The organism is Phycisphaerae bacterium, assembly GCA_024102815.1.
Lineage (GTDB): Bacteria > Planctomycetota > Phycisphaerae > UBA1845 > UBA1845 > JAGFJJ01.
This window is the reverse complement of record JAGFJJ010000068.1, coordinates 57672-115342: the sequence shown is the minus strand read 5'-3', so window position 1 is coordinate 115342 and position 57671 is coordinate 57672. Positions and strand designations below refer to the sequence as shown.

The 57671-nt window shown below is 60.3% G+C and carries 51 protein-coding genes (1 of these 51 only partly in view); 33 read left to right on the top strand and 18 right to left on the bottom strand.

Annotation, left to right across the window (positions count from 1 at the left end; translation table 11 throughout):
- The 9 genes from J5J06_16160 to J5J06_16120 all read right to left on the bottom strand — a co-directional run.
- Positions 1 to 521 carry the 5' portion of a hypothetical protein gene (locus J5J06_16160; protein ID MCO6438627.1) on the bottom strand. The gene continues 43 nt to the left of window position 1, outside the view, so only the first 521 of its 564 coding nucleotides appear in the window; its start codon is at positions 519 to 521; the stop codon falls past the left edge of the window.
- 105 nt (positions 522 to 626) lie between these two features.
- Entirely contained in the window at positions 627 to 1421 is a 795-nt protein-coding gene (locus J5J06_16155) for a YHS domain-containing protein (GenBank protein ID MCO6438626.1), read from the bottom strand.
- A gap of 157 nt (positions 1422 to 1578) precedes the next feature.
- Positions 1579 to 2292: a hypothetical protein gene (locus tag J5J06_16150; GenBank protein MCO6438625.1), complete on the bottom strand. Its 714-nt coding sequence runs from the start codon at positions 2290 to 2292 to the stop codon at positions 1579 to 1581.
- Between the two features lie 160 nt (positions 2293 to 2452).
- Positions 2453 to 3280, bottom strand: a complete 828-nt coding sequence (locus tag J5J06_16145; GenBank protein MCO6438624.1) for a hypothetical protein — start codon at positions 3278 to 3280, stop codon at positions 2453 to 2455.
- Positions 3281 to 3561: 281 nt separating this feature from the next.
- Positions 3562 to 4263: an ABC transporter ATP-binding protein gene (locus J5J06_16140; GenBank protein ID MCO6438623.1), complete on the bottom strand. Its 702-nt coding sequence runs from the start codon at positions 4261 to 4263 to the stop codon at positions 3562 to 3564.
- 1 nt (position 4264) lies between these two features.
- Entirely contained in the window at positions 4265 to 5371 is a 1107-nt protein-coding gene (locus J5J06_16135; protein ID MCO6438622.1) for a hypothetical protein, read from the bottom strand.
- A gap of 521 nt (positions 5372 to 5892) precedes the next feature.
- A complete protein-coding gene (locus J5J06_16130; GenBank protein ID MCO6438621.1) occupies positions 5893 to 6945 on the bottom strand; it encodes a hypothetical protein in 1053 nt (350 codons plus the stop codon).
- Between the two features lie 277 nt (positions 6946 to 7222).
- Complete coding sequence (locus J5J06_16125; protein ID MCO6438620.1) at positions 7223 to 7723, bottom strand: hypothetical protein; 501 nt, start codon at positions 7721 to 7723, stop codon at positions 7223 to 7225.
- Positions 7724 to 7765: 42 nt separating this feature from the next.
- Complete coding sequence (locus J5J06_16120; protein ID MCO6438619.1) at positions 7766 to 8299, bottom strand: hypothetical protein; 534 nt, start codon at positions 8297 to 8299, stop codon at positions 7766 to 7768.
- 51 nt (positions 8300 to 8350) lie between these two features.
- On the opposite strand from J5J06_16120, the gene J5J06_16115 reads away from it, so the two are divergent.
- Positions 8351 to 8854, top strand: coding sequence for a hypothetical protein (locus J5J06_16115; protein ID MCO6438618.1), 504 nt, complete (start codon positions 8351 to 8353; stop codon positions 8852 to 8854).
- Here the strand turns inward: J5J06_16115 and J5J06_16110 are convergent.
- From J5J06_16110 to J5J06_16100, 3 genes are all read right to left on the bottom strand, one after another.
- Positions 8851 to 9423, bottom strand: a complete 573-nt coding sequence (locus J5J06_16110; protein ID MCO6438617.1) for a hypothetical protein — start codon at positions 9421 to 9423, stop codon at positions 8851 to 8853. The two genes, J5J06_16115 and J5J06_16110, sit on opposite strands and share 4 nt — an antisense overlap.
- A gap of 28 nt (positions 9424 to 9451) precedes the next feature.
- Positions 9452 to 9766, bottom strand: coding sequence for a glycogen-binding domain-containing protein (locus J5J06_16105; GenBank protein MCO6438616.1), 315 nt, complete (start codon positions 9764 to 9766; stop codon positions 9452 to 9454).
- A gap of 151 nt (positions 9767 to 9917) precedes the next feature.
- Positions 9918 to 10604, bottom strand: coding sequence for a hypothetical protein (locus J5J06_16100; GenBank protein ID MCO6438615.1), 687 nt, complete (start codon positions 10602 to 10604; stop codon positions 9918 to 9920).
- 171 nt (positions 10605 to 10775) lie between these two features.
- On the opposite strand from J5J06_16100, the gene J5J06_16095 reads away from it, so the two are divergent.
- From J5J06_16095 to J5J06_16070, 6 genes are all read left to right on the top strand, one after another.
- Positions 10776 to 12314 (top strand): SpoIIE family protein phosphatase, encoded by a 1539-nt coding sequence (locus J5J06_16095; protein MCO6438614.1) that lies wholly within the window; start codon positions 10776 to 10778, stop codon positions 12312 to 12314.
- A 138-nt stretch (positions 12315 to 12452) separates the two neighbouring features.
- Positions 12453 to 12977 carry an RNA polymerase sigma factor gene (locus tag J5J06_16090; protein MCO6438613.1) on the top strand — a complete coding sequence of 175 codons (525 nt, stop codon included), beginning with the start codon at positions 12453 to 12455 and terminating at the stop codon, positions 12975 to 12977.
- A gap of 107 nt (positions 12978 to 13084) precedes the next feature.
- The gene (locus J5J06_16085; GenBank protein MCO6438612.1) at positions 13085 to 13942 is read left to right on the top strand and encodes a zf-HC2 domain-containing protein; all 858 of its coding nucleotides are present in this window, start codon (positions 13085 to 13087) and stop codon (positions 13940 to 13942) included.
- Positions 13943 to 14082: 140 nt separating this feature from the next.
- Positions 14083 to 14589: a hypothetical protein gene (locus J5J06_16080; GenBank protein MCO6438611.1), complete on the top strand. Its 507-nt coding sequence runs from the start codon at positions 14083 to 14085 to the stop codon at positions 14587 to 14589.
- A gap of 257 nt (positions 14590 to 14846) precedes the next feature.
- Entirely contained in the window at positions 14847 to 15296 is a 450-nt protein-coding gene (locus J5J06_16075; GenBank protein MCO6438610.1) for a methyltransferase domain-containing protein, read from the top strand.
- Positions 15297 to 15735: 439 nt separating this feature from the next.
- Positions 15736 to 16434, top strand: coding sequence for a hypothetical protein (locus J5J06_16070; GenBank protein MCO6438609.1), 699 nt, complete (start codon positions 15736 to 15738; stop codon positions 16432 to 16434).
- A 785-nt stretch (positions 16435 to 17219) separates the two neighbouring features.
- Here the strand turns inward: J5J06_16070 and J5J06_16065 are convergent.
- Positions 17220 to 17537: a hypothetical protein gene (locus J5J06_16065; GenBank protein ID MCO6438608.1), complete on the bottom strand. Its 318-nt coding sequence runs from the start codon at positions 17535 to 17537 to the stop codon at positions 17220 to 17222.
- Here J5J06_16065 and J5J06_16060 point away from each other — a divergent pair.
- The 13 genes from J5J06_16060 to cadA all read left to right on the top strand — a co-directional run bounded on the left by J5J06_16060 (position 17523) and on the right by cadA (position 32611).
- Entirely contained in the window at positions 17523 to 18119 is a 597-nt protein-coding gene (locus tag J5J06_16060) for a trypsin-like peptidase domain-containing protein (protein ID MCO6438607.1), read from the top strand. The two genes, J5J06_16065 and J5J06_16060, sit on opposite strands and share 15 nt — an antisense overlap.
- A 523-nt stretch (positions 18120 to 18642) precedes the next feature.
- Entirely contained in the window at positions 18643 to 19068 is a 426-nt protein-coding gene (locus J5J06_16055) for a heavy metal-responsive transcriptional regulator (protein ID MCO6438606.1), read from the top strand.
- Positions 19068 to 19385: a hypothetical protein gene (locus J5J06_16050; GenBank protein MCO6438605.1), complete on the top strand. Its 318-nt coding sequence runs from the start codon at positions 19068 to 19070 to the stop codon at positions 19383 to 19385. The genes J5J06_16055 and J5J06_16050 overlap by 1 nt, the downstream gene beginning before the upstream one ends.
- Before the next feature lie 43 nt (positions 19386 to 19428).
- A complete protein-coding gene (locus J5J06_16045) occupies positions 19429 to 20601 on the top strand; it encodes a cation transporter (GenBank protein ID MCO6438604.1) in 1173 nt (390 codons plus the stop codon).
- A 275-nt stretch (positions 20602 to 20876) separates the two neighbouring features.
- The gene (locus J5J06_16040) at positions 20877 to 21404 is read left to right on the top strand and encodes a hypothetical protein (protein ID MCO6438603.1); all 528 of its coding nucleotides are present in this window, start codon (positions 20877 to 20879) and stop codon (positions 21402 to 21404) included.
- Between the two features lie 739 nt (positions 21405 to 22143).
- On the top strand, positions 22144 to 23673 hold the full coding sequence (locus J5J06_16035; protein ID MCO6438602.1) for a TolC family protein: 1530 nt from the start codon (positions 22144 to 22146) through the stop codon (positions 23671 to 23673).
- Positions 23670 to 23828 (top strand): hypothetical protein, encoded by a 159-nt coding sequence (locus J5J06_16030; protein ID MCO6438601.1) that lies wholly within the window; start codon positions 23670 to 23672, stop codon positions 23826 to 23828. Before J5J06_16035 ends, J5J06_16030 begins: the two co-directional genes overlap by 4 nt.
- Before the next feature lie 61 nt (positions 23829 to 23889).
- Positions 23890 to 25617: an efflux RND transporter periplasmic adaptor subunit gene (locus tag J5J06_16025; protein ID MCO6438600.1), complete on the top strand. Its 1728-nt coding sequence runs from the start codon at positions 23890 to 23892 to the stop codon at positions 25615 to 25617.
- 103 nt (positions 25618 to 25720) lie between these two features.
- Entirely contained in the window at positions 25721 to 28819 is a 3099-nt protein-coding gene (locus J5J06_16020; GenBank protein MCO6438599.1) for an efflux RND transporter permease subunit, read from the top strand.
- 25 nt (positions 28820 to 28844) lie between these two features.
- The gene (locus J5J06_16015) at positions 28845 to 29183 is read left to right on the top strand and encodes a P-II family nitrogen regulator (protein MCO6438598.1); all 339 of its coding nucleotides are present in this window, start codon (positions 28845 to 28847) and stop codon (positions 29181 to 29183) included.
- A 316-nt stretch (positions 29184 to 29499) separates the two neighbouring features.
- The gene (locus J5J06_16010) at positions 29500 to 29715 is read left to right on the top strand and encodes a hypothetical protein (protein MCO6438597.1); all 216 of its coding nucleotides are present in this window, start codon (positions 29500 to 29502) and stop codon (positions 29713 to 29715) included.
- Positions 29716 to 29842: 127 nt separating this feature from the next.
- On the top strand, positions 29843 to 30322 hold the full coding sequence (locus tag J5J06_16005; GenBank protein MCO6438596.1) for a hypothetical protein: 480 nt from the start codon (positions 29843 to 29845) through the stop codon (positions 30320 to 30322).
- Between the two features lie 129 nt (positions 30323 to 30451).
- A complete protein-coding gene (gene cadA, locus J5J06_16000; GenBank protein MCO6438595.1) occupies positions 30452 to 32611 on the top strand; it encodes a cadmium-translocating P-type ATPase in 2160 nt (719 codons plus the stop codon).
- Positions 32612 to 32755: 144 nt separating this feature from the next.
- Here cadA and J5J06_15995 read toward each other — a convergent pair whose 3' ends face one another.
- Positions 32756 to 33025, bottom strand: a complete 270-nt coding sequence (locus tag J5J06_15995) for a hypothetical protein (protein ID MCO6438594.1) — start codon at positions 33023 to 33025, stop codon at positions 32756 to 32758.
- Positions 33026 to 33531: 506 nt separating this feature from the next.
- On the opposite strand from J5J06_15995, the gene J5J06_15990 reads away from it, so the two are divergent.
- Both J5J06_15990 and J5J06_15985 read left to right on the top strand, forming a co-directional pair.
- Positions 33532 to 34914 (top strand): efflux RND transporter periplasmic adaptor subunit, encoded by a 1383-nt coding sequence (locus tag J5J06_15990; protein MCO6438593.1) that lies wholly within the window; start codon positions 33532 to 33534, stop codon positions 34912 to 34914.
- A gap of 18 nt (positions 34915 to 34932) precedes the next feature.
- A complete protein-coding gene (locus J5J06_15985) occupies positions 34933 to 38034 on the top strand; it encodes an efflux RND transporter permease subunit (protein MCO6438592.1) in 3102 nt (1033 codons plus the stop codon).
- A 1003-nt stretch (positions 38035 to 39037) separates the two neighbouring features.
- On the opposite strand, the gene J5J06_15980 is transcribed toward J5J06_15985, so the two are convergent.
- Complete coding sequence (locus J5J06_15980; GenBank protein MCO6438591.1) at positions 39038 to 44095, bottom strand: HEAT repeat domain-containing protein; 5058 nt, start codon at positions 44093 to 44095, stop codon at positions 39038 to 39040.
- A 1190-nt stretch (positions 44096 to 45285) separates the two neighbouring features.
- On the opposite strand from J5J06_15980, the gene J5J06_15975 reads away from it, so the two are divergent.
- The 4 genes from J5J06_15975 to J5J06_15960 all read left to right on the top strand — a co-directional run bounded on the left by J5J06_15975 (position 45286) and on the right by J5J06_15960 (position 47195).
- Positions 45286 to 45495: a hypothetical protein gene (locus J5J06_15975; GenBank protein MCO6438590.1), complete on the top strand. Its 210-nt coding sequence runs from the start codon at positions 45286 to 45288 to the stop codon at positions 45493 to 45495.
- A 417-nt stretch (positions 45496 to 45912) separates the two neighbouring features.
- Entirely contained in the window at positions 45913 to 46476 is a 564-nt protein-coding gene (locus J5J06_15970) for a hypothetical protein (protein ID MCO6438589.1), read from the top strand.
- Positions 46477 to 46558: 82 nt separating this feature from the next.
- Complete coding sequence (locus J5J06_15965) at positions 46559 to 46873, top strand: hypothetical protein (protein MCO6438588.1); 315 nt, start codon at positions 46559 to 46561, stop codon at positions 46871 to 46873.
- A gap of 25 nt (positions 46874 to 46898) precedes the next feature.
- On the top strand, positions 46899 to 47195 hold the full coding sequence (locus tag J5J06_15960; GenBank protein MCO6438587.1) for a hypothetical protein: 297 nt from the start codon (positions 46899 to 46901) through the stop codon (positions 47193 to 47195).
- Between the two features lie 38 nt (positions 47196 to 47233).
- Here the strand turns inward: J5J06_15960 and J5J06_15955 are convergent, their stop codons facing one another.
- Positions 47234 to 48433 carry an AAA family ATPase gene (locus J5J06_15955; protein MCO6438586.1) on the bottom strand — a complete coding sequence of 400 codons (1200 nt, stop codon included), beginning with the start codon at positions 48431 to 48433 and terminating at the stop codon, positions 47234 to 47236.
- A gap of 738 nt (positions 48434 to 49171) precedes the next feature.
- Between J5J06_15955 and J5J06_15950 the strand changes: the two genes are divergently transcribed.
- Both J5J06_15950 and J5J06_15945 read left to right on the top strand, forming a co-directional pair.
- Entirely contained in the window at positions 49172 to 50260 is a 1089-nt protein-coding gene (locus J5J06_15950) for a hypothetical protein (protein MCO6438585.1), read from the top strand.
- The gene (locus J5J06_15945) at positions 50257 to 50682 is read left to right on the top strand and encodes a hypothetical protein (protein MCO6438584.1); all 426 of its coding nucleotides are present in this window, start codon (positions 50257 to 50259) and stop codon (positions 50680 to 50682) included. The genes J5J06_15950 and J5J06_15945 overlap by 4 nt, the downstream gene beginning before the upstream one ends.
- A gap of 27 nt (positions 50683 to 50709) precedes the next feature.
- Here J5J06_15945 and J5J06_15940 read toward each other — a convergent pair whose 3' ends face one another.
- Positions 50710 to 52827, bottom strand: coding sequence for an ATP-binding protein (locus J5J06_15940; GenBank protein MCO6438583.1), 2118 nt, complete (start codon positions 52825 to 52827; stop codon positions 50710 to 50712).
- A complete protein-coding gene (locus J5J06_15935) occupies positions 52824 to 53423 on the bottom strand; it encodes a hypothetical protein (GenBank protein MCO6438582.1) in 600 nt (199 codons plus the stop codon). Before J5J06_15935 ends, J5J06_15940 begins: the two co-directional genes overlap by 4 nt.
- A 476-nt stretch (positions 53424 to 53899) precedes the next feature.
- Here J5J06_15935 and J5J06_15930 point away from each other — a divergent pair, with 476 nt between their 5' ends.
- The 5 genes from J5J06_15930 to J5J06_15910 all read left to right on the top strand — a co-directional run bounded on the left by J5J06_15930 (position 53900) and on the right by J5J06_15910 (position 57192).
- Entirely contained in the window at positions 53900 to 54637 is a 738-nt protein-coding gene (locus tag J5J06_15930) for a hypothetical protein (GenBank protein MCO6438581.1), read from the top strand.
- Positions 54612 to 55004 carry a hypothetical protein gene (locus J5J06_15925; protein MCO6438580.1) on the top strand — a complete coding sequence of 131 codons (393 nt, stop codon included), beginning with the start codon at positions 54612 to 54614 and terminating at the stop codon, positions 55002 to 55004. The genes J5J06_15930 and J5J06_15925 overlap by 26 nt, the downstream gene beginning before the upstream one ends.
- Positions 55001 to 55420, top strand: a complete 420-nt coding sequence (locus J5J06_15920; protein MCO6438579.1) for an Rrf2 family transcriptional regulator — start codon at positions 55001 to 55003, stop codon at positions 55418 to 55420. Before J5J06_15925 ends, J5J06_15920 begins: the two co-directional genes overlap by 4 nt.
- Positions 55421 to 55729: 309 nt before the next feature.
- On the top strand, positions 55730 to 55978 hold the full coding sequence (locus J5J06_15915; GenBank protein MCO6438578.1) for a hypothetical protein: 249 nt from the start codon (positions 55730 to 55732) through the stop codon (positions 55976 to 55978).
- 881 nt (positions 55979 to 56859) lie between these two features.
- Complete coding sequence (locus J5J06_15910; GenBank protein ID MCO6438577.1) at positions 56860 to 57192, top strand: DUF2958 domain-containing protein; 333 nt, start codon at positions 56860 to 56862, stop codon at positions 57190 to 57192.
- Positions 57193 to 57671 lie beyond the last annotated feature (479 nt).

Here is a 57671-nt window from a genome sequence, read left to right as displayed (position 1 = left end):
TCGCTGAATCTTCGGGCCAGCCGGCTGGAGATCGAATCTAGCTCGCGCATCGGCGCTCGGTCGACGATACGCCGGTCCGGACCGATGACGATGATTTCACCCGCGGCGTCAGCGTCGTATAGATCACGGACTTGTGACCGACCGTCGCAGATGCTGAAGATGTGCGGCCCGCCCTCCAAGAGGTGGCAATCGCTGTGATACCGACAGCCGTCTCTCGACCAGTGGATGTCAAAGCCGACGGTTTCCGAGTACCCGGGCTCTTGGTTCGGCTGCACCAGATCGACAAGGGCCGCAGACACAGGGCCGTGGAGGTCTTCGCCACATTCCGAGAACACCAGCACGGTGAAGTCGCCGAGATTCTGACTCAAATCCTGTGCCGTTCCACGTTCATCCTGGAAGGTAAAATTCGGAAAGCGGTTCCCCACGTCGGCCTGGATGACCCTCCCTCTTCGAGCCTGCGGAGATACGCATCCGGTGAGCAACGCAAGAGGTGCGAGTGCGATGAGTATCGTTGATTTCATAACTCAACTCCTATTTACAATTGCAGACGAAAACCAGTTGCTTCATCCGGTTAGATGCATGCCGACACGATTTCCTTCCGAAACTGCCGCGGATATCGTGCTCACTTAAGGCCACAAGTGGTCTGGGCCGAATACCAGGCTGCCACCGAGGAACCCGACCGCGCCGACAAGCGCCGACGCCGCAATCAACCCTGTCGCGTAGGCGACAAACCATCTGCCGCTCAACCGACGCCAACGCCAGAGGCGAACACCGCTAAGGACCAGCAGGAGGATCATCAGGGCCGTCGCGGAAAACTGATGCCACTCGACGTAGCCGTGAAGCGCCGGCGAAAAGCGCATAGAATCGTGGGCAATGTTGCCGGTGACGACGCCGACGATGGAAGACGCCGCGGCTAGCACAAGCGCAGGTACGTCGGCGTAGGCGAATAGTTTTCTGCGCGACGCGAGCCAGCCAAGCGTTGCGACCAGCGCGATCGGGGTCCCTGCCAGCGGGAGGTGAACCACGATCGGATGAATGCGCGCTAAGAACGGTGTTCTCGGTTCGTCGGACGCGTGGTCGTGTCCGTGTTCCGCGGCGCCCCCCTTCGACGTACGCTCGTGCTTGGCCTGATCTGGCTTGTCGTCGGCAAGAACCGCTGTGTTGCCAGCGTACCGTTCCGGGTTCGCCCGGAACTTCTTCAGGCAGTTGTCGCAACAGAACGCGATCGTCTTGCCGTGATACTGCGTGGTAATGGCCGGATCGGCCTCTTCCAGGCTCATCACCGGGCACATCTTGTTGACCGGCGCCTGTGCGAGGGTCTCGGGCACGCGGGCCAACGCGACAACAATGAATACCGCGGTGATCACCGAGTACCGGTGCCACACGGGGGATTGGGAATAGGATGACACGTGGCGTTTCATGGTATATGGTCAGCCGAAGCCGTTTGCCGGATGGCCGATGCAGCATGTCGTTCCCTCACACAGAAGGATGTGCAGAATCAGCGCGACCGGTCGGTGTGCTGTATTCTCCAGGGGTTCTCAGCGTTTACGATCGACCGTTAGCGGAAGCGCGAATGTCTCAATGATCGTGATCGTGCCCGCTGTGGTCATGCGACTCGTGGTCGTGACCCGCTTTCTCGCCTTCATCGTGTGCCATCTCTTTCGGATTCACCGTGAAGCCCTGAGCGACCAGATTGGGCGCGTACTTGACTGGATCAGCGAAGAACTTCTTGTCGCAGCCCTTGCAACAGAAGTAGATGTTCATGCCGTTTGCGGCCGTCGTGAAGGACTTCGGGTCGATGTCCTCGCCCATTACGGGGCACTTGGTCTGGTAGGTGTAGCTGTTCGCCAGCGTAGCGGCGTACTTGTTTGGGTCGCGCTTGTACTTGTTGACACAGCCCTTACAGCAGAAGTAGACCTTGTTACCGTTGCTTTCGACGAACACATCCAGGTCGACCGGCTCCTTGGATACGGGGCAGGTGACCTGAACCTTCGGCCGCGCCGCCATCGCTTCCCGTTGCGCCGCGACCTTCGTCGCGTACTTCGCAGGGTTGGCCTGGTACTTGGACACGCAGTCCTTGCAACAGAAGAATACCGGCCCCTCATCGGTGGCCACACTCACGGCCAGGTTGATCGGTTCGCCCATCACGGGGCACATCGGAAGCTCCTTTGCCGGCGACATGGCCATCTTACCGTGGTCACCGTGACCTTCGTGTTGTGCCCATACCGGCATCGCAGCCAGACCCAAAACCGCGACGCATCCCACAGCAGACTTCTTGACGAAAGTATTCATCGTAGACAATCTCCTTCGATACGAATCCAACGGGCATCCCGCCCAAACCCCACGGTTTGAGTTCGTGATCCCGGCCCTTACTTCCAATTGGATGCACAGGCCCTGCGGTTCCTTCCATCGCTCTTGAGAAAAGAACCGGGCCCTGACATGCCTCTCGAATTCAGGCGGCCTGCAGGGCTTTCACAGGGTCCTGAACGGCCGCAAGGCCCGCGGCCGGCAGCGCGCCGACGGCGGAGAGTATCGTTGTCGTAACAATAGTGACCCCGGCCAGGTCAAGGGCTGGAAGGATGCGCAAGGTCGATCCCGCATCCTGTCCGAGGCTGATCGCCACGCCTACCAGAAGGCCCACGACCGCGCCGGAAGCGCCGAGAAGAGCGCCGCGGGTGAGGATCATCGAGACGATAGTCCACGCGGACCCGCCCACCGCAACCAACGTGGCCAGTTCAAGGCGGCGCTCGGTGCCGTTCATGTACGACCAGATCAGGACGCTGACTGCGATAACTACACCGGTGACCAAGTACAAGACGCGCCGGTGGTCGCGCAATGTCGTATGCATCGACTGCTCGGCTGTTTCGCCCCGTTGGGTGGTCAGCGCCGTCATATTCGTATGGCGCGCGGCGATCGAGACTGCAAGCGCATCTACGTCGGCGCCCGGGGCCGGAAAGACGCGCAGTTCATTATAGGAATCAGGCAGGCTGAACATCTGCTGCAGGCGCCCAAGATGGAGAAAAACAGCAGAGTCATCCTGGCTCGCGGTCGCCGGAACCACCGCGAGGACTTCAAAGGGATGCCCTTGTAGTTGTACCGTTTCTCCCGGTGTGATGCCCAGTTCGGTCGCCAATTCCGCGCCGATGAGTAACTGATTCTCGCCCAATTGCCGAAACAGATCCGATGGCGCGACAACGGTCTCCGGCACGACACCTACGACGGGAATCCGACGCCCGCCGTACGGAACCTTGAGCGACAGTCGCCCCTCGATGGATGACACGAACGATCGGAATTCGCTACGCAGACGGCGAACGTCCGTCCCATGGAACGGTGCTGTCTCCAGTTCGAATCGGGCCAGGTCTCTCGCTGTCTTTTCTCGGGGGATGACCCGGATTGCCGGACCGATCTGGTCAAGATCCGCGGCTACCGCGGCTTCGCGCGCCCTGGCCACCAACTCGAGGCCGGCGGCAAACGAAACGGCAAGCGCGATCACGCTGACCGCGATGGCTGTTCCAAAGCGGCGTTTCGTTAGCTCCTGTATGGAAAGCCACATGGCCGGGGTCATAGCGTTGCCTCTGCTACGCACATGCACGGCTCGTCCCTCACGAGGTTTGCCTCTTGAAGGGTCACGAGGCGCGTCCCCTGCTCTGCGAGGCGCGGGTTGTGGGTGGCCATCATGATGGTCTGGCCTCCGGCATTGAGATCGCGGAGCACATTCATCACATCGCCGGTCATGGACTCATCCAAGTTGCCGGTCGGCTCGTCGGCGAGAATCACATCGGGATCGTTGATGAGGCTCCGACAAAGCGCGACGCGCTGCCGTTCGCCGACGCTCAGTTCCGACGGCCTGTGCTTCAGACGTTCCGAAAGCCCCAGGCGTTCGAGCAGAGTGCTGGCTCGTCGAAGGCTGACACCTCTCGACTTACCGGCCAGCACGGCCGGAACGATGACGTTCTCGAGGCAACTAAGGTACGGCACGAGATTGAATGTCTGGAAGACGAAGCCAATGCGCGTTCGACGCCACGCAGCGCGCCTGGACGGACTCAACCCGTAAACGTCCGTGTCGTCAAACAAGACACGCCCCTCGGTCGGATGCTGCATGCCTCCGATCGTAAACAGAAGCGTGCTCTTGCCGCTTCCACTGGGGCCGACAATCATGACGAGTTCGCCGGGGCCAACGTCGAGCGAGATGTCACGAAGAGCCGTGACGGGAGAGCCGTTCTTGCCGGGAAAGCGCTTTGTCGCTTGGTCAATGTGAATCATTTCATACCTCCCTGAGTACCCTCGTCGGATCGAGGCGTGCCGCCCAGAATGCCGGGATCGCCGCGGCCGCCACGCTCACGACAAGGGCGAGCGTTATGGTCGGCGCCAGCAAGCCGCTCGGAACGGGCAGGCTGATGCCGATCAGTCGAGCGGCTATGTCCTCGGTCAGTGGGAACCCCAGCCAGTAGCCGGCCAGACCGCCGAGAAGGCCGATGATTGCGGCCTTACTTGTGAACAAAAGCACGACGAACCATGGTGAAGAGCCCGTGGCCAGTAGCAGCCCGATCTGCCGGATCTGCCGGCGCACCTGTGATGCAATAAGCCCAATCACGATGGCGGCGATGAGTGCGACCGTGATCGCCATCGCGACTTTCGAGTAGCGTTTCGCCGTGGCCACCGTTCCCTTCTGGGCCTTGAGCATCCCGGCAATGGTTACGGCTCTGGTTCCGGGAAGGGTATCTTCAACTTGCGAAGCCAGCTTGGGAACGTCCAAGCGACACCAGCAGCCGGCGAGGCGCATCGCGTTGAGCTGTTCAGGGCGGTCGAGTACGTCCTGGGCTAGGTCGAGCGGTCCAAAGACGCCGACATCCAGCCCGTCGGGTGGCGTCTGCACCACGTTCGCGACGGTCAGTTGATACCCGTTGACGTCCACATGGTCGTTTGGTTTGACGGCAAGTTTGTCCGAAGCAGTATTGCCAATGATGACCCGGTCGGACGAGAACGGATCGGCGACACGCCCGCGCTTCATTGTTTGTTCGCCGACAAGTACGAGTGGAACGCCCTTCGGCTCGACGTTGCCGTACAGGCGCGATTGGATAAGACTGATGGGTGTGCGCAATTCGGGGGACTCGAGGATTCGATCCGGGTACGAGTCCGGCATCGACGCTTCGCCATAGTCCATGGCGTAAAAGCTGGAGAGATTCGTCGCCTTGGGAACGACGAGCATGTTCTTGCCGAGCTTGTGCGCAAGCTCGTGGACTTGCGCCTCGGTTGATGCAGACAACGCACGCTGCGTGGTGAGTGTCGCGACGACGGCTGCCACGACCACCGACGTAAGCACGATCTCGAACCAACGATGCAACAGGCTCCTTGTGAATAGTACGATCATGTCGCTTCGACCCTCCGCATGATGTTCACTGCCGGTACACGGCCCGTCTCGGCCGTCTTAACATCCAAACCGTTGTACGCCGAATTCGCTTGAGGCGATGGCGTGACCAACCGTCTACCCGGTCCGCCCGTTCCGGTTACCGAATCCAAATCGCCTCGTGAGAACATACTCTTCCGTATCCGCCGCATCTCTTCGTCAGCGGTCTTCCCGCACGCGAGCAGGGACGCAAGTAGGAATCCCGTGCAAAACGCCGCGGCTGCGATGATTCCGATCCACATGGTTGTTCGATCCACGTCACCCGTGTGCGACCAAAGGGCGAGACGCCCCGTGGCGCCCACACAGGATTAGATGCATGAACCATGCGACGTCTTCCAAACCCGGCCGACAATTCCCGCTCGTTCGGGCAAACCGCTTCGGTACCGATAATGCAGCCTGTTTGGATGCTCGCTGCCGCATTTGTCCTTCTTCCCTCCGCGGGTTGTTACCGTGCCTCCGCCGCCCAGCCGCCGGCGTGGGATATCCTAGAAGCTAATGATCGTATTGAACGTGACCCGATGCTCTTGCAGGTTTTCTGAAGCGCTTTCCAACGGCACCTCATACGTCAGACCAACGGAAACATTGTCCCTCGCCTGCCAACGAAACCCGAAGCCCGCAGAGAAGAAGTCACGGCCGGTGACGTCCGTGGCCCCAAGGCTTCCGACATCGAGGTAATCGGCGTTATACGGAAACTCGTCGGCACTCGAGAGATAGTGGATACCGTGGACCTCGATCAACGGGCGAAACGTCTCGGTCAGCTCGTAGTCCAAGTGCAGGTTCCAGACGAGGCTGGTGTTGGCAGCATCTCGGTTTGTAGGGATTCGCCCACTCAAAGCACCGAGAAAATGCCACTTTTCCCAGCCCTTGGCCATGCTCACGAACGGGCTGAGCTCATCGGACTTTCCGCCTTGCCAAGCTTCGGCAGAGCCGTTCGACAGCTCCCATCGAAGGCCGGCACTCACGAGAAACTGCTCGTCAGGGTTGCTGTAAAGGGCATACTTCAGACCAAGCCCCCAGTCATTCCAGCCGTCCCCTTCCGGTGTGGCGCGGCTGTCAACCCAGCTATAGCCGCCCTTGGTAACGATGAACGCAAGCCGCTCCGTAAGGGCGACTCTGATTTGTGCAGCAGCAACGTGAACCTGCCCGTTACCCAACACCGAATCACGCGGAATATCGTGATGCATATAGAGCAAACGCAGATCCGTTGTGATGAACGGATCCTCGAAGTAGATGGGCATCCCGACCGGCATCACGAAATCTTCGTAGCCGGACATGCCGGTCAGGAATCCAGGCCAGGCCTTGGATTCCATATCCTCAACCCAGCGCGGATGGTCGCGCCTGGAAGTGTCAGCGGGTGCGTCGTAGGTTTCTTGACCTAGGAAGCTAGCATGCCGTAGAGAAAGGTCGTTTGACTGTGCCTGTACACTTGAACACTCGGTCGTGTTGAGTAGCGCGCCGATCGCAACGGAGGCGAGAATCCAGATTGGGCTGAAACTGCCCGATCCCGAGTTATGGTTGAACATATAGTACTTCTCCATTCTTGATCTTTTGCCGGAGAGCATCGCATTCTGACCGCGCTGGATGCGATGTGCGGCTCACCGTAAATCGATTCGTGTGGAATCACGGGAACGCAAGCGGTCAACCGACGCGCTAGGCAATCATGCTCAGCTCCGTCGAATCGATCCGCTTGCGCTCCGAACTTGATCCCACGACCGGGCCAGCCGGCTCACCGCGAGTCGGCACTTGGCCCGGCCGGTCTGCCCGCAACGTGTTCTCTCATCTACCGCCTGCTCGGTGTCGGCGAAGTAAAGGCCACTATGCGGCCGTATCTCTCCGGCCCGTCCCTTCTCTCGTGGGCGGTGCCCGTGCACTGCGATGTGGCGACAACGCCGCATCCAGACCGAATTGCATGGCCAGGCGTTCGATCTCCGTGAGCGGGCCGTCATCGAGGACATGTCGCCCTGCGTTCACGATCAGGATCCAAGCGTCGCTTTCCACGCCCCAGAGACGGCGGATCCAAGCGCCGCTGTCGCAGATCGTGATGAGCTCGCGCCCGTGGAAGACCACGTGCGGGCCGCAGCATTGTTTGCAGAACGCGTCGTGCGAACGAATATCAATCCCATGAATCGATACGCCGGCGACACCCCGTCCTTCCGCCAGGAAGCTGCGAAGCAGTTCGTCCGTGGCACCACGACACGACTCAGATGTATGAGTCAGCAGAATGACGTTGAAATCCGCCAGGAAGTCATCGAACGGTCGCTCATGGCCGTCCCCGTCTGCGAGTCTGAAACCCGGAAGCATTCTCAGGCGTAACATGATCAGGTACTCCTTCGGGCAGCCGGTGCATGATCAAGCCATTCAATTAGATGCACGACACGGTTGCGATCTTCCATCGCGAATTGTTCGCGACGCGTCCGCATGCCTGCGCTTGGGCGGCGCCCGGGCGATATGATCGCCCGATGAGACCTCCTCCAAATTGATTTTCAGTCCCGATTGGCTGATCTCCTCAAGGCAGCCCACGTCAAACACCTGCGGGCCAGATCTCACGACGAAGAACCGGTCATCACCGATGACGTCGAATTGCCGAAGCATGCTGCCGTCGCCGTCACAGATCGTCGCGAGTTCCGGCCCATTGAATACGATGTGCGGTCCGTGGCACGTTTCACAGGGTTGATCCGGCGACCGAACGTCGAACGCGCGCGCCGCTACATGGTCGCCACCGCGGTTCTCGACCAACAGTCGCCGCAGAAGGCGCGTTGCCGGCCCATGCGATGCCAGAGGTACACGTCGGATCAGCAGGATGTTGAAGTCGGCCAGGTAGTCTCGGAGCGGCCGATGTCTGCCATCTCCGTTCGAAAGCCGCAGGTCCGGAAGTACTCGTTGAGTGATCATGATTCAGTCCTCCAATTGGGAGTTCGTCAATTGGTCAAGCCATTTATTTAGATGCACGGCGTCTCACCCGTCTTCCTGAAGATCTGTCTGCTCTTGTCGCGTACTACCGAAGATGCCGCCCGGGTCGTGCTTCGAATCAAGTCCACCTTCGCAGTGATTTCCGGAACCGGCCGCTCCGAGATGTTTGTGATTGCCTGCTGCGGGCCGATAGACTGCATGCGGCACTGGGATCAACGCGAGCACATCGCTGTCAACGGGCGGACCAATGACGGAAATGCGCGTTTGGGGATAATCAACGCTGAGGTCGTGGAGGAATTCTATGACGCCGACCCCAAGGCCGTAGAAGTCGACAGCGAGCACGTCGAATTGGAGTTGTCGAAGGATGACCGTGGCCCGCTCGACCGTCTCAACCTCGACCACGACGGCACCTTCACGCCGGTACGAATCGGATGCGACGAGTCGTCGGTCCGCATGTCTGCTCAGCACCAGTATAGACTTACTTGGCGTCACGTTCCGGTCTCCGTCGGACGATCAAGATCGAGAGAGATTAACTAATTGCCAAGCTCCTGAGGGCGCGTCTCGTATAGGCGGGCTCGAAAGCGTATAACGTCGATGGCCAGTTGGTGCCGCAAGGGGTCAGGATAGGCCATTGTGGCTTTTCCGATGACACGCCGGTCAGGCCCGATCAGAAACAACTCGTTGAGTTTCGTGGCCCCGTAGAGTTTGCGGATCATCCCAGTTGCATCACAGATACTGATGGCTTTGTCGGTCGATCCTAGCAGATGACAGTCCTTGTGCGTTCCGCAACTGCGGTCCGCCCAATGAACGTCCACAGCGCGCACCCGAACGGAATCATCCAGAGCATGCTCCTTGATGATGGATTCAAGATAATCGGTCGATTCCGCGTGCGTATCGCTGTCGCAACGAGTAAACGCAATCACTGTGAAATCGCCGAGTACATTTCCTAGCGTCATGGAGCGCCCATGCTCGTCCTCGAAGAAGAAGTCCAGGAAATGGTGGCCCAGCTCAGGCTGGTCGACTCTTCCGCGCATCGGTCGTCGGGCGGCACAACCCGAGAAGAACATCAAGATTGCTAAGGACGCCAGAATGCTTGAAGCACGCATTGCCTACCTCCGTTCCCTGTGCCATCGGTCACCGGATCAGAAGAATGCGGTTCAGTTCACCGCAGGCATGCGGCGCGCATTGTTCGCAGTCCGGGTGGCCGTTCTTCAAATGCGGGTCGCAACACGACACGCCATCGACGACGAACTTGTACTCGTAGCGGCCGGCAGGCAACTGCAAGTCGGCGCTCCACTGGCCGTCAGTGTCCTGAGTCATTCGCAATGCGCCGGGATCCCAGTCGTTGAAGGACCCAACCAGCGCGATTTCATGGGCGTTTGGCGCAAAGCAAGTGATTCGGGCCGTTGACCGCAGCCCCTCGTGTTCGAGTTTGCCTTTGTTCGTCACTCTTGTGCCTCCGCCGCGCGCCAGCCGTCGCCACAGTGCGCGGCACGATTCAACTCTGCACGCTCAGAGCATCATGACAAGGTCTCTACCTGTTAGATGCGTGGAATGGGCGATTCCTTCCCGAATACTTCGCGCGAACCGGCGTGGGCGATTAGTCAAGGTGCAGGCGTATGCCCTGCAGGGCCAGCCCCGGAGCATACTCCACTGTGTTCTGCATCAGCTCATCGTGACAGCGTTGCGAGCACACGTAGACCGTTTCGCCTGATGGCAACGTGGCCCGGATGGTTGGATCGATCTGCTTCTCATCCACCGGACACTTCGTCTGGTACCAAAAGCTACTGGCAACAGCGCCGGCGTACTCAGCCGGCGACGCTACGTACTTGTCGCGACAATTCGGCGAGCAGAAGAAAATCCTGCCGGCGGGCGACTCAACGTATATCGCAGGGTCGGGTGGATCTCCCGAAATCGGGCACGAGACCTGGATTCGCGGCAGATGGTCGAGTTCCTTTCGCTGCAATTCGATCTTGGCATTGAACGTCGATGGGGCAGCGTGAAACTGCTCCATGCAGTGTTCGCAGCAGAAGTAGATGGGGCCGTCGGGCGCAGACACGCGATGGGCGAAATTCACCGGACCGCCGCCGACAGGGCACTTTGGCAGCCAGGAGGGTGGGTCAGGAAGAGGGTGCTGTGGGGTTTCGCCCGCCCACCAGACCCAGCCGAGCAACCCGGCCACGGTGGCCACCGCGAGACTCGAACCGAGCGCCCTGACGGGATGCGTTTTACGCCGTTTCGGTCTGGCGCGGCGCCGCTGCTGCAGGCGTTTCTGTCGTCGAGCCATGTTCTGGATCCAGGTTCCACTATGTTGGATGCATGGAAGGGTCCTATTCTTCCGGCTAATCCTAATCAGGCAGTTTTTGTCGGAAGGCAGACCGGGGCTCGCGCATCTAAACGAGAGACGGCGCCGGCGCCTCGCCCCGGCGATGCTAGCCAAAACCCGGCGGGAGAGCCGATGCCGAGTGACTCAAACAATCCGAGCGGTGCCCCGCGCAATCGAGCTGCCGGGCCGCGTTGGTGGAACACGCTTGCCTTTCGGCTGGGCGTCATCGTCAATGTGACGGTCGTTTCCGTCCTCGCGGTGTCCGCATGGGTGGACCATCGGCGCGACGCCGACGCGCAGATTGAGCACGCCTTGACTCGTCTTCAGGAGGAGGCGCGAGTGCTGCGCGCCGCATGGAGTCAGTTTCGAGAGCCCAAGAGTTTCCAGCGGTTCGTGGACGGGTTCTGTCGACAGATGACAAATTCGGCCTCGCCGGGGCATCACATCGCTGTTTTCGATGCGGATGGCGAGGTTCTCGTCCGGGCGCACGAACGGGCGGATTCCGAACTCGAGCGCCGGATGATGGAAAACGGCGCGAACAATGTCCACACGTTCGACCTCAGCGGTGAACAGTTCGCAGCGTACTCGCTGAATATCGACAAAAATGCCAGCCTGGTCGTCGCGGTCTCGCTCCAGCCGGTCGAAGAACTGCTTCGCGTGCAGGGTGTCAGTCGTGCGGCGGCGACGGGAGTCCTGGTGGTGGTTCTCTTCGGGGTGACGACGGTAAGCCTGCTCGTTTGGGTGCGCGACCCGATGCGTGGGTTAGTTGGGGCCGTAGCCGCGGTCAGTGATCGCCGTTTTGATCATTCCATCGAGCCACGTGGAGCGGCCGAGCTTCGTTACCTGGCGCAGGGTATGAACCAGATGATTCAAGCGCTTGGCCGCACGGAACATCATCGTGCCTCGGAGATGCGGCGTGCGCGGGAGATTCAGCGGGCTCTGGTGGGCGACCGGAACCTCTCGGTTCACGGCTGTCGGATTCGAGCCGTGTTTCTACCGACGGCGAGTGTCGGGGGCGATTTTTTCGACATCGTACCGCTCGACGATGGGTCCACGGTGGTAGCCGTCATCGACGTGACGGGCCACGGCGTGCCCGGGGCGCTTTGCACCGCTTTGCTCCGGTCTTCGCTGCGGCACCTGACACGCGAGACACACGATGTTGGCGAGATTGCGCAGGGCCTGAACCGCGACCTTTGCGACATCACGGCGGCCGGCGTGTTCGCAACCGCCGTGCTGATTCGCTTGGGACCGGGACACGACGAAGTCGGGTATGCGAACGCAGGCCATGATCCGCCGTTGCTCAACACGCCGGATGGCGGCGTAGACACGCTGAATCATGCCGGCCTGCTTCTCGGAGTGGATGCTGACGCCAAGTATGAATCTGTCCGCCTTCAGGTTGCCCCGAGGAGCAGGCTGCTTGCGTTCACGGACGGCCTGCACGAAGCGATGTCGCCCCAGGGTAAGCAATTCGGCCGAAATCGCGTATTGGAGTTGTTCGCCGGGACGCATCAATTGTCCTTGGAGGAGCAGGTATCCACCACCTTGGGCCGGGTCCGTTCGTTCTGTGGACGGGAGGAATTCGAAGATGATGTCACCTTGGTTGGCATCGATTGGAGTGAATCTGACGAGAGAAACCGTCCCTCCGTTCCGGCCGGTACAGGCTGCCGCTAGAATGGGCCGTCGGATCGAGCCTGAGTCCGGTCAGGCTGAGCGGATGCAGGGATCCCGGAGTGGTGATCGAAAGCCGCCTGTATGTGACGAAGTCATGGTTCGCGCCGAAGGAGCGGTGCAATCTAAGGTTGTGGATGCGTGGAAGACCGACTGCTCATCGAACGGTGCCTGACAGGCGAGCGAGAAGCTCAGCGCCAACTGTTCGAGCAGACGTCCGTGCGCATCTATCGTCTCCTTCTTCGTATGACCGGCAACCCGGACGACGCCGCGGATCTGACCCAGGAAACCTACTTCAAAGGGCTTCAGCGGCTGGATCAATTCGACGGCCGATCTGCCATCGGGTCTTGGTTCTACCGGATCGCCGTCAACGAGGCGCTCCAGTTCCGCCGCCGCCAGGGTGTGGGGACCGTCAAGCTGCAAGCCGTTGCGCCAAATCAGCCTACCGAGGCGCAGAGGCCCAGGACCGACCTTGAACTCGACATGGAGAGCGCTCTGGCCGAGCTTCCACCGGACGACCGGGCATTGCTCCTCCTGCGGTACCAGGAGGAACTCGATTATCGGGGCATTGCGGAGGCGCTCGACTGCGCCGAGGGGACGGTAGCCTCCCGGCTAAGCCGTGCCAGAGACAAGTTACGGGAAATCTTACGAAAAAGTTACGGATAGACGGAAGGGGCGCTCTCTGCCACGCATCTAAATAAGAGACATGGATCCCATCAAAGGTGTCTGCCCGTCGATGAACGTCGCGTGTGCGACGAACGGGGCAAAACAAAATGTGCTGCGAACAGGTAGAACGACAACTAGGACGCTACGTGGACGACGAGATATCCGCGGCGGAGCGTGAGAAGATCGAGACCCATCTCGGTTTCTGCTCGAGCTGTCAGGCCGAACTGGAGGAAATGCGCGAACTCGTGCGCGGAATCGCACAGCCGCCTGCCGTGACCGTGCCGGACTTTCTCTGGGCATCCATCGCACGACGACTCGACAAGACGGACCGGACGATCTCGCCCGCACGCCCGTTGCGGCGCCTTCGGTTCCGAGGCGCTCCTTGGGCGATCGCTGCGGGTGTGGTCCTCGCCGTCGGACTGAGCATGTTCGGCCTGTCGTCGCTTGAATCGACGGCGCATGCATCGACTGTGGACTTTGGAGTTCTGCTCGACGCCCTGCCGCTCGACGCTCAAAAGGCGTTCAGGAAGTTCTTGATGCGTTACGACGCCAAGCCTTCGACGCCTGTCGCGGCGAAGCGGATTGCCTCCGCTTTGAACTTCGACACGCCGCCTGTGCTACCGGGTGGATTCCGGTTGCAGTCGGTCTATGAGCTTCGAATCGGTGGGACGAGGGGCATCGCGGCCGCGTATGACAGGGACGGCGAGTTTCTGGCGGCAGTGTTTCACCCACCAATGAAGCACGAGAAGTTCGGATCGCACGAGAATCTTCCTTGCGTCATCGGCGACCACTGCGGACACAAGGTACAGGTTGGGGAATGGAAACTGGTTCACTTGACCGACCCGACGACCTGTCACTGCCTGCTGAGCAGGGTTGACGAGCAGAGCGAGATGCCGGCGGTCATGGCGGCGATTGCGCCCAAACTAACCGAAACAGGGCCGACGAGCGACCATCATCATCCCTGAAGATACGCGTGTGACTCGACCGGGGCGCATAGAAGGAATTGGTGTTGGGTCTCGGGAGAATCGCAAAGAGAACTTTCGTGAATCGACTAATGATGGCGTCCAGAGCGGCTATCGCTCCGGAAAAGGGGAGGAAAAGACCGGTGAATCGAAGGCAAGTTTTGATCCCGAGTATGCTGCTCGTCTGTGTTTGGCTTGGTGCCTGTAAACAGGATGATGAGCCGGGCGATGGCCGCGCCAAGCCGGAGGCGAGCGCTGAGGCAGCGTCGCTCGATACCTACGGCCTTGTTGATGACGAATACGGGTCAGGCATTGCGGAGTTCGGAACGTGTGGCGACAACGCGGAGTTCTTCGCGGAGTGCGAGGCCCCGCTTGTAGAGCCGGTGCCCCAAAGACAACCGGATGCCGGTACAACCGAAACCATCTGCTCGGCAAGTCGCGACATATTGAAGTTGCCTGAGAATGTGGATCGGCGCAAAGCCGACAACGCAACGACGGTTCGAACGGAGTCGGCCCTACTGGTATCTACATCCGCGAGGCGATGTGGGCAGGCGGACTCGTCGAAGAGCATGCTTGCCGAAAGTGCCAGGACCACGCAGGAGGAAGCCACCAGCTGTTCATGCGGGATGAAACTGTGCCTGTGCGGATGACAGGTGGGCGCAAGGATTTGTCTGATTGAGCCGTGCCCGAAATGGATGAATAGTCCGCAACGGCACAAGACGGTGTGCCACGAATCGTCTGTAACGAAAGCTCTGGTAGCGTCATGCAAGTGGATTCGGCGGATCTTCGTGAAGGCGTGCGTGCAGCCTATTCTCGGGCCGCACAACGTCCGGACGAACAACATGACTTCCCTGTGGGCCGCACATTTGCTGAAAGCGTCGGTTACCCGCGCAGTGTACTCGACGCGATGCCCGCAGTCGCTGTTGAGGCTTTCGCCGGCGTGTCCAACGTGAGCATGTTCGCGGACATCCCAGCCGATTCGCGCGTCCTTGATCTTGGATGCGGTGCGGGACTCGACACGTTGATTGCGGCGCAGCGTACCGCTGCCAACGGCAGGGTCATTGCGGTAGATTTCAGCGATTCGATGCTGGATCGCGCCCGGCGAGCCGTAACGGAAGCCGGTACACAAAATGTTGACGTGAGGAAAGGCGATGCCGAGGAACTTCCCGCCGAGAGCGCGTCGATCGACGTCGTGATCATCAACGGGATCTTCAATCTTAACCCCGCCCGCGAAGCGATCTTCCGAGAACTGGCTCGTGTGGTTCGCACCAATGGGCGGGTATTCGCGGCTGAGTTGATCCTGAAAGAACCTCTGCCGGAAAACGAACGCCGCGACGTGTGCAACTGGTTTGCATGAGTGGCTGGAGCGAAGGAAGGCGGTGCCTTTCTGGGCGAGTTTCGGGCGGCGGGATTCCGGTCTTCGGAATTGATCCGAACGATGCGAAACGCGCGTACGACAAACCGACGGGTAATGGCTGCGGAAATCATAGCAATCAGGTAGCGGTCGCTAGACCGCGGCGTGCGAACGAGTGCTGGCGTAGGTGCCAGCGGATTCTGGGTCAGGCTTTGCGAGTGAGGTGACCTCGCCCCACGCGGGAAGCGCGCCCTGCAGCACTACGTGTGCCTCAGCAGCTTTGGGGTTGCCATGTCTTTCGGAGTTTTTTCTTTGAACTTCCGGAAGAAGCCCCGGCCCCTGTGCATCTAACTGTGTGTAGCGGTTCGAGTGACAGCGGTTTAGGCTCGGGCCTGAAGAGAAGGACCGTGAGATTCTACATTCTGAACGAGGAGTAAAGAGCATGCTCAAATGGTTGTGCAGTTTTACCGTCGTGGTTTCCGTTGCGGCGATAAGCGCCGGTTGCGTCAACGGTGTGATCGGCCCGGGAGGCGGGGACTCGTCGGCCGTCGCCGACGTATCCGCCAAGGCCGCCGACGTCGCCTCGCAGGTTGGCGGGGAAAGTGGATTCGGCGGCACGCTCATGGGCGGGTATGCCAATCATATGCCCGGTCAAATGGGGTTCTACGACGTTAGCGATCTTGCACCCGAAGCGACGAACATGATGGTCCTGGTTCGCAACGAATCGGACGAGGCGGGAACTTTCCATTTGTCCTACTTCGCGAGCCACATGGGGCTTGAGGATCAGATGATGGACGTCGTGGTCGGCGTGGGCGAGGAGGTCACGGTCGAGATTCCGTGTTCGGAGATCGTAGGCATAGGGCCGCTCCAGCAACCGGGGGAGCCGGGCTGCCATCTGGACGACGGCGAAGCCGTCGACAATGTGATGGCGGTACCCGGGTTCTTGGGCCAAGACTTCGTTTGCAACGGGACGTACGAGTGCGTGCTGACTCAAGATGTCGATGACCTGGATGGTGACGGCGACACCGAGGAACTGATCATCCTGAGCGATGCGATGGAGTTCCACATGATGAACGGTGGCCCCATGGGCCACGGGCACGGCATTGGTTCGGGCATGATGGGCTCACATATGGGCATGTGATCGCTTGGCACGTTCGGCTGCCCATTGGATTTCGCAGATACAATCGAGGGAGTGAATGAATGATTCGAGGACTGATACGTTACAGGTTGCTGTTCGTCACACCGCTGTTAGCCGTCGTCTTTTTGATCGGATGTCAAAGCTCCGGTCGCCACGGGCGGGTCGATCCCTGCTCTGGCTGTGGTCGTAGCCATCAAAGCGCCGACCCCGGGCATGGCCAGGCTAATGACGGCCACGACCACGCGCATCCTTGAATTCCGATGGCATGAGCACGCGCGATGGCAGTGGAAACGCGTGGATGGCACAAAACTGGCCGGTTTGGAGACACGTTGCGTCATCAATGTTTGGCCGTCTCTGGACATTTCGTGCCGGCTTCCTACTTGAGGTTGACTCACAGCGCTGAGCTTGGCGCGGCGGCGGCTGAGAGGACAAGTGACCGATGAATCGCGCCATCTAATCGAGGAGATGCAATGATGGGTGGTATGGGCCTATGGATGGGGATCGTCGCGTTGATCATGATGATATTCGGCGGAGGGTTCTTTGGCGTCGGCACACAGGGATGATCTTGACACGGATGTCACTCACAAGCGGCGGCGCCTGAATGGGCCGCCGCTTGTGCGTGTCTATTTCTCGTGTGCTTCGCAGCGAGGGTGGTGGTACCAATGAACATGCCGTCAAGGCGCTTGAGCTCTATGGTTCTTGTCCTTGCAGGCGTTTCGATCACCGGTCTCGGTTGCAGAGTATCGGGGCGGGGTAGGGCCGGGATCACCGACCAGGACATTGCCAAGCTACGCGAGCAGCTCGAAGCGTGTCGCAAGGCTCATCTCGCAAACGCGTCTCACGACGAAGTGCAACGCCTGCGCGTTGAGTTGGGGCAACAGAACAACGCCGCCCAGCTGTTCCAACAGCGCGACGTCTCTTTGCGTCGGATCCTTGACGAGTCGTCCCGCGGCGTGTGTCTGCTCCATGGGAAGTTCGGCTTCGTCGATCCGGCGGTTGGCACTGAAGAACTTGTGACGGACGAGACGGGCGGCCCGCTGGAACTGGCCTACATAGGCTCCGGATTTCGGGTTTCTGCGGAAGGTGATGTCGTGACGAATCGTCACGTGGCCGAACCATGGTGGAACAACTCAAGCGTGGCACAATTGCTCGGGCGAGGCTGGGTACCACGGCTACTGTGCTTGACGGCGTATTTTCCAGGCCAAGCTCCGAGGAGCGTTGATCTCTCAACGATTCGAGTGTCGCAGAAGGCGGATGTGGCAGCGATGACCGTTAATGCGGGCAGCGCAACCGTCCTCCCGTTGTCGGCAGTATCGTCAAACGAGTATCGCGGTCAGCGAATCGTGTTGATGGGCTATCCGACCGGGTTGAGTGCCCTCCTCGCCCGCGCCGAACCGGAAATCGTTGAAGACATACTTGGTGTGGCGGTGGGGCCCGAATCTGTGCTAGAAGAACTCGCCAAACGCGGCGCCATTTCGCCAATCATCACGCAGGGAGCCCTCAACGAGATCACGGCCGGCAAGCTCGTGTACGACGCGGAAACTACGTCGGGAGGCTCCGGCGGGCCCGTGATCGCCATGAACGGCTCCGTCATCGGCGTCAATTTCGCCATTACGCGAGACTTCCACGGAAGTAACTTTGGCGTTCCGGTGCGTTTTGTCAGAGAGCTTCTGGGCGAGCCGCACTGAGCGGCGGCGGCGACCATGCCGAGCCCACGTCAATGCGGATCGATCCGTGAATACCCTTTCAAAAACCGTTTTGGCCCACTGCGGTTTCTTCGCTGACCGGTTCGATGCGGACTCGCGGACAGGTCGTAAATACCGATTATGCGACTCTTGCGACGACTTGCGGACGTTTGGGTATAGGTCGCAAGCCCAGGCATTCGGCGTGTCGAGAGTCGGGATAGATCCTCGTATAAGTACCCACCTCCTGGACCTGTAACCGCGTCCGGTGCCCCTTCAACCCGCTGGTGACCGTAGGACAGCTTCGAAGCGTGGATGTCGGCCTGTTTCAGAGTTGCGGCGCGAAAGCCCATCACGACTTGCGCTACGTGCGGGGCAGGGGAGCGTGCGTATTCGTTCTTTCGGCTCAGGTCGAATCCCGTTGATCTGCTGTTACATCGTGAGGGTTTCCACGCACCGTGACAAAAAGGCCGGCTCGCCCTTGACCTTACATATAGGTGTAAGGTGTATAATTCAGGGAGGTGAGGCCATGAAACCCGAAAACGCGGAGCGATTGACCATCGGCGAGGTAGCCCAAGCGGCGGGCGTGGCCACCACGACGCTGAGGTACTACGAGCGGGAGGGGCTGCTCTCGCCGACCAACCGGAGCCGGGCGGGCTACCGTCTCTACGACGACGGGGCCGTCGAGCGGCTGGACTTCATCCGCGCGGCGCAGGCCGTCGGGTTCACGCTGGACGACATCCGCGCGCTCCTGCAATTGAACGGGGACTCGCCCTGCAAGCAGGTGCAGGCGCTGATCGAACGGCGGCTGGCCGAGGTTGACGGGAAGCTCGCCGACCTGCGCCGCGTGCGATCCACGCTGGCCGACGCCCTTGATCGCTGCCGCAAATCGAAGAAAGGGTGCGCCGTCGTGGCGGACTTGAAACGAAAACGCGGAAAACGGAGATCGAACTGATGAGGATATTCAAGACGCTGACGCTGGCTTCCGCCGCAGCCGTGGCACTGGTTGCCGTCGCGGGCATCGTGCTGGCGCAGTCGCGCGCCGAGCGCCCGGACTGCCCCGGAAAGATCACCTGCCCGCAGACTGGCGAGATCATCTGCCGAGACAAATGCCCGACCGTCGATCCGCACCGCCCGGACTGTCCGGGCCGGATCGTCTGCCCGTTGACCGGTGAGCTGGTCTGCAAGGATCGTTGCCCGCTCCACAAGAGCGGCACGACCGCCGACGCGAAGCAGGCGGAATTGCCGCCGTGCTGCGCGAAGAAAGGCTGAGTATCAGCAGACCAGTAGGACTCGCCCCGTCGGAGGTACCCGGATGCCGCATTGCACTCAATGTGGGAACAACGGTCGAAACGTCAAGCGCATAACGCTTGAAAGCCTGCTGCGCCCGGATCGCCGCGCGGACATCGGGGACGGGTCGTACCATGTCTGCCTCACGCCCGATTGCGGAACGGTCTACTTCGGCGCTGACGGTGCCGCCTCCTTCGACAAGTCCGACCTCTCCGTCCGGTTCGGCTTGAAGGAGACCGCGCAGCCCCGTCCGGTGTGCTACTGTTTCGACCACAGCGTTGAGGGAATCCACGGCGAGATTCGCGGGACGGGTCAATCGACCGTGCTGGACAGCATCAAGGCGGCGATGAAGGGGCCGGGTTGCCGCTGCGAATACACGAACCCGATGGGCTGCTGCTGCCTGAGAAGCGTGGAGGAAGTTGTGGAGCAGGGGTTCAGACTTGCTGGCCGCGAGGATGCGTCGGCACGACGCGGTGGTGGCGACAACGAGGACTGCTGCGTTTCCGGGGCTGCACAGAAGGAACTAACGGACACGGCCCGCGAGGATTGCTGCCCCACATTTTCTGGCGCTCACGGCGTCGAGGCGACCCGTCACCGGGCGGGCGTTGTCGCGGCGGGCGGGTCGGTGCTGGCTGCGATCTTCTCGTCAGCCTGCTGCTGGCTCCCGCTGGTTCTGATCGCGTTCGGTGTGTCGGCGGCGGGTGTGGCCGGGTTCTTCGAGGCGTACCGCCCGTACCTCATCACGGGCGCACTGATGTTGCTGAGCTTCGGGTACTACACAGTTTACTTCCGTCGGGAGACATGCGCCTCGGACTCCGCCTGCACGGCCCCGAACCGGAGGCTGCGCGCGTTCAGCCGGATAATGCTGTGGACGGCCACGGGCTTGGTCGGCGCGTTCGTGTTCTTCCCGAACTATGTCGGCCATCTGTTCGCCGCGCCGACATCACAGAATGCTCTCGCGCCGGATGCTCGCCTCGCCACGGCCAAGTTCCAGATCGAAGGGATGACCTGCGAGGGCTGCGCCAGCGGACTGCGCGCGACGCTGGCCAAGCTCCCGAATGTGGCCTCCGTTGAGGTTGACTACCCGACCAAGACGGCGGTGGTTCGGTACGCCGCCGACAGCCCGCGTGCTGTCGATCAGGTGGTCGAGGCCGTGAAGACCGCTGGCTTCAGCGCGGCGCCTGCCGACGACCCGTAGGGAGGACGACGGCGGACGGTTGGAGAGGACACATGCGACAGCTTCCAGTCTCAGCGGGCTTGGTGCTCGCATTCGCGGGCGCATGCTTGTCGCCAGCACGCCCCCGTCACAACGCTGTGGCCAAGCACCGGAACACATCGCATACCCGTGGCGGAAGTGATGACCTCGTGTTGGTCCCCCTTGCCGACTCGCTTGCGCCGCTGCAAGACTGTTTCAACGCGGACAAGGGCAAGCCCCGGCTCGTCGCCGTGTTGTCCCCGACATGAGGAGGCTGCGTGTACGCCGCCCGCGGGGTGGTTGAATCGGCCATAGACGCACACCCGGACGCCGACATCAGCGTCATCATCATCTGGATTCCCATGCTGCCGGGCGACAGCGAGGCTGCGGCGCGGAGAGCGAGCGGCATGTTCGACGACGCCCGTGTTCACCAACTCTGGGATGCCAACCGACGGAGTGGGATCGCCTATTCGCGTGATGTGTTCCCCCGATGGGCTGCGGATGCAGCAGCGGCATTGCCCCCCGGCGACACTCTCTTTGAATCGCTCAAGTCGAGAGCGGACGCGCAGTCGGAGAAGCGACCGCTCTGGGACGTCGCCATGTTTTACGCCAAGGAAACCGAGTGGGGCGATGGCCCGCGCAGGCCAATCCACTGGGCGAAACAGATCGCGTACTTCGGAAGGCAAGAGGGCGGCACCTCGGGCCTGTTCTGGCACAACGACTTCGGCGAGGAGCCATTCGCGTCTGATTGGCTCGTCGAGGTCAGCCTTGGCATGTCACGGTTGCCATGGATCCCTCGGAAGTAGTGTGAAATCAAACGGCCCAATCGGCCGATAGTGACAGGAAGGGCCGCCATGACGCTGGTTGCCCCCACATGACGGCGGCATCGAACCGCCATTCCGCGATCGATACCCCGGGGCAAGAGCGGTTCGAATGGGGCAGTCGTGACCGCTGGCGGCGCGCCGCCCCCAAGCGGCGTGTTACTCGGAAGTTACCGTGAGCAGTTTGACGACTCCGACGCGCGTAGGCTAGGCTTTGAGCATGATCGTAAGGATGTTTGCAGTTTCTGTGGTTGCGGCGTCATTTCTCGGCGTCCCGGCGTTGTGCATGGGCGGCGTAATCACGCATGCGTGCGATTGCGCGTCGGAGACCGCATGCAACTGCCAAGCCGACTGCGATCACGACTCCGGCTGTGGGCACGAAAGCGGCTGCTCCGACGATCCGTGCAGCATCCAGGTCGTTCGAACCGATCGCCAGGGCCCCGAAGTCGTCACGGTGTCTTCGCATGCGATCCCAGCTACGTTTGTTCACAGCATTGACACGCAGCCGTCACCTCAAACGGTGTGTGCCTGCGTGCGGGAACGGTTTGGCGGTGACACTCTGCCGTTCCCTCCCAGTGACCTCCCTCTCTTGATCTGATTCCACTTTCGAACTCCGTATGGGCCGTTGCGGGTCGCATCTGCGCGCCCGCTTCAGCATTCTCGGAATGCGCCATCCGTTCGATGCGCACCAATCTCGTGAAAAACTCATTCAGGGACTGCTTGTATGCTTGGACATATGCGAAGCGTTTTCTGGTCGTCCGTCGCGTTGGCCGCGATTGGTGGCTGTGCGACCGTCAATCCACGCTCGGACTACGAACGTGTAGGACGGCACGTCACGGAGGCTACCGGGCGGGAACAAACCTACCAGCCCGAAGACGACGAACTCGTGGCGGAGATTGTCGTTGGCCTGTGCGAAGACGGAATCACGGCAGCCGAGGCCGTCGAGATATGCTTGCTCAACAGCCCGACACTTCAGGCGGCGTTCATGGATGTCGGAATGGCACGTGCCGACGCCGTTCAGGCGGGACTGTTTTCCAACCCGTTTGTGGGGATCTCGGCGAGGTTTCCCGATGGCGGCGGCCTGGCGAACATCGAGGCCAGCGTCGCGCAGAATATCGCCGAGTTGTGGCAGATTCCCATCCGCAAGCGAGCTGCGGAGCGTACCCTCGATCGCGCAATACTCGACTTGGCGAGGACGGCGGTCGGCCTCGGTGCCGATGCCAAGGCCGCGTACTTCGAGGCCGTCGGTGCGGACGAACTCCACCGGATCGCACAGGAGAATCTCATCATTGCCCAGGATCTACTTGAACTCGCTCTGGCCCGTCAGGAAGCAGGCGCGGCGAACGAATTGGACGTCAACCTGTCGCGAAGCATCGCGCTGAACGCGGACATCGAGGTCGAACGAGCGCGCCTCGCATCCGCGGACGCTAGACGCGAACTGGCCATACTGCTGGGGTTGGTGAGCCGCGCCGACCAACTTGTCCTGGCCGATTCACTTCCGGACGCCTATCCCGAGATCCAGGATACCCCGTCATTGGTGGAACTTGCAAAGCGGTGGCGCCTTGATCTGAGGTCGGCTCAAGAAGCGGTTGCCCTGGCCGAGGCTCAGTTGGACGAACAGTATCGACTCGTTTGGCCGGTCGTCGAGCTTGGCCTGGACCTCGAGCGAGAAGATCGCCGTTCGCAAGGCGGCCGCGACATCCTGGCTGACACCGCGCGGGCCTCGATTGCAAATGGTGGCCTGACCGCGCCGGATATTCAACCTCGGTCGGAGCGCCGGAGCGAGCACGGGCAGAACACTATCTTCGGGCCGAGTCTGGGGGTTGAACTTCCGATTTTCGATCAGAACCAGGCACAGATCGCGAAAGCTCAATACGCCCTGCAGCAGGCTCGCAAGACGCTCGATGCTGTGGATCGCGCCGTCAGCCAGGAAGTCCGAGGCGCGGCGGACCGGGCGCTGACCACATGGAGGCTGATGCAGAAGTTTCGGGAGCAATCGATACCGCTGGCGCAAAGTAATCTGGAACTGTCGCGCGAAGCCTACCGCGCCGGCCGCGCATCCTTTCTCTCGGTGCTCGAAGCGCAGCGCCTTTCCCTGGAAACACGAAGTGGCCTGGTGAGCGCGGCGCAAGCCGCAGCCATCGCCGTGCCCGAATTAGAGAGAACGATCGGTCTACCGTTCGCCAAGCTGATCGAAGGAATCAAGGCCGAGTCAGCGCTGGGAGCGGATGCTGAGGAGGATGTCGAACCGTGACACACAAGAACCCGCAATACAAGGTTGTTGCATTTACGATGCTGACCGTCATGTCCCTGACGCTCTGCGGCGGATGTACACCGCTCAGTGGCGGTGAGATTGAAACGTTCCTGAGAGACCTGCTGCTCAACGCTGCCGCAGCATTTCTTCTTTGATCGCTTCCGACGAGATAGAGCGTTTGTCGCGCAGTGACATGACGCATGGAGAACTAACGCAATGAACAGAACAGCAAGAATCCTGGTAGCAATCGCTGCAGTCGTCATCCTTGGCGGCGGGGCAGCCGCCATATCTCGCGTGCGCGCCCAGCAAACACCGGCCGCCACCAAGCCTCAGCAGGCTCACGATCATGCGGAACATGGTACGGCCGATCCGCACGAGGATGAACATGAAGAGCAAGGGCATCGCGAAGGTGACGAGGACGATCACGACGAGGACGGTCATGAAGACGCACATACGGACGGCGACCATGCCGGCCACGAAGGACACGACGACCATGATGAGGAGTCAGGCGTTCGTCTGAGTGCTGAGGACAGAGACAAGTTCGGCATCGAAGTGGCGACGGCGGGGCCCGGGCGGTTGGCCATGCAGATACGACTTCCCGGTGAGATCGTGCTCAACGCAGACCGGGTTGCGCATATCGTCCCACGGGCCCCCGGCGTCGTCCGCGAGGTGATCGCTAGCGTCGGAGACTCGGTCCACACCGGCGAAGTGATGGCGTGGCTTGAAAGTGCTGAGTTGGGCGAGGCCAAAGTCGACTATCTGTCCAAGTGGGCTGCGCTCAGCGGCAGCACTGTCGACCTCGTTCGCGCGCGGCAGGTCCATCACAACACCATGCGTCTGCTGGAGGTTTTGGATTCGTCCCCTTCGTTGGAGACTCTCCGCGAGACGGAGGAGGGACCCATGGGCGAAAATCGGAGCATTCTGGTTTCCGCCTACGCCGAATTCGTGTTCTCCAAGGCTGCTTTCTTGCGGGAGAAACCGCTCTTTGAGAAGAAGGTGGCGAGCGAGCGCGATTATCAGGCCGCGGAGGCGGAGTACAAAAAGGCCGACGCGATGTATGCCGCGACGCGTGACGGCATCGAGTTCAAGATTCGCCGGGACCTGCTGGAAGCGGAGCGCACGCAACAGGTTGCCGAGATCGAGCTTCAGGGCGCCAGGCGGCGCCTCTACGTGCTCGGGCTGACTTCGGACGAAATCGCCGAATTGGAGCGATTGGCCGAGCGCCAAACGAACCGCGCTCGACGGAGCACAGTCTGCGATGATCCACAGTGCACAACGTGCAACCACGTGTCTTCCACCGCCGGCGATGACAATTTCTCCGAAGACGAGATAAGGGCAGCCGAGCAGAAGCTGGCTTGGTACCCACTTCGCGCGCCGTTTGACGGCACCGTGATCGAAAAGCACCTGACATTGGGCGAGAAACACAGTGATGATTCCGGTGCTTTCACAGTCGCTGATCTGAGTTCCGTGTGGGTCAGCATTGCCGTGTATCAGAAGGATCTCACGTACGTTAAGAAAGGTATGAGTGTCACGGTTTCTGCAGGTGGCGGCATGCCCGGCATGGAAGGCACTGTGGCCTATGTAGCGCCGATTGTTGACGAGAAAACGAGAACGGCGCTGGCCCGCGTCGTGTTGCCTAACCCGGACGGCAAGATTCGCCCAGGTCTTTTTGTCAGCGCCCAGATAGCCATTGGACAGGATGTCGCTTCGGTCGTCGTCCCCAAGTCGGCCGTGCAGAGAATGGGCGAAGAACCCGTCGTGTTCCTGGACACTATCGAAGGCTTCAAGCCTGCACCGGTATCCCTTGGACGAAGCAATGAATCGCGAGTCGAAGTCCTCTCCGGCTTGGCTGCCGGACAGCAGTACGTGATGCGGGGCGCGTTCGAATTGAAGGCGAAGATCGTCACAAGTGGGCTCGGCGCGCATGCCGGGCACGGTCACTGACAGCAGCGTAGTTTGATCGAGTCGCGATCTTGGCCACTCGCTAAGGCCGGTCGCCGCAACAGAGCCGAATCATCACGCTACGTTCATCGGAGGAGTCGAGATGATCAATAAGTTAGTCGAGGCGTCTTTGAAGGCAAAAGGCCTGGTTGTCGTTGCCATCATCGCGGTGATGGCATACGGCGCTTACGAGTACAGGCAGATGCCCGTGGACGCCTTTCCTGATATCTCACCGATCATGGTTCCGGTGTTCGCGGAAGGCCATGGCATGGCCCCGGAGGAGATCGAGCGACTCATTACCTATCCGATTGAATCTGCGATGAACGGCTTGCCTGGTGTCACGCAGATCAAATCCACGTCCGCGTTTGGGATGGCCGTCATCTACGTCTACTTCAAGGACAGTGTAGACATCTACTTCGCGCGGCAGCTCGTCGCGGAACGCCTTGCGGCGGCTACCGCCGAGCTGCCCGAGATGGACGAGCCGCCCGCGCTCGGGCCAATCTCCACGGGCCTCGGGCAGATCTTCATCTACTACCTGACGCTCGATAAGGGTGTGGACACGGAGGGCAAGGACCCCAACACATATCTCCGTGAGCTCAACGATTGGGTTGTCAAGTTCCAACTCAAGACAGTTCCCGGAGTCACGGACATTTTGTCCATCGGGGGGCACGTTCTGCAATATCAAATCCGCGTGGATCCCGATGCTCTCCTGCGATACGGCCTTTCTTTGGATGACCTGGTCGACGCGGTACGCGCGAACAACAGAAACGTCGGCGGCCAATTCCTGGTTATCGGCTCTGAGGAGTCTCTGGTGCGCGGACTCGGCCTGCTGGAGAGCCTGGACGACATTCGGAGTATCCCGATCAGAGTGGAAGACGGTGTGGCCATCCGGCTGTCCGATGTGGCCGACGTGGTTTACGGAAACGAGATCCGTCGAGGCGTCGTCAGCCGCAACGGAGAAAAAGAAGTGGTGTCGGGCATCGTCCTGAAACTCTACGGCGAGAACACGTCCGATGTCATCGAACGCCTCTACGAAAAGGTCGAGGGCGTCCAGGCTTCCCTCCCCAACGGTGTGTCACTGATCCCGTATTACGAACAGGCGGAGTTGATCGAGCAGGCCACGTGGACGGTGAAGAAGGCACTCCTGCAGGGTGCAGCACTGGTCCTCCTGACGCTCGGTGTCTTCTTGGGTAACGTGCGAACGGCATTCATTGTTGTACTGTCGCTCCCGATCTGCGCACTCGTCGCCGTGATCTGCATGGGATTCAATGGAATCTCGGCCAACCTCATGTCCCTGGGTGGAATCGCGATCGCGATCGGCATGCTCGGAGACGGGGCGATCGTGATGGTCGAGAACATCTATCGGCACCTGAATGACTCCGGAAACGCATCGAAGAACAAAACCACCGTCATTTTGCATGCTGCAAGAGAAGTCAGTCGCCCGATCCTGTTTTCCATCGGAATCATCATCACCGTGTTTCTTCCGATCTTCACGCTCGAGGGCGTGGAAGGAAAGATGTTTTCCCCGATGGCATTCACGATCGCCTTTGCCTTGCTGGGCTCCATCGGGACGGCGCTCATCGTGGCGCCTGTTCTATCCGTGTTCCTGCTCAAACAGGGAACGCATAAGGAACTGGTCCTCGTCAGCAAGCTGAAGACTCTGTACCGCCCGCTGTTGGAGCGAGCGATTCGCTGGAAAGGCGCCGTGGTTGCAGGCGCGCTCGTCGCATTTGTCGCCAGCTTGGCGGTGCTACCATTCGTCGGCACGGAGTTCATTCCGACCTTGGAGGAGGGCTCTATCCTGGTGGGCGTGATCATGTCGCCGTCCATCTCTCTGGAGAAGGCAACCGATACCGTCATGACCCTCGAAAAACAGATCATGAAGTACCCGGAAGTCGACGAAGTCATCTCCAGGATCGGCCGTCCCGAGGCCGGTAGCCATCCCCATCCGGTTAATTACGCGGAGATCCACATCGAACTACATCCGCCCGGCGAGTGGACACGGTTTGAGGACAAGCAGGAATTGGTTGCAGCCCTCAGCGCTGACCTGTCTTCCTGGCCGGGAGTCCAACTCAATTTCACGCAGCCCATCCAGAACGCCTTTGACGAACTTCTCTCGGGAATCCGCGCCCAGTTGGCCATCAAGCTGTATGGCGAGGACTTGAATGTCCTCCGCGACAAATCGAACGAAATCAGTGCGGCCATCGAAGACGTGCCCGGCTTGGTCGATCTCTCGGTGGAGCAGAGCTTCGGCCAACCGCAGGTTCAGATCATCGCGGATCGCGCCGCATGCTCACGATACGGCATCGCGGTCGACCAAATACAAGAGATGGTCGAGCTGGCGATCGGTGGCGAGGTGATCGATACACTTTACCTCAACACTCGCCGATTCGGCATTCACGTCCGTTTCAGGGAGGATCGGCGGATCGACCCGCAGGCGATACGTGACACGCTCGTGCACACCAATGACGGCTCACTCATCCCGCTCTCACAGGTCGCCCAAGTGAAGGAGGTTGTCGGCCCGATTCAGGTGAATCGCGAGAAGAACCAGCGGCGCTGGATCGTTCAAGGCAATGTGCGCGGTCGGGATATGGGTGGTGTTATTGCGGACATCCAGCAGGCCATCACGGACAAAGTCGATTTGACGCCCGGGTATTACATCGAGTACGGCGGTCAATTCGAGAACCAGCAGCGCGCCATGGCCCGTCTGTCGATCATCGTACCCATCGTCATCGCCGTCGTATTCCTCATGCTGTGGATGTCGTTCGGCTCGACGCGCCACGCGCTCATCATCATCGTGAATGTGCCACTGGCGCTGATCGGGGGCATCTTCGGACTCTTTCTCACGGGCGAGTACCTTTCCGTGCCCGCGTCGGTTGGTTTCATTGCATTATTTGGAATCGCAGTACAAAACGGCGTCGTTCTCGTGAGTTACATCAACGAACTGCGCGCCGGTGGAATGGCGCTACACGAATCCCTCATCAACGGAGGACTGCTTCGATTGCGCCCCGTACTCATGACGGCCATCACGACGATTCTGGGTTTGCTGCCCCTGCTCCTGGCAAGCGGAATCGGGTCGGAGGTCCAGCGCCCGCTGGCGGTTGTCGTCGTCTTTGGTCTCACGACGTCGACGCTGCTGACACTATTCGTCATTCCCGCGGTCTATGGATGGCTGGGCGGGAAGGCCGTCGAGGTGGAAATCTGATTGCTCCAAGAGAAGGAAATCGATTATGAAAGAAATAAAAGCGATCATCAGGCCGCACCGTCTGGATGCCGTACTCGATGCGCTGCACGCACATCCGGAACTTCCCGGCGTGACCGTGTCCTACATCCGCGGCTTTGGGCGAACCGTGGGGCGCTCGGACTCTGACGATGCACCGGTTCAATACGGCATCGCCGAAATGGTCAAGCTTGAGTGCGCGCTGAACGACGAGGAAGTCGACACGGTCATCGACTTGATTCAGCAGGCGGCACACACGGGTAACGTCGGAGACGGAAAGATCTTCGTGTTTGATGTCGAGCTAGCCGTCAAGATTCGGACTGGCAGCCGGTTGGAGCGAATCGAGTGAGCGTGCCGACGACGATCGGCGCAGAGGCTAACGAAGGCAGAGATCGAAACGCCGGTGGAGGATGATCATGTTCAGAATCGCGCTAAGCACCGTATCTTGTTTGTTGTTGCTCGGGGTGCAAAGTGGATGTGCACCCCGGGTGTACAAACGAATTGCTCTGACGGCACCTGAGACGGGAAATCGCGTCGCTATCTGTTACGTCCTTGGGCAAGGAAGTAACCGGATCCTCGGCGCCGGCCTCAAGAGAACCGACGGCCGGTGGCAGATCGTTGGGCGTATGGCTGGCTCCCCACCGCTTACACGTTCGGATACGACGTTGAGGGTTGAGGCGGTCACCAGCGATGAGTCACTCGTTTCCTTCAGCACCGGCTACGCGGAACGAAAACCCTCGGGGGTACGACTTCGCAAGAGCAGGTACGCAACATTCCGTCTCGAAATCCCCGATCCGGACAGTTTCGACCACTTGCATCTGGCACTCGTTTCGCCCGATGAGCGTGATTCGATCCTGCCATCGCATGAGCCGGAGCAATGACGTGATGTTGCGCTGAAGGCCGAGTGCTTGGCGGCGGCGAGTATTGCGTCGTGAAACGCGTCGCCCGGCAGATGACTCAACGGCTGAAGCGAGGTCAGATGGTCGTCGCCTGGCAAGGAATGCTGACATGAAGAAGTCCACCGAACGCAAAATGAACCTCGTTGTCGGCACTATACTCCTCGTTCAAGTTGGCGGCGTGGCGTTCATCTTGATCTACAATGCCGTGCACAAGCATCGCTACCACCGGGACCTGCTGGCCACGAAGGATCTCACGCTCCAGTTTACGGGGCCTGGCGACATCGAATTGCAGGATCCACATGCGTACGCCCGGAAGGAGGGGCTCGTTGTGAGCGGCTGCCTAAACGCGACAACGCCGTCACGCGGCCTCGCCACGAACGAGGTCGATGTATGCGTATTGTCGCCAAAGGGAACCGTACTTCAGGAGACGGCAATCCGTGAATTGTCTCGGTGCAAGCGTGGAGGTGTTCATTTCAACACCAAGTTCGCATCGATTCCTCCGGACGGCTCGGTCCTGGACATCAAGGCGTTGGCGCGTGAGATGGATGATGCGACTCCGGATTCATCCGCGGATGATCCTGATGGTTGAGACAAGAGGATCTGGGAGTGCTACCCCGAGTTGGACACAAGAACGCTGTCTCGAACGGCTCCCGCAGCGTGGGGTCTGTGGGTCGCACGCTGAGTGAGCCTCGGGCGATTGCCCGCGATCGGTGAAATCATGCAGTCATTGAGCAAGATACACTCGACGTCATTTCGCGTGGAGGGCATGGATTGCCCTGACGAGATCGCCGAGCTGCGCGACTGTCTCGGAGATGTGGACGGTGTCGGCGGACTTTCATTCAACCTGATGCGGGCGACGATGACAGTTGAGCATGACGCCTCCCGAATCGACGCCGCGGAAATCCTCGCACGCCTTCGCAACACCGGGATGCGAGCCTCTGTCTCCAGACACCCGGCAGATGCGCCGCGCCAGATCGAAACGACCGTGCCGCGCGGGCCATTGTGGACGGCTGCGGTTGCCGCATGCGCAACAGCACTTGGGGCTGGGCTGTCATTTGCTCCAACAGCCATGGTGCATCACACAACGTGGCCAGCCGCCGTTGCGTACGTGCTCGCGATCGCGGCGGCTTGGAGCTACGTCCTACCCAAAGCCTGGGCCTCGATGTTGCGGCTTCGGCTTGACATGAACGTGTTGATGACCGTGGCTGTAGTCGGCGCTGTCGGGCTTGGGGAATGGCTGGAGGGCGCATCGGTCGCGGTTCTGTTTGCCGTGTCGCACCTGCTGGAGACGTGGAGCGTCAACCGAGCGCGTCGGGCGATCCAATCACTGATGGAGCTCAGCCCCGAGCGAGCACGCGTCGTGCAGTCAGACGGGGCCGAGGAAGAATTGGACGTTCAAGACGTGGGCGTTGGCAGCAGGATCATCGTCCGCCCGGGCGAAAAGTTCCCGCTCGATGGTGGAGTCGTCGAAGGCGAAACCACTGTCAATCAAGCGCCGATCACCGGAGAGTCCGCGCTCGTCGCAAAACAACCTGGCGACGACGTGTTTGCCGGAACGGTCAATCAGGACGGCGCCGTCACCGTTGAGGTAACCAAGCCCGCTGGCGACACGATACTCGCCGGCGTAGTCCGATTGGTAGAGCAGGCTCAGTCGCAACGGTCCCATTCGGAACAATTCGTCGAACGCTTCGCCCGCTACTACACGCCGGCCGTCGTGATCGGGGCCGTACTGATGTGCCTCATGCCGCCGCTTCTTTTCGGTGCCGCCTGGTCGGCGTGGTTCTATCGCTCCCTTGTCTTGTTGGTCATCGCATGTCCTTGTGCGCTGGTCATCTCGACGCCCGTATCCATCGTCAGCGGGCTGGCCGCGGCAGCACGCAATGGCGTCCTAGTCAAGGGTGGAGAGCACTTGGAGACCGTCGGCCGCACCAAGGCCGTCGCCATTGATAAAACGGGCACGCTTACAGTCGGCATACCCGTCGTGCAAGAGGTCATCCCCGTTAACGACACACCGGGCGACCGTTTGCTCGAGATTGCCGCAGCTATTGAACAGCGGAGCGAACATGCCATCGCCAGATCGATCGTCGAATACGCTGCGCAACACGATATTGCGCCAGCCGCCTGCCGCGACTACCAGGGCATTCGTGGTAAGGGAGCCCGTGCTTCCGTGGATGGGGAGGAGTATTTGCTCGGCAGCCACAGGCTGCTCGAGGAAAATGGCGTTTGTACGGAGGAGATGCATCGAACGATGGCCGATCATGAGGATTGCCATCACACGACCGTCGGGCTCGCTTCGACACGCGGACCGCTCGGTGTGATTCTACTGGCCGACGGACTCCGGCAGGAGTCTAGTGTTGTTGTGCGCTCGCTCCGTGAGATTGGTGTCAATCACATTATCATGCTGACCGGTGACAACGAGGGAACGGCCAAGGCGATAGCTGAGGAATGCGGCGACATCGATTTCCGTGCGGAGCTACTACCCGCCGACAAGGTGGCAGCTGTCGAGGAGCTCCGGCGTTCGCACGAGCATGTCATGATGGTGGGTGACGGAATCAACGACGCTCCGGCGCTGGCTGCCGCAAGCGTTGGCGTGGCCATGGGGACGGGCGGAACTGACGCGGCTTTGGAAACGGCGGACATCGCACTGATGGCGGACGACCTCCGCAAACTTCCGTGGCTACTGCGTCATAGCCAAAGGACGAAGAACATCATCATCCAGAATGTCTCGCTGTCGCTGGGCATCAAGGCGGTGTTTCTTGCGCTAGCGATCCCGGGGCTGGCGAACCTCTGGATGGCCATCGCCGCCGATATGGGGGCGTCGCTGCTCGTAACCTTCAACGGTTTGCGGTTGCTTCGAGCAAAGGGTGAGGACGGTTGAACCTGCAACAGTCGAATTGAAGAATGTCGATTCCAAGGATAGAATGACTCGGATGATACGACTTGCGGTCAAACTGGTGATGGTGTGGTTGCTCCTGGGCCCGCCTGCGCTGTGTCGAGCCGGAGTTCTGGTCCAATGCTGCGATCATGAATCCGAAGGCACACCGGATCCCAGTGACTCTGTTGCATCGCCATGTTGCGCCGACGAGGGCAGCGACAGCGGCTCATCCGATTCCGCACCCGACTCGACGCCTCGCAGGTGCGGCACCTGCGCGGGTGTGTGCGCGTCCGTCGCCAAACCGACGGATGACTCCAACTCGACCACGCTTGCCGCTTTCTTGGTACCTCCTACAAACGTCGTCACGGTAGCTGCGATCACGCGAGTCACGAACATGTCCCGATTGAGTTGGCTCACAAGCCTGCCGTTTCCACCGAGCGATCTCCCGCTTCTGATCTGATTCCCAAAAGCAACTGTTTCGAATGGCTTCCAGCGCCGGTGCGCGCACAGCGCTAATTGGTGATGAGGGACTTGGTCTCGCGCACTTTCGCGCGAGGTTTAATGAACGATGAATTGGATCCGTTAGTTGGAGATTCTCAATGAGAACAAGAATACGGACAAGACTGACAACGACGTGCACCTTGCTCGTCCTCTTGTCGTTGGTCGGGTACATGAACCAAGATGTCCGCGGCTCTGGCGGAGCGACTACGGAATCGGGCAGCAGCGACTCGAGCCGATCAACTGGTCCGGCCAACAGCGCCGTAAGACCAACGTTGGACCAGGGCTGGTGCAGTGGACATGGCGTACCGGAGTCGGTGTGCACAAGATGCAACGCATCGCTCATTCCGCGATTCAAGGAGGCAGGAGACTGGTGCGACGAGCATGGGCTGCCGGAGTCGCAGTGTACGGTCTGTCATCCAGAGGTGGAGGCGGAATGGGCAAAGTTGAATCCAAACGCCAAGAAGGATGATGATCGCGGTGGTTCACGAGGAGTCAGCCCGGACTCAACCTCCATCCGGTCCTCTGGCCCTCCACCCGGTAAGCGAGATCCGAACCGGCTGTGGTGCTCAGAGCACGACGTCTACGAGGATGAGTGTCTTATTTGCCACCCGGAATTGAAGAACAAGCCTGCGAATGAAGGTGCCGCCGAACTCATGTGCAAGGAGCACAACGTGCCGGAGAAGGAGTGCGGCATCTGTCATCCGGAACTGGCTCCCGATCTGAAACCCGGTGAGAGCCTGAAGATCCGTCAGCTTTCACGGAGATCCGCAGCAAAGGCGGGAATTACGACGGAAAGAGCGCAGCCAGGTGAATCATCACCCGGCATCAGCGTGTTTTGCGAGGTGCGGTACAACCAGAACCAGGTGGCACGCATCACACCGCTCGCGCCCGGCGTGGTTGATCGCGTACTCGTCGACGTCGGGCAGGCTGTGGGCGAAGGCGACATCCTCGTCGAGATTGCCTCCTCCGAAATCGCGGCCGCCAAACGAGACTATTTGTTGGCCATCGTCGATGAGAAAGTGAAATCCTTCTCCCTTGCGCGCGAAGAGCAATTGCTCGCCAAGAAGATCTCAGCCGAGGCAGCCTATCAAAAGGCCGAGGCCGAGCACGAGATGGCCAGAGCAGTCAAAACAACGGCTCGGCAGACACTCCTGAATTATCGTTTCACCGACGCGGAAATTAGGCAGATCGAGGGCACGAAGTCGAGTTCGTCGTTGATGTACGTGCGGGCTCCCTACGCAGGGACCTTGGTGGAACGCGAAGCCGTGGTCGGGGAGGCCGTCGAGCCCGGCGCAAAACTCTTCACTCTCGCCGACCTCTCAACCATGTGGCTCGAACTTGCCGTCCCGGAGAACCAAATAGCGAGTGTGCATCCAGGCCAAGTGGTCGAGGGGACTTTCAGCGGGCTACCCGGCCTGACAATTCAAGGTGAACTTATCTGGATCGACTCGCGCGTCGATGAGCGGACCCGCCTCGTCAAGGCACGTGCATTGGTTCCAAATCCTGACGCACAACTGAAAAGCGGCATGTTCGGCGTGGCCAAGGTGGTGTTCGAGAAGCCGGTGAGCATGCTTCGCCTGCCTCCATCGGCGTTGCAGCGATTCGAGGGGCAGCCATATGTCTTTGTCAAAAAGAACGAAGACTTGTTTCAACTGCGGCGAGTGATCGTGGGCGCCAAGGACGCTCATTCGGTCGAAATTCTCGCGGGCATTCTCGCCACCGACGAAGTTGTTGTGTCGGGTGGCTTCACGATGAAATCTGAATTCCTCAAGTCGCGCCTGGGCGCCGGCTGCGTGGATGATTAGAGGGAACGGGCCACCATCATGTTGAATCGTCTTGTAGAATTCGCGCTCAAGAATCGGTTGCTGGTTCTGCTCCTGTTTGTGCTCTGCATTGGGCTCGGCGGTTGGACCCTCGTGCACATCCCCGTTGATGCGTTTCCCGATACGACGCCCGTGCAGGTACAGATCAACACCGTTGCCCCAGCTCTGAACCCCGAGGAGATTGAGCAGCAGATTACGCTACCTGTCGAGCTTTCGATTGGAGGCCTGCCGGGCCTTTCGAGCGTCCGCTCGGTATCGAAGTTCGGGCTTTCGCAAGTCGTCGCCATCTTTGACGACGCATCCAGTATCACCGACGCACGGCAATACGTGTCCGAGCGACTCGCTGGAGTTGAGCTTCCCGATGGCATCAGCAGACCGGAACTGGGGCCGATTGCCACGGGTTTGGGGGAGATCTTTCACTACATCGTGCGATCAGAAGACCCGAATCGAACGCTCGAAGATCTTCGCACAATTCACGATTGGATCATCAAACCCGAACTGAGGAAGGTCCCCGGTGTCGCGGAGGTGAACTCCTGGGGCGGTAACGAAAAACAGTTCCATGTCATCGTATCGCCGGAGTCGCTCCTGAAATACGACCTGACACTGGACGACGTTTTCGAGACACTTGAGGAGAACAACCACAATGTCGGCGGCGGGCAGATCGTTTCGGGCGGCGAGTCGAGACTGGTGCATGGCATCGGACGCGTCACCAGCATCGAAGAGATCGAGAACATCGTCCTTGCGTCCTACGACGGAACGCCACTCTTCATCAAGGACATCGCCGAAGTTGCCATTGGGCACGAGATACGCCGTGGCGCAGTCACCGCACAAGGTCGCGGCGAAGCGGTCCTTGGCCTTGCGTTTATGCTCATGGGGGAGAACAGCAAGGTCGTCTCGGAGATGCTCAAAGAGCGACTCGATGGAGTCAGAAAATCTCTTCCTGGCGACGTCATCGTCGAAATCGTCTACGACCGTACCGATCTGGTACGCGAGGTCATCAACACTGTCAAGCACAACCTCACTGCCGGCGCGGTGCTTGTCATCATCGCACTCTTCATCTTGTTGGGAAACATACGTGCCGGTTTGGTCGTTGCGGTATCGATTCCCATCGCCATGCTGTTTGCGGTCCTGGGCATGTACGAGTTTGGCATCGCCGCCAGCCTTTTGAGTCTCGGCGCGATCGACTTCGGCGTGATCGTGGACGGCTCCGTCGTGATGACGGAAGCGAATCTCAGGACGCTCGCTGAACGTCAAACCGAACTCGGTCGCCCGCTGGAACGAGGCGAGCGTTTGCGTTGCATCATCGACTCCAGCAAGCAGGTAGTTCGACCCACTGTGTTCGGCCTCGGCATCATCATGGTCGTCTTCTTTCCCATTCTCATGCTTCAGGGCATCGAAGGTAAGATGTTCCGTCCCATGGCGTGGACGTTCATCTTTGCTTTGGCAGGTGCGCTGCTCATCGCAGTCACCCTTTCGCCGATTCTGGGCTACTATTTCCTGCCTCGCAAAGTTGGCGAGAACGCCGGTCTCGTCGGACAAGCGCTGGTGGCGGTCTACGGGTCGTTGCTCAAATGGACCTTGCGGCTGCGTGTCGTTGTGCTGCCGGCTGTTGCCGTACTAATCGTGGCAACCGGTTTTCTGGCCCTGCGGCTGGGCGGCGAGTTCATTCCCCGCCTGAGCGAGGGTTCCACCGTCATCAACACGATACGTTTGGCCGGCGTCTCGATTGACGAATCGGTGAACTACAACACGCGCATTGAGCGTCTTCTCCTCGACGCGTTCCCCGATGAGATCCGGGATGTGTGGAGTCGTACCGGAACGGCCGAGGTTGCAACCGATCCGATGGGTATCGAACTGACCGACATTTTCATCTCGCTAAAGCCGCGCGAGCACTGGTCGCGCGCGACGACGCAAGCGGAACTAACGGCGCTCATGCAGCAGGAAGTTGCGGACCTGCCCGGCCTAAACATGGTGTTTACGCAGCCGATTGAGATGCGACTCAACGAGATGATCTCGGGCATTCGTTCCGATCTAGGAATCAAAATCTATGGTGACGACTTCGACCAGCTCATCCGACTGAGCAACCGTGTTCAGGAGATTCTCGCGGACATGGAAGGAGCGTCGGACATCGCCGTGGATCAGGTGACTGGGCAGCCAACACTACGAATCAGCGTGGACCGGCATAAGATCGCGCGGTTCGGGATCCCCGCCCGTAACGTGCTCGATTTCGTTGAAACCATTGGCACGCGACGCGTGGGAGAGGTCTTTGAAGGGCAGCGTAAGTTCCCACTTGTGGTTCGGCTTCCTGACGAATACAGGACGAACAGCGATCTTCTTGCTGCTACCCTGATCCCCACTGAGATTGGGACGCGCCTGCCACTAACTGAGCTGGCCCTGATCGAGGATACGGAAGGAGCGTCGACCATCAATCGCGAATGGAGCCGGCGCCTTATTAGAGTTCAGTGCAACGTTGTCGGACGCGATACGACGTCCTTCGTCGCAGAGGCGAAGGCGCGAATCGACAAGGAGATGGCGCTTCCCGAAGGCTACGTGATCGACTGGGGCGGGCAGTTTGAGAATCTCGAACGGGCGAGATTACGACTGAGCATTCTCGTACCGCTTACACTGACTCTCGTGTTCTTCCTCCTGTTTTTCAGTCTCAAGAGTCTTCGCGATGTGCTTCTCATTTACACGGGCATTCCGTTCGCCATGGTCGGGGCGGTGCTGGCCCTGGAGTTTGCGGGACTTCCCTTCAGTGTAAGTGCCGCCGTAGGATTCATCGTCCTTGGGGGAATCGCCGTACTCAATGGTCAGATACTGGTCTCCGCGATTCGACCGCTGCGAGATACCGGCGCAAGTTTGCGAGAAGCGGTCACGGCGGCGGCAACGCAACGGCTACGCCCGGTGTTGGCCACGGCCGTCACTGACGCCGCCGGCTTCTTGCCCATGGCGATCTCGACTGGCGTCGGAGCCGAGGTGCAACGCCCACTTGCGACGGTCGTAATCGGCGGAATCGTAACATCGACGCTTCTGACGCTCTTCGTTCTCCCGCTGCTTTACGAACTATTCGGTAAGGACGAGGCGGAAGAAGTAGTGATTTGACTCTCCAACGAAGTGTGAGGAGAAAGAGGATCCTTATTCGTGTCCAGAAGGCTGGAGTTTTAGCCTGCGGAGTACCTTGTGTATGGCGGATGAATTCCGGAGCGCGTGGCGGGTGAAAACCGTAGCGCCTGAAGCTGAAGAATGTTCCCTACCTACTCTTGTCGAGAAGATCGAGTTTTCTGTTACTCTAAATGCTCTGGTACCTGGTCCACGACTTTCCTAGAATGCTGTCGTTCAGGCGCAGGGCTCTGCTGGGAAGCAACCTGAGCGCGACACGAGCGGGTCTTGCCCGAGGCATTCAGCTATGGACCAGATTTGCGTCAAAATCAGCCGGGCAGAGAATCAGTGTCAAGTCGGTCCGGAATTGGCGACGTAACTCCTCTCCCCCGCGTAACTGAGGCCGGGGGATTGGTAACCCCGGCACCCGTGTCGTAACGTGTTTTCCGACAGGGGATTACGTTCAAAACCGTGCGATGTTTGGCGTCTCGCTTGGCGGGCCTTCGCGGAGCTGGCGGGGAGGATTCAGCGCCGCTTGGTGAAACCCGGTCCGCCGATTGGGATCGGGGGACATCCGTTGTCATTCGGCCTCCCTCTGGCGCGCCGCCGCTTCCACGGGACGGTAGCGGCCCCCCCGGACCGAAGGAACGGGTCCTCCAGCCTGATGCCGGAATCCATTGGGGGGGCGACGAATCTCAATAAAGGCACGAGAGATCGCGGCGGGGCTCCGTTGGGCAGTGACTGACAGGTCGGGCCGGCGAATCCGTGCGGCGTGAGGGGCAACGTTTCCGCTCCGTTGAACCGGTCGGGAAACGACTTCCAGCGGTCAGGCCGGCATTCGTTACAGCCGCTGTCCCCGGAACATCGGGAACCGGTCACCCAAGTGAGGCGACAACACTGGAAGGATCTGAATCTCGTGTTCGAAGTGCAGCCGAGGGCCTCATGTGGCTGCCGGTCGGCCCCGTGCGAACTTAGGGTGCCGACAGAGGGTGAGTCGAGATGCAGGCTAGCGCTCGTCTTGCGGCCACAGCTCCAAGTGAAGCCTCAACTCGTCTTGCTTTGCCACCCTGCCCGATTGAAGAACCGTGACTTTCTGTTCCCTGCAGCGTTCATCGAGAAGGTGACCGGCCCAGCTGGCCCCCTGGCGCGCGACGGTGAGAAGCGCCTCGGCTGACCAATCCGTCTTGATCCGTGCCAAGCCACGAAGTGCGTTGAAGCCGACTCGATCATCCTTCCGCCGTCGGATCTTGATGAGGGCGTCCACTACATGGTCTGTTCCGATCCGGCCGAGCGCCTCACCGACCACTTGGCCGAGCCGGGCAGCGTCCGGGTCCAGATCCGATCCGGTGCCTGCCCCAGCCTCTGCGTTGCCACTCGCTGTGTCATCATGCGCCTCCAGCCCGTCAACCTGACGAGCATGCTTATCCAACAGGCTGATTAGCGCCTCGGACGCGCGGCCGGAGCCGATCTTTCCAAGCGATTCGGCTGCGTGCAAGCGGACGTAATCGTCTTCATCCTGAAGCGCGTTCATCAACGCATCCACCGCATCGGCCGAGCCCACGTCGCCCAGCGCTATGGCTGCCGCACCGCGAACACCCCGGTCCGGATCCTTCAAGAGGTAGGTCAAGCCAGCTACGGCTTTTTCGGCACCAAGTTTCCCCAATTGCTCAGCCGCCTGCGAGCGAACCCACGCATGTGGATCGCCAAGTGCCCCAAGCAGTGCATCGAGGGCCTGATCGGAACCGATTCGCCCGAGCGCTAAGGCCAACGCGTACCTTTCTCCCCACTCTTCCTCAGTCGCCTTGCGGCTTCTCTCTAGCAGCAAGCGGACCAAGGGTTCGACTGCCCGATGTGAGCCAGTTTTCCCCAGTGCTTCCGCCGCCAGCTCGCGAACGTCTCCATCTGAATCCGACAAGGACGCAATGAGTGCGTCAACAGCCCGATCGGAGCCGATTGTCCCAAGCGCTGTCACCACCGGTCTGCGTATCTTAGCATCTCCGTCGCGGAGTGCTTCGATCAGGGCGTCAGTCTCACTGTCACGCGGAGAGGTCAGCCTCCGCAGTGCTTCCGCCGCCTCTGGCCGGATGTCGGACTTCCGGTCGGCGACTACAGTGCCGAGTGGACCGACCGCGCGTTCTTCCACGGTTTGTCTCAGTGTCCGGATCATCTCCTCCGAAAAATGCTCCTTCAACTCTGCGCTTGCCCCCCCTCCCATCCAACCCAGTGCTCTTGCCGCGTTCCTCCGTACACGATCGTGCTCATGTGCCAGAGCATCGATTAGAACTCCTACGGCCCTGCTACAGTCCCCCCCGAAGACCCAGACAAGAGCCACACTCGCAATCTGCCGGACTTGTCTATCCAGGTCGGACAGAGCAGCGACCAGTGCCGTCACGCTGATCTCGGACGGGATCTGAGATATCGCGACCACCACCTGCCCACGAACGAAGCCAACATCGTCGTTCAGCGCAGCGATGAGGGCGTGCAGAGCGCGATCGGATGCAATAAGGCCCAGGGCGGACGCTGAGGCTGCGCGAACAGCACCGACCCGGTCGTGTTTGAGAGAGAAGACGAGCGCATCAACAGGCTGATCCGATCTAATGTTGCCGAGTGCTTTCGCCGTTGCGATACGTACATCGTCTGCGTCATCCCGCAAGGCTTGGATCAGAGGTGCAACACCAAGGATCGAGCCGGTCCGGCCCAAAGCCTCAGCGGCTTTGGCTCGAACGTTGCCATCGTCGTCCTCAAGTCGGCCAATCAGAGCGGGGATGGCTCGATCGGGCTCAACCACGCCCAGGCCCATTGCTGCGCATGACCGGACGGTCGGGTCAGTATCTGTCAACGCGTCGATCAACACTTGCAAGCTACGATCGGAGCCGATCGTCCCGAGCACTAGGGCTGTCCACTCGTTCAAGCGACGCACACCCGAGATGATTGCGTCTTGCGTTCGGTCTAAGCCGATCTCCGCGAGGGTCTCGGCCGCCGCCTCTTGTACGTCAACATCGGGGTCCAGCAGGGCGTCCACCAAAGCGGCGATCGCGCGATCCGTGCGGATTCTGCCGAGCGCCTCCACGGTGGCGCACCGGTCCGAGTTTTCGCCATGGTTCAGCCATGCAATCAAGGGGGCAACCGTTCGATCGGAGCCGATCCTGCCCAGTGATTCAGCTGCCGTCGATCGAACGTGACGGTCCTGGTCGTCCAGCGACTGTGTTAATGCTGCGATCGCGGACTTCGAGCCTACGAGGCCAAGTGCTTCGGCAATCCGCGCGCGTAACTGGGGATCAGCTGCGTTGGCGAGCTGATGCCCAAGGCTACCTGTTGCTTCGTCTGTGGCAATCAAGGCGAGCGCCTCGACAGCGTACGGTCCTAGTTCAGAGTCCTCCAACGCACCCACAACCCGGGCGATGATATCCGCGCCGACGAGTGGGATCAGTGCGAGCAAGCTCTCGTGAGCAAAGTCGCGCTCCTCAGCCCGATACCTGTTTCGAACGACGAAGCACCACGCGCCAAACGCATGCTCCGCCACATCGCGTGCGAGTTCTAGTTCGGAATCGTCCCTAGGTCGCCCGGCAGGATTCAAGAAACGGCTGCAGAGCATCACCAAAGTCCGCCAGGAATCGTCGTACCCTTCGTCGATTTCCGCCAAGAGCCAGCGGATGAGGCGGCTGGCAAGTGTTCGGCTGCGCGCCCACAGGCTGCCCATCATGAAGACGAAGGGGCGCATCCACGCCGGATCCCACGCGTGTTCGTTGAAGGCACGCCGGATCTCTTTCTCACTCTGTCTTGCCAGCCAGCGACCGGCGAAATACTCGAGGAACGTCTGGTCCGCGAACCGGACACACTGATCGGCGGATTGGACAAGCATACCGCTCTGCCGGAGGACTCGCTCCTGAATAGTGTTCAGCCATCCACCGGCAAGCTCATCTTCGGGGGCCGTATCGCGGCCCGTGTTCTCGCGGATCAGCGCCAGCGCGTCGTTGCTGGTAAGTTGCCGGTTGGGTGCCTCGGACCAGCAGGCCCACGCCAGACGGCCCAGCAGTCGAAGGATGAGCGAACGCGTGAGCGTTTCGTGTTCCCCGGACTGATCGATCAATTGCTGTTCGCGGCGACGCAGGAGTTCGTGCACAGCAAGTTCAAGCAATTCGCCTTCGTTTGCCGGCAACGTCATGTCACCGCGTTCTTTCACGAAGCACAGGAGCATCAACAGGAGTGGCTTGCGTACCATATTGTGCGTCAGGGGATTGCCTTCGAGTTGCCGCAGCAGGCGACGCCCGCGATCGGGGTCATCACAGAAGCGAGCACTGATATACGCCTCAACATCACGCCTGTCGAACTGCTCGAGCGCCAGACGTTCTTTTCGGAATCGGCGGAGCGGCATGCGTTCAAACGCCCAGGGGCGGCCGGCTATCACTACCGCGTTGTGGGAGACGGGATCTCTAGCCACCTCCCGATCAAGCCACTTGAACAGCATCTCACGTCTGGCCTGCGGGTTCACTTCATCCAGGCCATCGAGCAGCAGTACTGCTTTGCCTCTTGCAAAGAGGTCATCGACCAACGAGGTATCCAGCCGCGTGGTGTGAGCAGCCAACTCGTTGATGGTCTCATGCAGATCGGGCCTCCACTCCGTCAAGTCGATGGTGAACGGGATGCGGCACAGCGCCTCTTTCGGATGCAGTAGAAAGCGTCGAGCGAGATGCCACGCCATGTCGTCTAAGAATGTCGACTTCCCGGCGCCTGCGTCGCCTGTCACAGACACCTTTGGGTGAACGCCGGGCGTGAGGAGTTCCTTCATCAGTGCCGATTGAGGGCGTGTTTCTCTCCGCTGCCCCTGCTCCCCGTCGTCCTGCGGATCCCATCCAGTTTGCCCCCATGTCAAGTAACGCGGACGGTACAACTGCGCTCTCCACGACTCGCACGTGTCAGAGAGCACCTCCAGACGGCTCAGCCGATTCCGGATCGCTCCAACGTATGAACCCAGTTGCAGCAATATGGGGTCGTCAGTGAACAGTTGAGTGTCATCGTCGCTGATCGCGAGCACGGGTGCGCCCTGGTACGCTTTGGGCCATGCGCTTCGCAGTGCTCCATAGGCCGCGTCGACTCGTCCCGAGCGCGCCAGCTCCGTAAGGAATGCGCGAAGCCCGGATTTCGGCGCACCCCGCGGCACATAGAAGTTCGTTCCGAGCACAGCGGGCACGCCGCGGGCGAGGAAACGGTCGGCCAGGACATGCCAGGTGGAGCAGCCAAGCAGTACGACGCACCGTAGATCTTCATTGTCTATCGCCCGTTCAATGAAGGACTTGTCCTCAACGTCGCCATCTGCGAAACGTAGGTACGCCTTGCGGCCTCTCGTGTGAACATGCCCTCCGAAGACCAGCACATGCCAGTTCTTGGTTCCAAGATGTCCGAAGACCGAGGACCAGCCTTGCTCCACCAGCGGTTCTTCCAAGTACAGATCGCGAGCATGCGAATCCTGCACGGCTTCGCGAAGCCGCTGAATCTCCCCCACGTAGCCGGGGTCCTCGATGATTACACCTACCTCGAGGCGCCCTGCGATGCCTTGGCCACGTGACCCAGTGCGGCCGGCTCGCAGTAGCTGCACGCCTGAGAGCCAACACAGCGGAATCGCCTCCTCCCCCGACTCTGCTGAGATCGAGGCGGTTTCCCAAGGCAAGAACTCCAGGCACGGGTTGTTCACCGTGAGACGGATGTTCAGTGTCTTGTCCTGCTGTCGCGCGGCTCGAAGCCGCTCGCGGGTTTCTTCGCCAACCTCGCCGCCGAACAGGAAGCTCCCCAGCGTTTTGCCCAGCGCCTCCAGATCTCTTGACTGCGGGCTCCTTCGCCCCGCGGCCGCATCGACCGGACGCGGGTCGGTCGTAAGAGCACTATTCACATCTCGTCCGGCAGAGCTGATGAGCCGGAGACGATTCAGGATGTCTGCTTCGGTCTGCGCATCGTAGACCTGCGAATGCGAGGCGCCTCCGAGAACGCAAATCACCATGCGGCGCGATGTGCTGTCGTATTCTACGGCGACGTGTAGGGGTGACTCGTTTCCTCCGGTTTGACTCATGGCGGCTGCTCCAGCCAGATGCCTCACCTTGTTCGGAGCCGAACATTGTCTCGGCGGGGGCGCTTGGGATTCGGTTGGCCGACCCAACCGGGCAACATCGCAACGACGGAACAGAAACTCGGTGCTCCAACCGGCGAGACCGACGCGCACACCGCCGCGAGCATTCTATCAACCGCGATTCGCGTGCGAAATGCGCGGCGTCCCGCATCTTGATCTGGCTACCCCTGGACGACGGGCGAACGTGCCCGTGGACCACCTTGGGCCAGCCGAGACACCGCGTCCAGCCCGCTGGCCGGCAGGAGGTTGAGGGGCCGGCGTTTCGCGAGTCTGGGCTGGTGCTCCCGTGGCAGGTGACGAGGGTTAGCGTGCGCGCCAATGTGGCGGTAGACGGGGCATGTAGTCGCTCGGCCACGCAGTTCAACGCCACCGCACCGACGACGGTTCATGCGGCTTCCACCCGCCGGTGCGGGCGACGGAGGCGGATGACTGATGTCAGGAGGGCGCGCGCGATCGAGGTCGATGGTGGGGTGCATTGCTCGGTGACGCGTCCGGCTTCCCGCTCTGCAAGCAAGCGCACCCGACGGACGCCCCGGCCATTCCGGAAGGTCCGCCCCGCTCCGTGTGGACAGCGCGGACTCTATCCACCGAAACCGTACACTAAGTCGTGCCGAACTGTGCGCTTATCGCGAGTTGAGGCTCGCCGAATCGTACTTTTAACGTACTCATGCCGATAAGCCAAACCCTTGCCGGGGCAGGAGTTATGGCTGGTGCAGAAAATCGAATAATAAGTAGTGTGGTAGTAGCTGATCCACTTCTCCTGCGAGGATTTGCTTACCGCTCCATTTGCGAGGTTGCAGTCGCGGGGCGAGGGCGCGTTCCCATGTCGAAATCGTGGTCTCGCCACGGTTTGGGGGCGGTGGAGACGACGCCGTTCGTCCTGCACAGATACGTATCAGGTGCACCCGGATTTCGCGGCGCGACGCCACGCAGACTCCCTAATCGTAAACGTTTCCCCGGGGACCGGGTCGGCCCTACCTGAAGCCACGAGCCTAAACGTTTAACGAGGGGTCTGCTTGACTGGTTTGTCCCGCCGCCCGGGTGCGAATCTCCAGGTGCGAGTCCACTCCTGGTCGGTTCGCCGGGAATCGAGCGAACCGCCAATGAGCGGTTGCAGGCGGAGGTAAACGAAGATGAATCATTACAAACTGAGAGCCGTCGTGGAATTCGTTCGGACACACGGAGCAGTAGCAGGCAATCTTGATGAGGCACTCAAGTGTTGCGGGCTAGACGACATGCTTACACCGAGTGAGCAGCTGGAGGTCAAACAAGAGTTGGCTGCCATGGCTGAGGCTGACGACGTCAAGGAGCGCTTGCGTCTGAGGCTTGAACAGTGGATTTGAGCGGGTCGGCTTGGACCGGGTTCCGGGCCCGCGCGGACTCCCATGTACAGGTCGGTTGGACGTCTGGAATCAGCGCAGGCGCACGCAGGAGCCAGGCGGTAGAAGGCGTGTTGTACAAGAGATCTTGTAGGCGGCGGGAGTTGGATGTGGAACCCACTTCGTAAACCTTTCCCTGCAGCCCGACGGGTCAACGCATGGGCCAAAAGTTTATCGAGCGGTGCCGCCCACTTGGGTGGCGGACCGCTTTCGTAAACTTTTCCCCGTCGGCTGCAGGTCGGCCTATGGTCCTAAAGGTTTATCGAGTGGCCCACGAGAAGATCTCCCGCCGCCTACAAGGATGGGGGCTGGCTGGTGGCGCCGGTTCACTGGCCAGGCAGGCGAACCGACGCTTGGTCGGGGTGGCTGGAGGTACATAACATGAAGACGGAAGAAGGATGGATTGAGGGAGGAGTGGTCGTTGCAGAATCAGCCCTGCTGAAGGTGGAGCGAGGCACAGGGTACGGGAGCGTGCCGGGATTGGAGGACGAAGAGCTGGCCGATCCCGATGAGTTGGAGCGGCAGGTGATGATCGCCGAGTGGGGCCCGATACTGGCGATTCCGATCACATGGAAGCGCCCTTTGATTCGCCCGCAGTTAGATGGGAATAACAAGCTCGATTGGGGGGCCTTTGGAACCGTCGACTTCGACAGATTGAGGCCGACGTTCAACCCGGGCTTGCGCTTGGCACAGGAGCTTGAGGAGGATCTGAGGAACGCTGTCATCATGCTGGGCGTCGTTTCACAACGTCTGGCTAACGAAGCACGTGGTGAGGCGCTGAGGATGATCCACATGTTCAACGTGGAGGCGGATTACTTCGACGATTGGAGTCAGTGGGCATTCGCACGATGGTATCTGCGGGCAAGGACGCTGCGTCGTAGGATCCGTGGGCTGAGGCGTGCCGCTTGGGAGGCTAGACGGGCAGCGGCGGAGCAAGACGATTAGTTCGTCCAAGCGGCGTCAAGGCCTCTTCAAGCTGGCGCGAAGAGCCCTGTCGCGGCAGTCGATGGGGTTCGAGGTGACAACTATGGAAACGAGGCAACCAGTACGGGTGTTCCGCGCCGGTCAGGTAACATGTGCGATCTGGGAAAATGGGACCTACGGAAGCAGTACGGCGGAGCGCACGCTGAAGGTGACGGTGGCGAAACGGTACCGCGATCGCTATGGATATTGGAAGCAATCCTTCCGGTTTTCGCCAAGTGAGACCCTTTTGGCGATCGATGTGCTCAGGAGGGCTTTCGAGGCGATGGTCGACATGCAGATCGATCATGAGATTGCCCGGGCGATAGAGGCGAAGACGACCGAACCTCTTCGACTCGGTGTGAAGAGGTCGGCCGCGTAAGACGGCTGGCTTCGAGGTGGAAAAGATGGAGAGCAACGAACCAATACAACGCTTCCGTGCGGGCCAAGTCGAGGGCGCGCTATGGGAGAACAAGGTGCAGATGAAGGGGCATTCGGGCACGATTTTGAAGGCGACCGTGGCCAGGCGCTACACGGACTCGGCGGGCAACTGGCGGAGCTCGCAGAGCTTTGCAAGGAACGAGATCCCATTGGCGATCTACGTGTTGCAGAAGGCGTTCGAGGCCATGATTGAGAAACCGGCGGGTACCCCGAAGGCCAACGATGAGGTGACCGCGGCGGTTGAGGAGGAACGGGTCCTCTGACGGGCCCGTACTCTTACATCGATGTAACGCGGGGTCGGTCAGCCATGGACGTCGAAGTTCATCCGGATGGTACCGTCGATTTTTTCGACGAGTTCCTGCGGCAGGTCGATGGTGATTTCGCGCGTGCGGCCGTAGCGCCCGCGGGAGAGGATGCGACTGCGAATCAGCGAATAGATATCCAGCTCGGCGAGCAGGTCGCCGAATGCGCGCCCCGTCATCCCCCGCAGCCCGACCCGTCGGCAGAACCGGTTGTAGGCGTCGTAGGCCTCGCCGGTGCCGATGGGCATGCCGTTGGATCGGCGGGTCGCTTCGATCACTGCGGCCATGGCCGCCTGGAGTTGTGTCGGTGCGGAGCGCAGCAAGGTGAGATAGCGATCGCGGTCCAGCTCGGCCGCGGCGCTGTCGACCAGGTCAAGCGTGATGGCGCTACCGGCCTTCTCGGCGAGATACGCGCTCTTGGCGAGCAGGGCGACGGCCTTCCGGGCGTCGCCATGGTCCTGGCTGGCCATCGCGGCGATCTTCTCGATGACGCCCGGCTCCACGGTATTGGGGTTCAGCGCCTTTTCCACGCGAATGCGCAGGATGTACTGGAGGTCGACCGCGTCGTAGGGCTTGAAGATCAGCTCGTTGAGCTTGAGAAACGACTTCACGCGCGGGTCCAAGTGGTCCGGCCAGTTGAGCCGGTTGGAGGCAAACACGAGGACGAGTCTGGCCTTGATGCGCTGCGGAAGCCGGCGAACCAGAAAGGTCAGGAAGGTGTCACGATCGCGCCGCACATTGTCGACTTCATCAATGAAGAGGATCAGGTAGCCGTCGTAGCCGGCGAGCTTGGCTTCGATCCGGAGCATCAGCTCCTCGAGCGAGATGCCCTTCTTGTAGCGCTTGCTTGCACCGAGCAGGCAGGCGAGATCGTTGAGCGCCCGGAAACAGGGCCTGGGCGTCGAGACGTCAAGCTGCTCGTGACGAAGCGCAACGTGCCTCGCACGGGCCATCTCGGCCAACAGGTTCAGAAAAAAGCTCAACGTCAGCGTCTTGCCCGTACCGGTCTTGCCCCATATGGCCAGATGGCATGGATGGTCACCGCGCAGGATGCCGGCGAAATGGCTGCTGAGTTCCTGGATTTCGGCGTCGCGCACATTGGCGTTGAAAATCTCCTCCAGGACGGCCAGTTGCTCGGAGCGAATCAGTTGCTCGTCGTCCAGAAAGCGCCGGTCTCTGATGATGGCGCTTCTGGCCATGTGCCGTATCCGGCCGAGTATTTTGCTGCGCACGGTTGCTGATTCCATTGGAAAACCACCTCCACATGCCTTCAGTGGAACAGCTGGTATATAAAGGCTTCGATCCTCACCCAGAGTAACGTTCCAGTGGAACGTCCGAAGCGGCTCGTGCGCTGGCGGCCACCGCGTTACTACCGAGTAGTGGCAACGTGGGTTGTGATCTATGGGGCGGGGTTTATAAGCGTTGTCTTTTGATAGTAGTAGTAAGTAGTAGAAGGGATATACATATTATAATAAGGGTTCCAGTGGAACGCTACTCTCACTGGCACCTCGCCGGTACTCGGTCGGGCATTCAGGCGATCGTCCGGGATGCAGCGGTTCACGAATCGCCTGGACGAACCGCCAATAGAGTGGTTCGGCCGGGAGGAATGCAACATGACGTAGACAATACAACGATACTCAGGCCCACGCTGGCTGCCACGCGTCCGCTTGCGCGGCGTGGAGTACATCATCGACGATCGTCTCTGGGAACTGGGGCGAGTCACGGACCCTGGCGATGCCGTGGCGTTCAGGACGCAACGGGGTGAGCGCATGCTGAAGGAGTTCTACGTCACCGGTTGCCCCGTTTGTGGGCTTGAAATCGGCATACCGAGGGGAACAAGGGAAGACAAGATCGTGTGCCAGCGCTGCCGGAAACCGTTCAATACGGTGAGTGTCGAAACAGCAAGATATATATACTAGGACCTCCACAGAGGCCCTATGAGTCCTACGAATCCGCTCGCGACCCCTGCAATCAGGCCGTTCTTCGAATCACTTCTTCCGGATTTCGTGCTTGCGTTTGCCTTTTTCACCGCGCTCGCTTACGCGGTGTTGGGCAAGCGCTTTGATCACCAGAAGCCTGCGGTGGCCATGTCGGCGGCCCTGGGATTGGCCCTGGCCATCGGTTTGGTCTGGTGGGAACACCAGCACGGGTGGTCGGTTCGGAATCTCGGGCCGATCGCCATCGGTTTCGCGGTGATCCTGCTGGCCATGATCATGTTCCAGGGCATCCGTCGGACCGGCGGCTCCTGGGCCGGCGCGGGAATCGCCTTCGGCGCGAGCATCCTGGTGGCATGGGTGCTGGGATTCGACTGGATGATCGCAACCGAAATTGTCCAGACGCTTGCCATCGTTGCGCTGATCGTCGGGATCGTGGCGTTTCTGATTCACCTGCACGGCCACGGCCCCCCGGGACGTCTCATTCCGGCTTCGGTTGGACCGGAGCTGGCAGATGTGCGCCATGACATGCGCGATCTCTACGAGGACCGCCAAGTAGGTGACAGAATCCGCAGCGCCTTGATGGGCTTGCGACAGGAGACGGATGTCTTTGTCGAGCATCCGCAGCAGGGAACGCAGATCGTCGAGCAGCTCCGCCGGTTGTTGCCGGCCGAGGGGTGGCTGACCGAGCGCCTGGCGCGCCTTCGGGAACGGGCGCACCACGTACGCGAGGGACACGCCGCAAGGATCGACGAGTTGCGGCATATCGTCAGGCGACTACCGGCGGCGGCTCGGAAGAAGGCATCGAATGAGCTTTCCGCGCGCTACCATGAGATGCGCCTCGACAAGCGGCTGGAACGACTGGACGCCGCGGTCGCGGAGAACGAACGGAGGATCAAAGACCTGACGCTCGAAGCCCGAAGGGCGACGCTGCGCTACGATTACCGGCGGCTGTCCGAGATGCTGGAGGAGGCAGAGAAGCTACAGGCACACAATGAGAAACTGTTCAAGATCATCGACCGGACCGAGCGCAAAGTGGCGGGCATTGCCGAGGACTTGGCCAAGGAATACGGTAAGGGTGGTTCTGGATGAGGGACGGCGCCCCCTGGGATCGCCGGGCCGCATCGTCTGACAGTCCCGACACGAGTCACGCGGCATACGTGCGTGCCGGCCGAATGCTCGATCGCTATGGTGTCGCCTACGTATGCCGGCACCCGGAGATTCTCCTGGGCATCATCCCTCCGGTGGATGCGGCGCACAGGCCTTGTGCGGTCGATCAAGGTTACCGGCGCAATGGGCGAAACATGTACTTGGGCACGTTCGCCCACGGGCGGCCGAACGATGAGGAGGATATGCTCCGGCGGGCGATCGACGTCTACCGGACGCTGGATGAGATCTTCGCACGGGAACCGTTCACGCGTTGCGAGCGACATCCGTCGATGGGTCATATGTATGGGAATATCCCAAAGGAAGCACACGGAATGCCGACGCAGTACGGCGGATGGTACTGCTGAGGCCGGACACCGCGAAACAAGAATGCCTCACGATACATCAAGCCAGGTAAGAAGCTGGATTGGGTCGCGCTGATCCACGTCGACGTCGTCGACGGCTTTCTGGCATGCGCCCACCGCCGACGGCGATGTCGCGATCAAGACAATTCTATCGAATCCGGCTTTCTGAGTCTTGAGAACGTTCGCTTTGATGTCGGACTTGCCGGTCTCTACTTCTATCGCCAGTCGCTCGCCAGGGCGCTCTGCAACGATGTCAACGGCACCGTCACCCTTTATGGCGTACTCGCGCGTGATACCGTAACCCTCGTTCTCGAAGTGCTCGGAGACTTTGCGGACCCAATACCGATGTTCGAGGCTGGCGCGCGGCGAGGGTCCAGCGTCAATCCCAACATCCGCGCAAACGGATCTGCCAAGATCGGAGAGCTCGTACAGGACAACCTGGCCGGAGCGGGTGGCGATGGGCACGGCCTGAATGATGCCCGCCTTGGCGAGATCTTGCCGAATGGCATTGCCCTTCCGACGGGACAGGTTGAGTCGCTGGTAGCGCGAGACGGTGGTGGACAGCGGCCTGGTGGCGACGTCGGCCAGGAAGCGAAGCTCTTCGCGGGACATCGCATCCTGAAGTCTGGGTGGCTCAGGTTGAGAATCACAGGACGAGGCCTGATCGGCCTCGGTCATCCGTGATTCTATGGGGGATGGTGGGTGGGTATTCTGATCTTCAGGAGTATTCCTGTCCGGAGGAGGAAGAGGTGGTATCTCTCTCGAATGCTCCATCGGCGAACGTTGGGCCTCGGAATCGGCGGTACAACCAGCCATTCGCTCTCGGACTTGCGCATCCGATACCGAGCCTTCGTCAACAGGAAAGCGCGGGACCCGTACCAGAAAGGGTTCGGGGTGTTCGTCCGCCAAGCGAACAACCGCGGTTCCGATGGGGAGCGTGCTTAGGGCTTGCTTCTGTTCGTCCGTAAGGTTCATGGCCGATGCAATGGCCCGGATGTCACCCTGGAGCTTCTGGCTCAGGGCGATCGTGGCGTAGGAATTGGCGAACGCGACTTTGCTCAGCAGGGAAGCGGACTGATCAACGAAGACGTAGCCCATGCCGTACTGGCGGATCATTCGAATCGAATTCTCCAGTACGGATTCGCGGGCGTCGGCGCCTTTGTGCAGGAGAAGGTTGTGCGCTTCTTCCAGGATGATCAGATTCGTGAGCCTCAGCTGGGGGCCTCTGGCAAGGCGGTATCGATATAAATACAGCGTCAGCGCTTCGGAGAACATGGTCCGGTCGGAGTTGCTCGACAGTCCGTCCATTTCGAGCACGACGTTGTGATTCAGTAGATCGCGGACGTGGCCGTTGTCCTGCGTGTTGACAACGGCGCCGAACTCGCCGTAAGTCATGCCCAGCAGGATTCTCTCGGCCGAGGCCTGCCACATGGCGGCTCGTCCCTTGAGCTTCACGGTTCGCAGCCAGGCGAGAAGGTCATGAATCGTCGGCCATCGCGTGACCGAACATGTGAACACGCCGGCGTCGGTGAAGAGCTGGTCGAGTCCGGCGACCAGCAGGCTGATGACGCCCTCGCCTCCCAGGTAGGCGGAGGCGATGACGTCAACAATGAGCTTGATCCAGACGTTGGGCTCGCAGCCTGGGGGCGGGATCAGCGGATTGAATCGAAACGGTGCGACGTCGCGGCCCATCGTATACACGCGGAGGTCATGCTGAACGGAGAGAAGGTCCCTATACCCCCGCTTCCAATCGATGGCGAGGACTTTGATGCCCCGGGCCATGATGCCCTTCATGAGTACGAATGTGAGATTCGTCTTACCCGATCCGCTCCTGCCGGCCACCAGGATGTGCTCTTTGAGCCGATCGCTTTTGAGGAAAAACGGATGCAAGCTCCGGTTGCCATAGGTCATGGCGCCGAGCTGAATGTCACCGGATTGGGCAAACGCCCGGCCCGGCGGCGGAAACGGCGCCCGGTCCGGCTGGTAATCCTGATTGAGGTGCCTGGCGGCGAGCAGTTCAAGCGCCTGCTCGATGTCGGCCTTGCCGCTCGCGTCCGACTCGGCGAGATAGACCGACCACAGGCGGTCGATCTTCTTGCCAAGAATCGGTTTGAGCTTGCGGCACAATTCCTGGACGCGAGTCATCATGGTGCATCACCATCCGTGTCGCCGATGATGTCGAGCTTGCGCGATGCCGACAGATACTGCTGGGCCGATTCCGGAAGTTGCTGTCGCAGTCTCGATACGTCCCGCCAGAGGGCTGCACGTTCCGCGCGCTGTTCCGCGTGCAAGTCCTGGAGACGCCGCTTGTACACACCGTATCGTTCGTCGGACGGGGTCCCGCCCCCACGGACCAATTCGTTGAAGGCATAGCACTTCGCCCATTCGATATCGGTCATGTTCTTCTCATAGATATGCCTGCGGTGGCGGACCTGCGTAAGGATGTCGTCGAGGCCGAGCCATGAGGTGTGTTTCTTGTCGTGAAGAATCGCCATTTCGGCTTCCACTTTTGGGGCCGCGAAATAGCCCTGCTCGACCAGTTGTTCAACGGTTTGGGGTCCATCGTCCAATCGAGCAGGAGCGCCATTCCGCGAGAATGAGCGTGTGCCGTACCGAGCGGCGCCGGGTCCGTAGATCATACCGGCTGCCGGGTTGCCGTATGCATGCTTGCGGCCGTATGAGTAATGATATCTGGTGCCGTGATCAATGGGTGCCAGCGGGTGCTTGGCGGAATCGAAGTTCATGGGCTCACCTCCGGTTACTTCTTATGGGTAGTGAATACGGTGTTGTTTATATGTGTTTCGCTTTTGGGTCCGGGGCGGAAGGACCGTGGGGCGCGCGACCCGTCGCATGGATCAGGCTGCCACGAACGACTGTTGAACTCGGCGAGTCCGCGGCGAGACCACCACAGGACGGTGGTGACGAAGGTTTATATGCTCACGCGTCTTTCCGGTCCCGTGAGGTGAACAACGATGGGAAGACGACACAAGTGCCCGTACTGTGGATCTACGGACACGAGGAGTAAGGGCTCGCGAAACACGAAAACGCTTGGGGCGCGGAAGATCCGGCGCTGTTGCATCTGTCGCCGGAGGTTTACGCCGAAGCACCAGCGAGAAGTAGACGTGGAGGAAGTTATGGAACCGAGTACGGAACACGTTGCGGAAGAGCAGGGGTTGGTGGACGCCGGTGGGCCCACATCGCCGGGACCATGAGGCAGGAGATGAGTATCATCCACCTGGCCTTCCATCTGGAAGACACGGTGAAGCTGTTTGTGGCCCACGCTCGGCGCTTCTACTACGAGGTGATGCTGTCAGGACGAGTCTGCCCAGGATGCTCCGGTCAGGTCACGATGACGGACGAAAGCCGCTGCCGGTGTCTGTCGTGCGGCCAGGCGTTTGACCCGACGGTGGCCTTCCAGTCGTGCGTAGCGTGCGGGGGAAGCCCGCACCTGAGGATCCGACGCTATCGATGTCGGCGCTGTAGCGCCGAGGTGCACTCTCAATTCGTTTTCGACACGCTCCCCTTCGACCGGGAGTACTTCCGGCGGCGCATGGCCGAGTCTCGCGAGCGCAAGAGGCAGCAGCCGGTACGAGCGCGTCCCGTGATCGCGGATGGCCGGTCCGGGGCGGTCGCGCCGCCGGCCGTGGAATTGCACGCGGTGCCGGGGCTGGTGGAGGCGCTCGACGGTCTCGTTGGCAGTCCCCAAATGGCTGCGTGGCTTCCGTTGGCCAAGGGGTTCGACTTGAGCCGCTACCAGGCGCACTTGGAGGCACATATCGGGCCGATCGAAGTGTACTTCGATGATCTGCCGCCCTTGGAAGAAAACGCGCGGTTGGACCGCGTATGGCGGTCTATCGCCATCATATTCATGGCCCACTTCGGGCTGATCGAAATCACGCGCTATGCGCGCGGTATCGTGGTGATGAGGAAAGATGAAGCTGACAGAGAAGGATCGTGAGTTCCTGTACGCACTACGGCGGCTCATGGAATCCCGAGACCTGTCCGTTGAGCTGAAGCGCCACAAGCCCAGCTACATGATCCTCCGCGGGACGTACGGCGAGAAGATCTTCAAGACATTCCGGATGTCACGGCAGGGTGTCCGTTGGCGATTTCATCGCGTGTTCAACGATGCCTACGTTGCCGCGTTCGAGAGCATCCTCTTGATCGAAACGACGTTCGGCACGCATCTTCGCGAGCATGCCGTTCGCATCAGCAGGGAGCGGCATGTCCTGCGGCAGGAGCTTGGCGAGCCCCGGTTTGTCGGTGGAGATGCGGTGCGCGAAAGCGCAGGGGGCGAGGGGCGCGCGCCGGGTGGTCAAGAATGACCGAGCCTACGAAGATCGACTTCCGGCATCGAAGGGCAAAGAAGATCGGCGACGTGGTCGACCTGGTCGAGATCCTATTCCCCGGGAATCGCAATCAGCAGCATGCGGCGGCAAGGATTCTGCTGGCCCTGAAGGCTGCCGGCGGGCCTGTCTCCACGCTTCAGGAACTCCAAGAGCGGCACGGCGTCTCCCGCCGCACACTGGATCGTACACGAGCGAAGCTTGCCCGGTTGGGTCTGATCGAGCGGGTTACGTGGATGAACAGCCGCTACGGAGGGCAGGAAGGCTGGAAACTCTCGAGCCGCATGAGCACGGGCCTGCGTTCGCTCGCGGACCGGATCGAACACTGGCGTCGTGAAACCTCGCCCGGACACCGCCGCAAGGAAGAGCTCATTGCGGGTTTGCTGGCTCGTTGACGTCGAGCCTATGGGGCCGCGATGAGGGTAAGATCTGTCACTTGATGGCACGTCTATGATCCGCGCCGTGCCATCAACAGGCACAACATGGAGGTGAACGCAATGAACAAGGAAATGAAAGCGAATTTAGTAAATGAAGGGCATGCATAATCTCGGCCCCGGTTGATTACCGAAGGGCGCCAGGAGCGAAGTTCCGGTGTCGGAGGCGACCCAACGCCGTGGCGCCGGGGGGACAGCTACGCCGCGCTCGACCCCACGGTCGTAGCGGATCTCCGCGAGGAGCTCCCGCCACTGTATGGATTGCACAACATGAGCGACGGTCGCATCGAGGCACGTGCCAGGTTCTTCGACGCCTACAGCGGAACTGTCTGGTACGTGGCCGAGTTCGACGGGACATTCTTCTTCGGCATTGTGGAGCGGAAGATCCGTGAGCTCTGCTACTTTACGCTGCCCGCGATCTCGTCTGAGCCCAGGCCGGATGTGTTGGTGAAACGCGATGAGAATTGGAAGACCAGGGAAATCTCGGCGCCAAGGAATATCCGGACGCGGCGTTTCTGATGTATATCTATAAACGCTTGGGCAACGATACCGAAAGACTTATGAATGCCAACGCATTTCCATGGCACTACTTAATAATCCTCACAAGCGCACAGGCGCATGGGTAGGGTCAACCCGCGACACTCGCGGGCCTTGCCCGAGGATCACTCAGCACGTGACAGAACCGGGGCATCGCCCGAACGGCCATCACGAAGCGGATCCTCGACGAGAAGGAGGGATTGGCGAACAGCCAGCCCACGATCGCATTAGCTGATTCTATCACGCCCTTCGGACGCACAATTACCGACGAGTAACTGCATTCGGCCCCGCGGATTTAGAGAAGCGGCTGCATCAAACACACGACGAGACAGGGTCCCGGCGTTCGGGGCTCTTCGTTTGCGCGCATAGAGAGATTAACGGCAGATGGCACGTCAGGCGCGCGAGACGTGCCATCGAGAGCACAAATCGGAGGTGTCAACATGACATGGAGACCTATGAAGTATTTGCTTGAAGGCGAATTGGACAACACCAGACCTGGCAGAGTCATAGGCTGGCTGCGGTTTGCGGGCCTGGAAGAAACCGTGACCGTAGACCTGGAGGGCGACTTCGATCGCGACGTTCGGGGCGGCAAGCTCGTCCTCTCAGGGTGTTACGAAGGAACAGCCATGGAAGCAGAGGATCAGATGGAGGGGTTTGCGCTGCAGCAGACGGGACTCACCGGGAACATGACGGCGGGCCTTGCGCCGGAGTCATACACGCCGTACCCGTACATCGAGTGGCTCAGCGACCGCAACGAGCGCGTTGTTCTGATGCCCGAGGCGAATCAGGTGAAGTTCATTCCAGCGGTACCGGCGCCGCCGGTGCCGAACGACCTCAGGAAGGACGCCACGGTCGTCCGAGGGATGAAACTCCTAACCAAAGCGCTGCGCCGCCGGCTCCCGCCGCTCTATGCCCAGGACGGCAAGGGGGGCCATGCAGTTGCGTACGTGAAGTTCTTCACGCCGGATTCTGGATGGACATGGTACGGCGTGGAATATGATGGCGAGGACACATTCTTCGGACTGGCGTGTGGATTCGAGAAGGAGCTTGGCTACTTCAGCCTGTCAGAGCTCGAGTCGGCGCGTGGCCCGATGGGACTTCCCATTGAACGGGACCTGTACTGGGAGCCGAAGACGCTCTCCGAAATCGCACCGGAGCTCTTTGCCGACCGTGAATCAGAAAGGAGCGCTGGTTGATGCTCTGCTATCGAAAACACGCGTGGTGCCCCTTCTGTGGGGCTACAAGGATGCTGCGAATTGTCGAAAAGTGGGTGGTTCTGATCGTTGTCGTCGAGAAACGTCTGCCGTGGGCGCCGTTTGACGGCCGGTCGAATTGTAAAGGGAAATACCCTCCGAGATTGCCGAAGCGAAAGCGCCGAAGAAGGCGGTCTCGGAGGCGCCGTTCACGCTACAACCACCCGTGGTAAACGCCAGTCGGCCGAGTTGACCGGGTTTTCGGTGCAAGGCCGATCACGCCCCAACGCATGTCGAGAGTTTTAACAAGGCCTCGCGCATCAGGTCCCGCGGCGATGGCCCAATCCTCTCTCAAAAGCCTGCCCTCTGGTGGATTGTGCCACTTTGAACCGGGCAGAGGTTGCGATTGGGATCGGTAGAGCACCGCATGACGGTGGTGAACTCATAGTGCCTAAACGTAAGCAACGAGCACCAGATCGGGC

Bases quoted from the DNA above. Each gene is read 5' to 3' on its own strand.
- J5J06_16155 (MCO6438626.1), bottom strand. From the start codon at position 1,421: ATGAAACGCCACGTGTCATCCTATTCCCAATCCCCCGTGTGGCACCGG.
- J5J06_16150 (MCO6438625.1), bottom strand. From the start codon at position 2,292: ATGAATACTTTCGTCAAGAAGTCTGCTGTGGGATGCGTCGCGGTTTTG.
- J5J06_16140 (MCO6438623.1), bottom strand. From the start codon at position 4,263: ATGATTCACATTGACCAAGCGACAAAGCGCTTTCCCGGCAAGAACGGC.
- J5J06_16135 (MCO6438622.1), bottom strand. From the start codon at position 5,371: ATGATCGTACTATTCACAAGGAGCCTGTTGCATCGTTGGTTCGAGATC.
- J5J06_16130 (MCO6438621.1), bottom strand. From the start codon at position 6,945: ATGGAGAAGTACTATATGTTCAACCATAACTCGGGATCGGGCAGTTTC.
- J5J06_16125 (MCO6438620.1), bottom strand. From the start codon at position 7,723: ATGTTACGCCTGAGAATGCTTCCGGGTTTCAGACTCGCAGACGGGGAC.
- J5J06_16120 (MCO6438619.1), bottom strand. From the start codon at position 8,299: ATGATCACTCAACGAGTACTTCCGGACCTGCGGCTTTCGAACGGAGAT.
- J5J06_16115 (MCO6438618.1), top strand. From the start codon at position 8,351: ATGCACGGCGTCTCACCCGTCTTCCTGAAGATCTGTCTGCTCTTGTCG.
- J5J06_16110 (MCO6438617.1), bottom strand. From the start codon at position 9,423: ATGCGTGCTTCAAGCATTCTGGCGTCCTTAGCAATCTTGATGTTCTTC.
- J5J06_16100 (MCO6438615.1), bottom strand. From the start codon at position 10,604: ATGGCTCGACGACAGAAACGCCTGCAGCAGCGGCGCCGCGCCAGACCG.
- J5J06_16095 (MCO6438614.1), top strand. From the start codon at position 10,776: ATGCCGAGTGACTCAAACAATCCGAGCGGTGCCCCGCGCAATCGAGCT.
- J5J06_16085 (MCO6438612.1), top strand. From the start codon at position 13,085: ATGTGCTGCGAACAGGTAGAACGACAACTAGGACGCTACGTGGACGAC.
- J5J06_16075 (MCO6438610.1), top strand. From the start codon at position 14,847: ATGCCCGCAGTCGCTGTTGAGGCTTTCGCCGGCGTGTCCAACGTGAGC.
- J5J06_16070 (MCO6438609.1), top strand. From the start codon at position 15,736: ATGCTCAAATGGTTGTGCAGTTTTACCGTCGTGGTTTCCGTTGCGGCG.
- J5J06_16055 (MCO6438606.1), top strand. From the start codon at position 18,643: ATGAAACCCGAAAACGCGGAGCGATTGACCATCGGCGAGGTAGCCCAA.
- J5J06_16050 (MCO6438605.1), top strand. From the start codon at position 19,068: ATGAGGATATTCAAGACGCTGACGCTGGCTTCCGCCGCAGCCGTGGCA.
- J5J06_16045 (MCO6438604.1), top strand. From the start codon at position 19,429: ATGCCGCATTGCACTCAATGTGGGAACAACGGTCGAAACGTCAAGCGC.
- J5J06_16035 (MCO6438602.1), top strand. From the start codon at position 22,144: ATGCTTGGACATATGCGAAGCGTTTTCTGGTCGTCCGTCGCGTTGGCC.
- J5J06_16025 (MCO6438600.1), top strand. From the start codon at position 23,890: ATGAACAGAACAGCAAGAATCCTGGTAGCAATCGCTGCAGTCGTCATC.
- J5J06_16015 (MCO6438598.1), top strand. From the start codon at position 28,845: ATGAAAGAAATAAAAGCGATCATCAGGCCGCACCGTCTGGATGCCGTA.
- J5J06_16005 (MCO6438596.1), top strand. From the start codon at position 29,843: ATGAAGAAGTCCACCGAACGCAAAATGAACCTCGTTGTCGGCACTATA.
- cadA (MCO6438595.1), top strand. From the start codon at position 30,452: ATGCAGTCATTGAGCAAGATACACTCGACGTCATTTCGCGTGGAGGGC.
- J5J06_15985 (MCO6438592.1), top strand. From the start codon at position 34,933: ATGTTGAATCGTCTTGTAGAATTCGCGCTCAAGAATCGGTTGCTGGTT.
- J5J06_15980 (MCO6438591.1), bottom strand. From the start codon at position 44,095: ATGAGTCAAACCGGAGGAAACGAGTCACCCCTACACGTCGCCGTAGAA.
- J5J06_15975 (MCO6438590.1), top strand. From the start codon at position 45,286: ATGAATCATTACAAACTGAGAGCCGTCGTGGAATTCGTTCGGACACAC.
- J5J06_15970 (MCO6438589.1), top strand. From the start codon at position 45,913: ATGAAGACGGAAGAAGGATGGATTGAGGGAGGAGTGGTCGTTGCAGAA.
- J5J06_15965 (MCO6438588.1), top strand. From the start codon at position 46,559: ATGGAAACGAGGCAACCAGTACGGGTGTTCCGCGCCGGTCAGGTAACA.
- J5J06_15960 (MCO6438587.1), top strand. From the start codon at position 46,899: ATGGAGAGCAACGAACCAATACAACGCTTCCGTGCGGGCCAAGTCGAG.
- J5J06_15955 (MCO6438586.1), bottom strand. From the start codon at position 48,433: ATGGCCAGAAGCGCCATCATCAGAGACCGGCGCTTTCTGGACGACGAG.
- J5J06_15950 (MCO6438585.1), top strand. From the start codon at position 49,172: ATGAGTCCTACGAATCCGCTCGCGACCCCTGCAATCAGGCCGTTCTTC.
- J5J06_15945 (MCO6438584.1), top strand. From the start codon at position 50,257: ATGAGGGACGGCGCCCCCTGGGATCGCCGGGCCGCATCGTCTGACAGT.
- J5J06_15940 (MCO6438583.1), bottom strand. From the start codon at position 52,827: ATGATGACTCGCGTCCAGGAATTGTGCCGCAAGCTCAAACCGATTCTT.
- J5J06_15935 (MCO6438582.1), bottom strand. From the start codon at position 53,423: ATGAACTTCGATTCCGCCAAGCACCCGCTGGCACCCATTGATCACGGC.
- J5J06_15930 (MCO6438581.1), top strand. From the start codon at position 53,900: ATGAGTATCATCCACCTGGCCTTCCATCTGGAAGACACGGTGAAGCTG.
- J5J06_15925 (MCO6438580.1), top strand. From the start codon at position 54,612: ATGAAGCTGACAGAGAAGGATCGTGAGTTCCTGTACGCACTACGGCGG.
- J5J06_15920 (MCO6438579.1), top strand. From the start codon at position 55,001: ATGACCGAGCCTACGAAGATCGACTTCCGGCATCGAAGGGCAAAGAAG.
- J5J06_15915 (MCO6438578.1), top strand. From the start codon at position 55,730: ATGAGCGACGGTCGCATCGAGGCACGTGCCAGGTTCTTCGACGCCTAC.
- J5J06_15910 (MCO6438577.1), top strand. From the start codon at position 56,860: ATGAAACTCCTAACCAAAGCGCTGCGCCGCCGGCTCCCGCCGCTCTAT.